57 protein-coding genes (2 of these 57 only partly in view) are annotated in these 53,857 nt (G+C 69.8%); 25 read left to right on the forward strand and 32 right to left on the reverse strand.

Going from position 1 to position 53,857, the window contains the following annotated elements; all coding sequences use genetic code 11:
• Positions 1–488: the 3' portion of a tRNA pseudouridine(55) synthase TruB gene (gene truB / locus C9E82_RS08715; protein WP_119898499.1), read on the forward strand. The gene continues 406 nt to the left of window position 1, outside the view; the window shows 488 of its 894 coding nt (coding positions 407–894); its start codon lies beyond the left edge, outside the window; it ends in the stop codon at positions 486–488.
• A gap of 110 nt (positions 489–598) precedes the next feature.
• Here the strand turns inward: truB and C9E82_RS08720 are convergent, their stop codons facing one another.
• Genes C9E82_RS08720 through C9E82_RS08730 form a run of 3 tightly spaced genes read right to left on the reverse strand, consistent with a single transcriptional unit; the run spans position 599 to position 3,794 of the window.
• A complete protein-coding gene (locus C9E82_RS08720; RefSeq protein ID WP_119898477.1) occupies positions 599–1,408 on the reverse strand; it encodes a transglutaminase family protein in 810 nt (269 codons plus the stop codon).
• Between the two features lie 3 nt (positions 1,409–1,411).
• Positions 1,412–2,368: an alpha-E domain-containing protein gene (locus C9E82_RS08725; protein WP_119898476.1), complete on the reverse strand. Its 957-nt coding sequence runs from the start codon at positions 2,366–2,368 to the stop codon at positions 1,412–1,414.
• A gap of 13 nt (positions 2,369–2,381) precedes the next feature.
• Positions 2,382–3,794, reverse strand: a complete 1,413-nt coding sequence (locus C9E82_RS08730) for a circularly permuted type 2 ATP-grasp protein (RefSeq protein ID WP_119898475.1) — start codon at positions 3,792–3,794, stop codon at positions 2,382–2,384.
• Between the two features lie 285 nt (positions 3,795–4,079).
• On the opposite strand from C9E82_RS08730, the gene C9E82_RS08735 reads away from it, so the two are divergent.
• Together C9E82_RS08735 and C9E82_RS08740 are read left to right on the forward strand one after the other, a co-directional pair.
• Positions 4,080–4,412 (forward strand): STAS domain-containing protein, encoded by a 333-nt coding sequence (locus C9E82_RS08735; protein WP_119898474.1) that lies wholly within the window; start codon positions 4,080–4,082, stop codon positions 4,410–4,412.
• Positions 4,409–4,915 carry an ATP-binding protein gene (locus C9E82_RS08740; RefSeq protein ID WP_119898473.1) on the forward strand — a complete coding sequence of 169 codons (507 nt, stop codon included), beginning with the start codon at positions 4,409–4,411 and terminating at the stop codon, positions 4,913–4,915. The genes C9E82_RS08735 and C9E82_RS08740 overlap by 4 nt, the downstream gene beginning before the upstream one ends.
• A 132-nt stretch (positions 4,916–5,047) precedes the next feature.
• Here C9E82_RS08740 and hspQ read toward each other — a convergent pair whose 3' ends face one another.
• The 5 genes from hspQ to C9E82_RS08765 all read right to left on the reverse strand — a co-directional run bounded on the left by hspQ (position 5,048) and on the right by C9E82_RS08765 (position 9,618).
• On the reverse strand, positions 5,048–5,380 hold the full coding sequence (gene hspQ / locus C9E82_RS08745) for a heat shock protein HspQ (protein ID WP_119898498.1): 333 nt from the start codon (positions 5,378–5,380) through the stop codon (positions 5,048–5,050).
• Positions 5,381–5,506: 126 nt separating this feature from the next.
• A complete protein-coding gene (locus tag C9E82_RS08750; RefSeq protein ID WP_119898497.1) occupies positions 5,507–5,986 on the reverse strand; it encodes a CreA family protein in 480 nt (159 codons plus the stop codon).
• 5 nt (positions 5,987–5,991) lie between these two features.
• Positions 5,992–6,714 (reverse strand): metallophosphoesterase, encoded by a 723-nt coding sequence (locus C9E82_RS08755; RefSeq protein WP_119898472.1) that lies wholly within the window; start codon positions 6,712–6,714, stop codon positions 5,992–5,994.
• 54 nt (positions 6,715–6,768) lie between these two features.
• Positions 6,769–8,358, reverse strand: coding sequence for a phosphoglycerate dehydrogenase (gene serA / locus C9E82_RS08760; RefSeq protein WP_119898471.1), 1,590 nt, complete (start codon positions 8,356–8,358; stop codon positions 6,769–6,771).
• A gap of 111 nt (positions 8,359–8,469) precedes the next feature.
• The gene (locus C9E82_RS08765) at positions 8,470–9,618 is read right to left on the reverse strand and encodes a phosphoserine transaminase (protein WP_119900538.1); all 1,149 of its coding nucleotides are present in this window, start codon (positions 9,616–9,618) and stop codon (positions 8,470–8,472) included.
• A 138-nt stretch (positions 9,619–9,756) separates the two neighbouring features.
• On the opposite strand from C9E82_RS08765, the gene serB reads away from it, so the two are divergent.
• Positions 9,757–10,635: a phosphoserine phosphatase SerB gene (serB, locus tag C9E82_RS08770; protein ID WP_119900537.1), complete on the forward strand. Its 879-nt coding sequence runs from the start codon at positions 9,757–9,759 to the stop codon at positions 10,633–10,635.
• Here serB and C9E82_RS08775 read toward each other — a convergent pair.
• From C9E82_RS08775 to C9E82_RS08795, 5 genes are read right to left on the reverse strand one after another with little or no spacing between them, the layout of a single operon-like run.
• A complete protein-coding gene (locus C9E82_RS08775; protein WP_205962225.1) occupies positions 10,625–11,626 on the reverse strand; it encodes an NAD(P)H-dependent flavin oxidoreductase in 1,002 nt (333 codons plus the stop codon). The genes serB and C9E82_RS08775 overlap by 11 nt on opposite strands.
• Before the next feature lie 17 nt (positions 11,627–11,643).
• Positions 11,644–12,573, reverse strand: coding sequence for an AEC family transporter (locus tag C9E82_RS08780; protein WP_119900535.1), 930 nt, complete (start codon positions 12,571–12,573; stop codon positions 11,644–11,646).
• Positions 12,574–12,619: 46 nt separating this feature from the next.
• Positions 12,620–13,594, reverse strand: coding sequence for an iron exporter MbfA (gene mbfA, locus C9E82_RS08785; RefSeq protein WP_119900540.1), 975 nt, complete (start codon positions 13,592–13,594; stop codon positions 12,620–12,622).
• 12 nt (positions 13,595–13,606) lie between these two features.
• The gene (locus C9E82_RS08790; protein ID WP_119900534.1) at positions 13,607–13,906 is read right to left on the reverse strand and encodes a sulfurtransferase TusA family protein; all 300 of its coding nucleotides are present in this window, start codon (positions 13,904–13,906) and stop codon (positions 13,607–13,609) included.
• A complete protein-coding gene (locus C9E82_RS08795) occupies positions 13,876–14,382 on the reverse strand; it encodes a DUF2478 domain-containing protein (RefSeq protein WP_119900533.1) in 507 nt (168 codons plus the stop codon). The genes C9E82_RS08790 and C9E82_RS08795 overlap by 31 nt, the downstream gene beginning before the upstream one ends.
• Positions 14,383–14,483: 101 nt before the next feature.
• Between C9E82_RS08795 and C9E82_RS08800 the strand changes: the two genes are divergently transcribed.
• The 4 genes from C9E82_RS08800 to C9E82_RS08815 are packed head-to-tail and all read left to right on the forward strand — an operon-like array spanning position 14,484 to position 16,599.
• Positions 14,484–14,936 (forward strand): GAF domain-containing protein, encoded by a 453-nt coding sequence (locus tag C9E82_RS08800; protein WP_119900532.1) that lies wholly within the window; start codon positions 14,484–14,486, stop codon positions 14,934–14,936.
• Positions 14,917–15,318, forward strand: coding sequence for a GFA family protein (locus C9E82_RS08805; RefSeq protein WP_119900531.1), 402 nt, complete (start codon positions 14,917–14,919; stop codon positions 15,316–15,318). Before C9E82_RS08800 ends, C9E82_RS08805 begins: the two co-directional genes overlap by 20 nt.
• Before the next feature lies 1 nt (position 15,319).
• A complete protein-coding gene (locus C9E82_RS08810; protein WP_119900530.1) occupies positions 15,320–15,946 on the forward strand; it encodes a LysE family translocator in 627 nt (208 codons plus the stop codon).
• Positions 15,943–16,599 (forward strand): pseudouridine synthase, encoded by a 657-nt coding sequence (locus C9E82_RS08815; RefSeq protein WP_119900529.1) that lies wholly within the window; start codon positions 15,943–15,945, stop codon positions 16,597–16,599. The genes C9E82_RS08810 and C9E82_RS08815 overlap by 4 nt, the downstream gene beginning before the upstream one ends.
• Positions 16,600–16,603: 4 nt before the next feature.
• Here C9E82_RS08815 and C9E82_RS08820 read toward each other — a convergent pair whose 3' ends face one another.
• Entirely contained in the window at positions 16,604–17,374 is a 771-nt protein-coding gene (locus C9E82_RS08820) for an MBL fold metallo-hydrolase (RefSeq protein ID WP_119900528.1), read from the reverse strand.
• A 122-nt stretch (positions 17,375–17,496) separates the two neighbouring features.
• Between C9E82_RS08820 and C9E82_RS08825 the strand changes: the two genes are divergently transcribed.
• On the forward strand, positions 17,497–18,552 hold the full coding sequence (locus C9E82_RS08825; protein WP_119900527.1) for a saccharopine dehydrogenase: 1,056 nt from the start codon (positions 17,497–17,499) through the stop codon (positions 18,550–18,552).
• Positions 18,553–18,695: 143 nt separating this feature from the next.
• Entirely contained in the window at positions 18,696–19,898 is a 1,203-nt protein-coding gene (locus tag C9E82_RS08830) for a PQQ-dependent sugar dehydrogenase (RefSeq protein ID WP_119900526.1), read from the forward strand.
• Between the two features lie 17 nt (positions 19,899–19,915).
• On the opposite strand, the gene C9E82_RS08835 is transcribed toward C9E82_RS08830, so the two are convergent.
• The 9 genes from C9E82_RS08835 to C9E82_RS08875 form a co-directional block, all read right to left on the reverse strand.
• Positions 19,916–20,287, reverse strand: coding sequence for a DUF3775 domain-containing protein (locus C9E82_RS08835; RefSeq protein WP_119900539.1), 372 nt, complete (start codon positions 20,285–20,287; stop codon positions 19,916–19,918).
• 66 nt (positions 20,288–20,353) lie between these two features.
• Positions 20,354–21,004 (reverse strand): sulfotransferase family 2 domain-containing protein, encoded by a 651-nt coding sequence (locus C9E82_RS08840; RefSeq protein WP_119900525.1) that lies wholly within the window; start codon positions 21,002–21,004, stop codon positions 20,354–20,356.
• On the reverse strand, positions 21,001–22,842 hold the full coding sequence (mutL, locus tag C9E82_RS08845; RefSeq protein ID WP_119900524.1) for a DNA mismatch repair endonuclease MutL: 1,842 nt from the start codon (positions 22,840–22,842) through the stop codon (positions 21,001–21,003). Before mutL ends, C9E82_RS08840 begins: the two co-directional genes overlap by 4 nt.
• A 141-nt stretch (positions 22,843–22,983) precedes the next feature.
• Positions 22,984–24,357 carry a M16 family metallopeptidase gene (locus tag C9E82_RS08850; RefSeq protein WP_119901245.1) on the reverse strand — a complete coding sequence of 458 codons (1,374 nt, stop codon included), beginning with the start codon at positions 24,355–24,357 and terminating at the stop codon, positions 22,984–22,986.
• On the reverse strand, positions 24,354–25,910 hold the full coding sequence (locus C9E82_RS08855; RefSeq protein WP_122449243.1) for a M16 family metallopeptidase: 1,557 nt from the start codon (positions 25,908–25,910) through the stop codon (positions 24,354–24,356). The genes C9E82_RS08850 and C9E82_RS08855 overlap by 4 nt, the downstream gene beginning before the upstream one ends.
• A gap of 118 nt (positions 25,911–26,028) precedes the next feature.
• Positions 26,029–26,547 (reverse strand): DUF3035 domain-containing protein, encoded by a 519-nt coding sequence (locus tag C9E82_RS08860; protein ID WP_119901131.1) that lies wholly within the window; start codon positions 26,545–26,547, stop codon positions 26,029–26,031.
• 32 nt (positions 26,548–26,579) lie between these two features.
• Complete coding sequence (lspA, locus tag C9E82_RS08865) at positions 26,580–27,242, reverse strand: signal peptidase II (protein WP_240643715.1); 663 nt, start codon at positions 27,240–27,242, stop codon at positions 26,580–26,582.
• Complete coding sequence (gene purH / locus C9E82_RS08870; RefSeq protein ID WP_119901130.1) at positions 27,242–28,831, reverse strand: bifunctional phosphoribosylaminoimidazolecarboxamide formyltransferase/IMP cyclohydrolase; 1,590 nt, start codon at positions 28,829–28,831, stop codon at positions 27,242–27,244. The genes lspA and purH overlap by 1 nt, the downstream gene beginning before the upstream one ends.
• Before the next feature lie 164 nt (positions 28,832–28,995).
• Entirely contained in the window at positions 28,996–30,255 is a 1,260-nt protein-coding gene (locus tag C9E82_RS08875; RefSeq protein WP_170162160.1) for an RsmB/NOP family class I SAM-dependent RNA methyltransferase, read from the reverse strand.
• A gap of 72 nt (positions 30,256–30,327) precedes the next feature.
• On the opposite strand from C9E82_RS08875, the gene C9E82_RS08880 reads away from it, so the two are divergent.
• The 5 genes from C9E82_RS08880 (at position 30,328) to C9E82_RS08900 (ending at position 36,574) form a co-directional block, all read left to right on the forward strand.
• On the forward strand, positions 30,328–30,504 hold the full coding sequence (locus tag C9E82_RS08880; RefSeq protein ID WP_119900479.1) for a DUF1674 domain-containing protein: 177 nt from the start codon (positions 30,328–30,330) through the stop codon (positions 30,502–30,504).
• A gap of 2 nt (positions 30,505–30,506) precedes the next feature.
• On the forward strand, positions 30,507–31,838 hold the full coding sequence (locus tag C9E82_RS08885) for an amidase (protein ID WP_119900478.1): 1,332 nt from the start codon (positions 30,507–30,509) through the stop codon (positions 31,836–31,838).
• A 97-nt stretch (positions 31,839–31,935) separates the two neighbouring features.
• Positions 31,936–33,138, forward strand: coding sequence for an aminotransferase class I/II-fold pyridoxal phosphate-dependent enzyme (locus C9E82_RS08890; protein WP_119900477.1), 1,203 nt, complete (start codon positions 31,936–31,938; stop codon positions 33,136–33,138).
• 4 nt (positions 33,139–33,142) lie between these two features.
• Positions 33,143–35,812: a DNA translocase FtsK gene (locus C9E82_RS08895; protein WP_119900476.1), complete on the forward strand. Its 2,670-nt coding sequence runs from the start codon at positions 33,143–33,145 to the stop codon at positions 35,810–35,812.
• Positions 35,813–35,833: 21 nt separating this feature from the next.
• Positions 35,834–36,574, forward strand: a complete 741-nt coding sequence (locus C9E82_RS08900) for a DUF2268 domain-containing putative Zn-dependent protease (protein WP_119900475.1) — start codon at positions 35,834–35,836, stop codon at positions 36,572–36,574.
• A 1-nt stretch (position 36,575) separates the two neighbouring features.
• Here C9E82_RS08900 and C9E82_RS08905 read toward each other — a convergent pair whose 3' ends face one another.
• From C9E82_RS08905 to C9E82_RS08925, 5 genes are all read right to left on the reverse strand, one after another.
• Positions 36,576–37,214: a rhomboid family intramembrane serine protease gene (locus C9E82_RS08905; RefSeq protein WP_119900474.1), complete on the reverse strand. Its 639-nt coding sequence runs from the start codon at positions 37,212–37,214 to the stop codon at positions 36,576–36,578.
• A 63-nt stretch (positions 37,215–37,277) separates the two neighbouring features.
• Positions 37,278–37,439: a Trm112 family protein gene (locus tag C9E82_RS24975; RefSeq protein WP_240643665.1), complete on the reverse strand. Its 162-nt coding sequence runs from the start codon at positions 37,437–37,439 to the stop codon at positions 37,278–37,280.
• Positions 37,440–37,528: 89 nt separating this feature from the next.
• Positions 37,529–38,155, reverse strand: a complete 627-nt coding sequence (locus C9E82_RS08915) for an LON peptidase substrate-binding domain-containing protein (protein ID WP_119900472.1) — start codon at positions 38,153–38,155, stop codon at positions 37,529–37,531.
• On the reverse strand, positions 38,155–39,063 hold the full coding sequence (locus tag C9E82_RS08920; RefSeq protein ID WP_119900471.1) for a tetratricopeptide repeat protein: 909 nt from the start codon (positions 39,061–39,063) through the stop codon (positions 38,155–38,157). Before C9E82_RS08920 ends, C9E82_RS08915 begins: the two co-directional genes overlap by 1 nt.
• 171 nt (positions 39,064–39,234) lie before the next feature.
• On the reverse strand, positions 39,235–40,020 hold the full coding sequence (locus C9E82_RS08925) for an exodeoxyribonuclease III (protein ID WP_119900470.1): 786 nt from the start codon (positions 40,018–40,020) through the stop codon (positions 39,235–39,237).
• A gap of 156 nt (positions 40,021–40,176) precedes the next feature.
• Here C9E82_RS08925 and C9E82_RS08930 point away from each other — a divergent pair, with 156 nt between their 5' ends.
• Both C9E82_RS08930 and C9E82_RS08935 read left to right on the forward strand, forming a co-directional pair.
• Entirely contained in the window at positions 40,177–41,493 is a 1,317-nt protein-coding gene (locus tag C9E82_RS08930; protein WP_119900469.1) for an MFS transporter, read from the forward strand.
• 73 nt (positions 41,494–41,566) lie between these two features.
• A complete protein-coding gene (locus tag C9E82_RS08935; RefSeq protein WP_119900468.1) occupies positions 41,567–42,541 on the forward strand; it encodes a glutathione S-transferase family protein in 975 nt (324 codons plus the stop codon).
• A gap of 238 nt (positions 42,542–42,779) precedes the next feature.
• Here the strand turns inward: C9E82_RS08935 and C9E82_RS08940 are convergent, their stop codons facing one another.
• Positions 42,780–43,466, reverse strand: a complete 687-nt coding sequence (locus tag C9E82_RS08940) for a response regulator transcription factor (RefSeq protein ID WP_119900467.1) — start codon at positions 43,464–43,466, stop codon at positions 42,780–42,782.
• Between the two features lie 132 nt (positions 43,467–43,598).
• On the opposite strand from C9E82_RS08940, the gene ribA reads away from it, so the two are divergent.
• Together ribA and C9E82_RS08950 are read left to right on the forward strand one after the other, a co-directional pair.
• A complete protein-coding gene (gene ribA / locus C9E82_RS08945; protein ID WP_119900466.1) occupies positions 43,599–44,669 on the forward strand; it encodes a GTP cyclohydrolase II in 1,071 nt (356 codons plus the stop codon).
• Entirely contained in the window at positions 44,666–45,214 is a 549-nt protein-coding gene (locus C9E82_RS08950) for a L,D-transpeptidase family protein (RefSeq protein WP_244936007.1), read from the forward strand. Before ribA ends, C9E82_RS08950 begins: the two co-directional genes overlap by 4 nt.
• Here the strand turns inward: C9E82_RS08950 and C9E82_RS08955 are convergent.
• Together C9E82_RS08955 and C9E82_RS08960 are read right to left on the reverse strand one after the other, a co-directional pair.
• Positions 45,205–45,858: a YggS family pyridoxal phosphate-dependent enzyme gene (locus C9E82_RS08955; protein WP_119901045.1), complete on the reverse strand. Its 654-nt coding sequence runs from the start codon at positions 45,856–45,858 to the stop codon at positions 45,205–45,207. The genes C9E82_RS08950 and C9E82_RS08955 overlap by 10 nt on opposite strands.
• A gap of 69 nt (positions 45,859–45,927) precedes the next feature.
• The gene (locus C9E82_RS08960; RefSeq protein WP_170162185.1) at positions 45,928–46,941 is read right to left on the reverse strand and encodes a porin; all 1,014 of its coding nucleotides are present in this window, start codon (positions 46,939–46,941) and stop codon (positions 45,928–45,930) included.
• A gap of 271 nt (positions 46,942–47,212) precedes the next feature.
• Here C9E82_RS08960 and C9E82_RS08965 point away from each other — a divergent pair, with 271 nt between their 5' ends.
• The 6 genes from C9E82_RS08965 (at position 47,213) to C9E82_RS08990 (ending at position 53,422) form a co-directional block, all read left to right on the forward strand.
• Positions 47,213–47,692, forward strand: a complete 480-nt coding sequence (locus C9E82_RS08965; protein WP_119901047.1) for a DUF3576 domain-containing protein — start codon at positions 47,213–47,215, stop codon at positions 47,690–47,692.
• Between the two features lie 174 nt (positions 47,693–47,866).
• Entirely contained in the window at positions 47,867–50,404 is a 2,538-nt protein-coding gene (leuS, locus tag C9E82_RS08970) for a leucine--tRNA ligase (RefSeq protein ID WP_119901048.1), read from the forward strand.
• Positions 50,405–50,408: 4 nt separating this feature from the next.
• Complete coding sequence (gene lptE, locus C9E82_RS08975) at positions 50,409–50,885, forward strand: LPS assembly lipoprotein LptE (protein ID WP_244936008.1); 477 nt, start codon at positions 50,409–50,411, stop codon at positions 50,883–50,885.
• Positions 50,882–51,910: a DNA polymerase III subunit delta gene (holA, locus tag C9E82_RS08980; RefSeq protein ID WP_122449245.1), complete on the forward strand. Its 1,029-nt coding sequence runs from the start codon at positions 50,882–50,884 to the stop codon at positions 51,908–51,910. The genes lptE and holA overlap by 4 nt, the downstream gene beginning before the upstream one ends.
• Positions 51,907–53,097, forward strand: a complete 1,191-nt coding sequence (locus C9E82_RS08985; protein WP_119900436.1) for a BaiN/RdsA family NAD(P)/FAD-dependent oxidoreductase — start codon at positions 51,907–51,909, stop codon at positions 53,095–53,097. The genes holA and C9E82_RS08985 overlap by 4 nt, the downstream gene beginning before the upstream one ends.
• A gap of 106 nt (positions 53,098–53,203) precedes the next feature.
• Positions 53,204–53,422, forward strand: coding sequence for a hypothetical protein (locus C9E82_RS08990; protein WP_119900437.1), 219 nt, complete (start codon positions 53,204–53,206; stop codon positions 53,420–53,422).
• 4 nt (positions 53,423–53,426) lie between these two features.
• Here C9E82_RS08990 and C9E82_RS08995 read toward each other — a convergent pair whose 3' ends face one another.
• Positions 53,427–53,857, reverse strand: partial view of a glutathione S-transferase family protein gene (locus C9E82_RS08995; protein WP_119900438.1) — the 3' portion only. Its footprint extends 157 nt past the window's final position; 431 of the gene's 588 nt are visible here — the last part of the coding sequence; its start codon lies beyond the right edge, outside the window; it ends in the stop codon at positions 53,427–53,429.

Here is a 53,857-nt window from a genome sequence, read left to right on the forward strand (position 1 = left end):
ACCTGGCGCGCGAGGGCGAGGCGCTGGACCTGGCCGCCCGCCCGCTCTGGGTCGACAGCTTGACGCTGATCCAGGCGGACCCGGACAGCGCGCGGCTGGAAATGGTCTGCGGCAAGGGCGGCTACGTGCGCTCGATCGCCCGCGACCTGGGCCGCGAGCTGGGCACGCTCGGCCATGTCGCCCATCTGCGCCGCACCTGGTCCGGCCCCTTCGAGGCCGAGGACGCCGTGCCCTTCGACCGCATCGACCGCGAGTCGCAGGACTGGCTGGAAAGCCGGCTCCTGCCGTTGGAGGCCGCGCTCGAAGACATGCCGATGCTGCGCGCCACCCCGGACGGCGCCCGCCGGATCCGCAACGGCAATCCGGGCGAGGTGACCGGCACGGCCGAATGGGGCGAGACGGTCTGGGTCTCGGACGCCCAGGGCCCGGTCTGCATCGGCCGCTACCAGGGCGGCACGGTCCAGCCCGAACGGGTCTTCAACCTCTGACCCCGCCCCTCGCACTCCTTGAAAATACCTCACAGGGGGTCCGGGGGACGTGAAGTCCCCCGGCGCTCGCGGGACGCAATGCCGGCGCCGTGACGGCGCCGCGCCGCCCGCTACTGCGCGATTTCCTCGACCTGCACCGCGACGTCCAGCCGCTCGGCGCCGTTGCCCATGGCGACGCCGCGGATCGGCGCCGCATCCACCGCGTCCAGCCCCGATCCCAGCCGCACATAGCGCTCGTCCGGGCAGCAGCGGTTGGCCGCGTCGAAGCCGACCCAGCCCAGCCCTTCGACATGGATCTCGGCCCAGGCATGGGCGGCGTCATGCGACTCGCCGTCGATGGTCGAATGCAGATAGCCCGAGACATAGCGCGCCGGCAACTCGCGCAGCCGCGCCACCGCGACCAGCGCATGGGCGTGGTCCTGGCAGACGCCCTCGCCCAGGGCCAGCGCCTCGGCGGCGGTGGTGTGCATCTCGGTCACGCCGGGGCGATAGGCGATGGCCTCGCCCACCGCCGCCGACAGCCGATGCGCCAGGTCCAGCGTATCCGCCGCCTCGCTTACCCCGGCTGCCAGCGCCTCCAGCCCCTTGTCGGCCCGCGTGGCCTTGGTGTCGCGCAGATAGGTCGTCGGATGGATGATCTCGCGATGGCCGCGCAGCACGCCCGCAGTGTCGCGGGTCTCGATCCGGCCCGAGATGCGCACGCTGACCTCATCTGTCGGCCCGCGCACGGTCCAGCCCTCGATCCAGTCGCCCGCGCCGTCGCGAAAGCCCGGTCCGCGGATGCCCCCCGAGACCTCGATCAGCCATTCATGGGTCTTCTGCCCCTCGAAGACCGAGGGCGTCAGCCGCAGGCTCTGGACCAGGTTGCGGATCGGGTGGTCATAGCCATAGACCGTCTCATGCGAGATGCGCAGCTTCATCGCCTAGGCACTCCCCAGCAGATAGTCCTGATGCACCAGGTTCGAGATCGTGCCGATCTCGCGGATGAACCAGGACAGGAACTCGTGCAGGCCCTCGTCGAAGATCATGTCGATATCGTGGTTCTGCAAGGTGGCCAGCACCTCGCGCGCCTTGTCGCGGGCATTGGTGGGCACGGTGTCGCCATAGCGCTTGGCGATCCCCTCCAGCTGCCAGACCGATTCATAGAGCGAGGTGATCAGCGAGCGCGGGTTTTCCCCGTTCAGGATCAGGAAATCCGCCACCCGCCCGGCGGTGATGTCGCCGCCGTAAGCCCAGTGATAGGCCCGATGCGCCGAAAGCGCGCGCAGGATCACCTGCCACTGATAGCTGTCCAGCCCCGAGCCGACGAATTCGATCCGCGGCAGCAGCACGAAATATTTCACGTCCAGCAGCCGGGCGGTGGCGTCGGCGCGCTCCAGCCCATAGCCCAGGTTCATGAAATGCCAGCCGTCGTTGCGCAGTTGCGTGGCGTTGATCGCCCCGCGCACGGTCGAGGTATGGGCGGTGGTGAAATCCGTCAGCGAGGCCGCGTCGATGCGCGCGCGCGGCGTGCGCTCGATCTTGCGCAGCTCCTGATAGGCCACGTTCAACGCGTCCCAGACCTGGCTGGTCAGCGCGGTGCGCACGATCCGGCCGGCCTCGCGGGCCTTCTCGATGCAGGACACGACCGAGGACGGGTTCTCGCGGTCGAAGAAGATGAATTCCGCGATCTTCTCCTGCGTGGCCTCGCCGTATTTCTCGGCGAAGATCATCGAGGTGCCCGAGGCCTGCAGAAGCGAGTTCCACTCGTTCTGATAGCCCAGCTCGGTATTGGGCAGCAGGGTGATGCGCTGGCCCACGTCCAGCAGGCGCGCGGCGGTTTCGGCACGTTCCAGGTGGCGGCCCATCCAGAACAGGTTGGAGGCGGTGCGGCTGAGCATCTTCTGTCCCTCCCTATTCCGACAGGACCCAGGTGTCCTTGACGCCCCCGCCCTGCGACGAGTTCACGACAAGGCTGCCCTCGCGCAGCGCCACGCGGGTCAGCCCGCCCGGCACCAGCTCGATCCGGTCGCCGCACAGGCAGAAGGGCCGCAGGTCCACATGGCGCGGCGCGATGCCCTGTTCCACGAAGGTCGGGCAGGTGGACAGCGACAGCGTCGGCTGGGCGATGTAATTCGCCGGATCGGCCTCGATCTTCTTGCGGAAGCTCTCGATCTCTTCCTTCGTGGATTTCGGCCCGACCAGCATCCCGTAGCCGCCCGAGCCATGGACCTCCTTCACCACCAGGTCGGGCAGGTTGGCCATGACATGGCGGTAATCCTCGTCCTTCCACAGGGTCCATGTCTGGACATTGTTCAGCAGCGGCTCCTCGCCCAGATAGAAGCGGATCATTTCCGGCACGAAGGTATAGATCGCCTTGTCGTCGGCCACGCCCGCGCCGGGCGCCGAGCAGATGCTGACCCCGCCCGAGCGGTAGACATCCATCAGCCCCGGCACGCCCAGCATGGAATCGGGGCGGAAGCACAGCGGATCGAGGAAGGGATCGTCGATCCGGCGATAGATCACGTCGACCCGCTGCGGCCCCTGCGTGGTGCGCATGTAGACGAATTCGCCGTCCACGAACAGGTCCTGGCCCTCGACCAGCTCGACCCCCATCAGGTTGGCCAGGAAGCTGTGTTCGTAATAGGCGCTGTTGAAATGGCCCGGCGTCAGGATCACGCAGGTCGGCCGGTCGTCGCATTTCGCCGGCGCTACCGATTCCAGCGTGCGGCGCAGCAGTTCGGGATACTGGTCCACCGGCTCGATCCGGTTCTGGCGGAACAGCTGCGGGAACATCCGCATCATGATCTCGCGGTTTTCCAGCATGTAGCTGACGCCCGAGGGCGTGCGGCAATTGTCCTCCAGCACGTAGAATTCGTCCTTGCCGGTGCGCACGAGGTCGATGCCGATGATGTGGGAATAGACGCCGCGCGGCGGCACAACGCCGACCACCGATTTCTCATAGGCCTCGTTGCGGAACACCAGCCTGGCGGGGACGCGCCCGGCGCGCACGATCTCGGCCCGGCCATAGACGTCGCGCAAAAAGGCGTTCAGCGCGCGGGCGCGCTGCTTGATGCCGCGTTCCAGCTTGCGCCACTCGGCCTGCTCGAAGACGCGGGGCATCATGTCGAAGGGGATCAGCCGGTCGGGATCGCCGCCCTCGCCATAGACGGCGAAGGTGATGCCGATGCGGCGGAACAGGGCCTCGGCCTCGGCCTGCTTCATCTGCCGGAAATCGTCGGGCATCGTGTCGACCCATTCGCGCAGCCTGGCATAGGGCTCGCGGACGCGGTCATGCTCGTACATCTCGTTGTAGTGGCTCACCATCCCCCTCGCTACCATGCCCCTTGGCGGGTGTTCTCGCTGACCGATGATCGGAAACTGCCGCGACCGTGTCCACAGGGCAACACGGGGCTTTGCGCGAAAGTTCCGCAGTTTCGCCCCCCGGCCGGGGGGTGCGGGCGCGCCGATGGGCGGCTTTGCCGCTTTTTCGGGCAGGTCCGGGCCGCGCGATCGGTCGAATTTTCGCTATCCGGGCCGGGTGCCGCTTACCCGATGGTAACCATTGGCGGCTAAGCAGGGGGCGGGAATGCGACATGAAAGGAACGGCTGATGCGTCTCAGCAGCGCGGCAACGACCGAGGAACTGGTGATCGTCGTCGACGAGGCGCGCATCGATGCCGCGGTCGCGACGCGGTTCAAGGACAGCATGCGGCGCCTGATCGGCGGCCACCGCAAGCCGGTGATCATCGACATGCAGGCGGTGGATTTCCTGGACAGCTCGGGCCTGGGCGCGATGATCGCGGTGCGCAAGGCAATGGGCGAGGACCGGCCGCTGATCCTGCGCGGGCTGACGCCGAATGTCGAGCGCGTCTTCCGCCTGACGCGCATGGATTCCGTTTTCGATATCCGTCCCACCGATCCCCCAGAGGAGCAGACATCATGACCTCGACCAGACGGCAGAATGCCGACACCAAGGGCCGCATCGCCGCCCGCACCCAGCCGATGTTCAACCGCGTGCTTCCCGCCCATCCGGCGGCGGTGCGCGACACGCTTGGCGACATCCGCCGCCGCTTCGCCGCCGAGGTCGGCGAGGACACGCTGGCGCGGCTGGAGCTGGTGCTGGCCGAGGTGATGAACAACGTCACCGAACATGGCGCCGGCATCTCGGTCGAGGACGATCCCCGCCGGGCGCCGTCGATCCACATCTCGATCGTGCGCCATGTCTCGGGCCTGTGCTGCGCGATCACCGATGACGGCGCCTCGCTGCCCGACGACTGCCTGCAGCCGCGCTGCTTGCCGTCGCTGACCCAGCCGGAACTGCCGGAAGGCGGCTGGGGCTGGTACCTGATCCAGGACCTGACCCAGGCGCTGTGCTATTTCCGCGAGGATCAGCGCAACTACCTGGCCTTCAGCGTCCCCTTCAGCGAGGAAGCCCGCCCGCTCTAGCCCCGCGACGGCGCGGCCCATGCGGGCATGAAGGATGCGCATCGTGCCGGCAGGAGCGGGAACCGGCGCAAGGATCGCGCCCAGGCAAGCCCGCCGCAGGCAGCGGCCAGGCGCTGCCGGATCGGGCGCCGTTCAGTTCAGCTGGCCCTGCAGCGGATAGCGCCCGTCCTCGAAATCGCCGAAATGCTCGACCACGTCGGGATGGTCCAGCGGTTCGCCCGAGGAATCGGGAACCAGGTTCTGCTCCGAGACATAGGCGACGTAATAGGTCGCCTCGGTCTCGGCATAGAGATGATAGAAGGGCTGGTCCTTCGCGGGCCGCGAATCCTCGGGGATGGAATCGTACCATTCCTGCGTATTGGCGAATTGCGGATCGACATCGAAGATGACGCCGCGGAAGGGCCGGTGCCGGTGGCGGACGACCTGACCCAGGCTGTATTTCGCGCTGCGGCTTTCACACTGCATGCTTGAGACTTCCATGACTGTGACGGCGGAATGCCGGGCTGACAGGCCTTCTAATCCCGTGCAACGATTCTGTCCACCGGATCCGCGGCATTTGCCACATTTCGGAGCATATGCGCCCGGATCCCGCTATTCGGCCGGGGCGGTCGCCGCCTCGGCCTCGCTCAGCCCGACGGTCGAGATCGCCATCTTGGCCGATCCCTCGGCCAGCTCGTTGGCATGGGCCACATAGACCAGGACCCGGTTTTCCGCGTCATAGATCCGGCGCACCCGCAGCGACTTGAAGATCAGCGACCGCCCCTCGCTGAACACCGTCTCGCCCCCGCGCCCGACCCGGATCGCGCCGATGTCGATCGGCCCGGTGCGCGAACATTCGATGGCGCTGTTCGAGGGATCCTCGAACCAGTTGCCCTGGCTCAGCCGGTCCAGCAGCGAGCGTTCGAAATAGGCCAGGTGGCAGGTCACGCCGCCGATCTTGGGGTCCTGGATCGCCTCGACGATGATGTCGTTGCCGACCCAGTCGACGCCGATCCTGCCGACCTCCTCGCCCCTGGCGGGCAGGCCGGGCAGCAAGGCGACCAGCAGGGCGGCGGACAGGAACGGGCGCATCGGCATCACTCGGGCAGCAGGGGCTGGCGCCCCCCGTCGGTCAGAAGATGGACCGCCCCCGGCTCGATGACGACCGCCGCCAGCGGCCGGCCATGCCCCGCGCCGCCGTCGATGTTCAGCCGGTTGCCGTGATGGGTGGGACGGCTCAGCGCGGTATGGCCGTGGACGACCAGCGGCCCATGCGCCGCGCGGCTTTCCAGGAAGGGCTTGCGGATCCAGACCAGGTCGTCCTCGGCCTGGTCCTGCAGGTCCACGCCGGGCCGGATCCCGGCATGGACGACCAGCGCCAGCGGATGCAGGAACCACAGCGGCAGCCCGGCCAGGAAGCGGGCGTGGCCGGGGGGCACGGCGCGCAGCGCCTCGGCATGCAGCCGTGCCTCGGGCAGTTCCGGGTCCAGCCCGTAGGAGGCCAGCGTCGCCGCCGCCCCCAGCCCCGGATGCCGCACCCATCCCAGCAGATTGGACAGGCCGGGATCGATCCAGCCCGGATCGGCAAGGAATTTCGGCAGGAAGCGGTCGTGATTGCCGCGGGTGACGACCCAGTTCCGGCCGTCGTCCCGCCCCGTCATCAGGTAATCCACGACGCCGCGCGAGTCCGGCCCGCGATCGATCAGGTCGCCGACATGGACGATCAGCGCATCCCGGCCGCCATCGCGGAACACCCGCTCATGCGCGGCGTGCAGCTGGTCCAGCTGGCCGTGAATGTCGCCGATCGCGTAAAGCCGCATCCCCGCTTCCCCATGGTGATCCGCGCGCCGGCCGCCCCGGCGCGCGGCGCTGCGTCAGATCTCGAATTTCAGGCGCCGCGCCTGGATGAACTTGCCGGTATTCTGCAGCGCCGCCAAGGCCTCGTCGCTGATCGCGTCGTCCAGATACAGGATCGCGATGGCATCGTCCCCCGCGGCCGAGCGGCCCAGGGTGAAGTTCGCGATGTTCACGCCCAGGTCGCCAAGCGTGCCCCCCAGCGCGCCGATCACGCCCGGCACGTCCTTGTTGCGGGTATAGAGCATGTGTTCGCCCACCTCGGCATCGATATTGATGCCGCGGATCTGGATGAAGCGCGGCTTGCCGTCGCTGAAGACCGTCCCGGCGATCGACCGCTCGCGCGTGTCGGTGACCACGGTCAGCTTGATATAGCCCTCGAAGACCCCGGCCTTGTCCTGCCGCGTGGTCGAGACCTGGACGCCGCGCTCCTTCGCGATGACCGGGGCCGAGACCATGTTCACGTCCGGGTTGGTGGCCTGCATCACCCCCGCGATCACCGAGGCGTTCAGCGCGTTCAGGTTCATCTCGGCGACCACGCCGTCGTAAAGCACGTTGATCGCCTTGATCGGCTCGTCGGTCATCTGGCCCACGAAGGCGCCCAGATGGCCGGCCAGCTTGATCCAGGGGCCCATCACCGCGGCCTCCTCGGCGGTGACCGAGGGCATGTTCAGCGCGTTCTGCACCGCCCCGGTCAGCAGATAGTCCGACATCTGCTCGGCCACCTGCAGGGCCACGTTCTCCTGCGCCTCGGTGGTCGAGGCGCCCAGATGCGGCGTCACCACCACGTTGGGCAGGTTGAACAGCGGGCTTTCCGTGGCCGGCTCGACCGCGAAGACGTCGAAGGCGGCGCCGGCGACGCGGCCGTCCTTCAGCGCCTCGGCCAGGGCCTCCTCGTCGACCAGCCCGCCGCGGGCGCAGTTGATGATCCGCACGCCGGGCTTCAGCTTCGCGATGGCCTCGCGCGACAGGATGTTGCGGGTCTTGTCGGTCAGCGGCACGTGGAAGGTGATGAAATCGGCGCGGCCCAGCAGGTCCTCGAACTCGACCTTGGTGACGCCGATCTCGCGGGCGCGGTCCTCGGACAGGAAGGGATCATAGGCCAGCACCTTCATGTGCAGCCCCAGCGCCCGGTCGATCACGATCGAGCCGATATTGCCGGCCCCCACGACGCCAAGCGTCTTGTTGAACAGCTCCACCCCCATGAAGCGGTTCTTCTCCCACCTGCCGGCATGGGTCGAGACGCTGGCCTCGGGCAGCTGCCGGGCGACCGCGAACATCATCGCGATGGCATGTTCGGCGGTCGTCACGCTGTTGCCGAAGGGCGTGTTCATCACGATCACGCCCTTCTTGCTGGCCGCCGGGATGTCGACATTGTCGACCCCGATCCCGGCCCGGCCCACCACTTTCAGCCGCGTCGCCTTCTCCAGCAGCTTCTCGGTCACTTTGGTCGCGGACCGGATCGCCAGCCCGTCATATTGCCCGATCACCTCGGCCAGCTTTTCCTTGTCCTTGCCCAGGTCGGGCAGGTAGTCCACCTCGACGCCGCGATCGCGAAAGATCTGGACGGCGGTTTCCGACAGCTTGTCGGACACGAGAACCTTCGGCATGTCATTCTTCCTTGTCTGCCGCATCCGGGCCAAGCCTCGCGGATGCATTTCATCTTGGTGAAAATATCCTCGGGGGGTCCGGGGGGCAGACAGCCCCCCGGCCTTCGCCCATCACTCCTGCGCGGCCAGTTCCGCGCGATAGGCCCATTCGATCCAGGGCATCAGCGCCGCGACATCGCCGGCCTCGACCGTGGATCCGCACCAGATCCGCAGGCCCGGCGGCGCGTCGCGATAGGCGCCGGCATCCAGCGCCACGCCTTCCTTCTCCAGCCGCTTGGCGACCGCCTTGGCGAAAGCCGCGCCGTCCCGGATCGCCGGATCGGTGAATTTCAGGCAGACCGAGGTGGTCGAGCCCGTCGCCGGATCCTCGGCCAGGTCGGCGATCCAGTCCTTGTCGGCGATGAAATCACGCACCGCCGCCGCATTCGCCTCGCAGCGCGCGATCAGCGCCGGCAACCCGCCAAGCGATTGCGCCCATTTCAGCGCCACCAGGTAATCCTCGACCGCCAGCATCGAGGGCGTGTTGATCGTCTCGCCCTTGAAGATGCCCTCGATCAGCTTGCCGCCCTTGGTCAGCCGGAAAATCTTCGGCAGCGGACGATCCGGCACATAGCTCTCCAGCCGCTCGACCGCGCGGGGCGACAGGATCAGCATCCCATGCGCGCCCTCGCCACCCAGCACCTTCTGCCAGCTGAAGGTCACAACATCCAGCTTGTCGAAAGGCAGTTCCATCGCGAAGGCGGCGCTGGTCGCGTCGCAGATGGTCAGCCCCTGCCGGTCCGCCGGGATCGCATCGCCATTCGGCACCCGCACGCCCGAGGTCGTGCCGTTCCAGGTGAAGACCACATCGCTGTCGAAATCGACCTCGCCGAAATCGACGATCCTGCCGTAATCGGCCTTGCGCACCGTCGCGTCCAGCTTCAGCTGCTTGACCGCATCCGTGACCCAGCCTTCGCCGAAGCTTTCCCAGGCCAGCATTTCCACGGGACGCGCGCCCAGCATGGTCCACATCGCCATCTCGACCGCGCCCGTGTCCGAGCCGGGAACGATGCCGATGCGATAGCCTTCGGGCACGCCCAGGACCTCGCGGGTCAGCTCGATCGCCTCGGCCAGCTTCGCCTTGCCGATGGCGGCACGATGCGAGCGGCCAAGCGGAGCATCCGCCAGCAGGTCCAGATTGTAATGGGGGATCTTGGCACAGGGGCCAGAGGAAAAACGCGGATTCACCGGCCGCGCGGCCGGGTTCGGGTGATCGGTCATGTAGCTCAGCCTTCCAGCTAAAAGCCCTTCGTTGGGGAAGGGTGTCCCGCTGCGGGACATACATCCGCGTCCCGCTCTGGCGCAAGGGAAAAGTTTCGCGTATGGCCCGGCGCGTCCCCGCAGCAAGAAGGCACCCTCATGTTCATCGTCTCGCTCATCGCCGCGCCCGGCCGTTCGCATGTCGAGGAATCGCTGCTGGAGGGGCTGGAGAAGGCCTGGGACGGCAGCGGGCGGCGCTGGCTGGAGCCGCAGATGGCGGGCGAATTCCGCATTACCCGGCTGCCCGACGATGCCGAACAGGTCTGGTCCGACCTGCAGGTGATCGGCATCGACCTCGTCCTGCAGCCCGAGGCGGGGCGGCGCAAGTCGATCCTGCTGGCCGACATGGATTCGACCATGATCGAACAGGAATGCATCGACGAACTGGCCGACATGGCCGGCGTCGGGCCGCGCGTGGCCGCCATCACCGCCCGCGCCATGAACGGAGAGCTGAACTTCCACGAGGCGCTGGTCGAACGCGTCGGCCTGCTGGCCGGGCTTCGCGAATCGGTCATCGCCGAGGTCCTGGCCACCCGCATCACCATGGCGCCGGGCGGGCGCGAGCTGGTGGCGACGATGCGCGCCAATGGCGGCTATGCGGCGCTGGTCTCGGGCGGGTTCACCGCCTTCACCGGGCCGGTGGCGCGGATCCTGGGCTTCGACGAACACCGCGCCAACAACCTGCTGGCCGATGACGGCGTGCTGACCGGCCATGTCGCGCTGCCGGTGCTGGGCCGCGAGGCGAAGGTCCAGGCGCTGCGCGAGATCGCCGCCGCGCGCGGGGTGACGCCGGAGCAGGTCATCGCGGTCGGCGACGGCGCGAACGACCTCGACATGCTGCACCTGGCCGGCACCGGCGTCGCGCTTCACGCCAAGCCCGCGGTGGCGGCGCAGGCCAGGATCCGCATCAATCACGGCGACCTGACCGCGCTGCTCTATCTGCAGGGCTACGCGCGGGCAGAGTTCGTCACGGGCTGATCGCGGCCACGGTTTCGGCGGCGGGCCGCGCCACGGCCTGGGCCGCGCCGGTCCCGGCCCAGAAGGCGCCATAGCCGGTCTCGCCCTGCGCCAAGGCGGCGGCGTTCAGCGCCTTGCCCGCGTCATAGGCCACCGGGTAATCGGGCGCCTCCTCGCCGTCGATGGCGGTGAACAGGTTTTCGACGCAACGCGCCGCCCGCCCCGAGATCGCCCGCGTCATCACCGTGCGCCCCGACGACAGTGCCTCGCGATGGGCGGCGGGGTTGGCGGCCTCGGGCGCGCGCAGGAAGGCGGTGCCGCATTGCACCGCCACGGCGCCCGCGCGGGTCGCGGCGCGGGCATCCTCGCGCGTCATGATCCCTCCGGCGGCGATCAGCGGCAGGCCAAGCGGCCGCAGCCGGCCCAGCAGCGGCAGGGTCTCCAGCCGCTCGTCCGGGGCGTCGGGGTCGAAGATGCCGCGATGCCCGCCCGCCTGCCAGCCCTGCGCGACGATCCCGTCCAGCCCGGCATCCAGGATCGCCTGCCCCTCGGCCTCGCTGGTGGCCGTGGCCAGAAGCCGCGCGCCGGTGTCGCGCAGGGCGGCGATCTGCTGGGGATTGGGCAGGCCGAAATGGAAGCTGACGAAGGCCGGGCGGGCATCCAGCAGCAGCGCCAGCATGGCCTCGTTCACGCGAAAGCTCTGATAGATCTCGTGCAGCGCCTCGGGCGGGGTGGCCCCGTGGCGGGCGAATTCGGGCGCCAGCCGCGCCAGCCAGCGGCCCTCGCGCAGATGGTCGCGCCGGGCGGGGGCGTGGCAGAACAGGTTCACGCCGAAGGGCCGGCCGGTCAGCGCGCGGGTCTGCTCGATCGCGGCCCGCGCCCCCGTCGCGTCCAGCGCGCCAAGCGCCACGAAGCCCAGGCCCCCGGCCTCGCAGACCGCCGCCGCCAGCGCGGGCGTGGAGACGCCCGCCATCGGCGCCTGGATCAGCGGATGTTTCAGATCTTCCAGCATGTCTTCCTCCTGTATGGTCATCCCTGTCCGATCAGCAGCATGACCACCGGGACGGTCACGATGCTGCCCGCCGTGGAAATCAGGATCGCGGTCGAGACCCGCTGCTGCGCCACCCCGAAATGTTGCGCCAGGATATAGACATTGCCCGCCACCGGCAGCGCGGCGGCGGCGATCATCACCCCGGCGGCGAAGGGTTGGACGCCGAAGACGAACAGCGCCGCCACCCCCACGGCCAGCGGATGCAGCACCAGCTTGGCAAAGCTGAGCCAGACCGAGGCCGCCAGCCGCTGCACCTTGCGCCCGGCCAGGCTGGCGCCGATGGCGAACAGCGCGCCGGGCGTCGCGGCCGCGCCCAGCAGCGCCAGGAACTCGTCCAGCGGCTGCGGCATCGGCAGCCGCGCCCAGGCCCAGGCCAGCCCGGCCAGCATCGAGACGATCATCGGGTTGGCGACGATCCCGCCCAATACGCCCAGCAGGCTGGCCATGCGCAGCCCGCCCCGGCGCGAGGCATGGACGATCAGCGTGATCAGCGTCGAGAACACCAGCATGTCGATGGTCAGCACCATCAGCACCGGGCCGACGGCGCGCTCGCCCAGCAGCACGACCAGCATCGGCACGCCCAGAAAGCCGGTATTGCCGATCATGCAGCATTGCGCCTCCATCGCGGCCTCGGGCAGCGGAAGCCCGCGCGCGCGGGCCGCGACAAGCCCCAGGACCCAGACCAGGACCGAGCCCGCCAGATAGGCCATCACGAAGCGGCGGTCGAACAGCCGCGCCAGGTCCAGCCCGGCGGCGAAGCGGAACAGCATCGCCGACAGCGCGAAATAGAAGACGAATTTCGTCAGCCAGGCGGCGGCCTCCTGCGGGAAGAAACGCGTCCGCGCGGCCAGCCAGCCCAGCCCGATCAGCCCGAAGAAGGGCAGGGTCTTCAGAAAGATCGGCCACATCAGGCCAGGGTTCCGTCGGCGCGCATCATCTCCCCCAGGGGCGGGGTCAGCCCGATCCGATCAGCACCCCCACGGCCAGGACCAAACCACCGCCCACGACCACTTGCAAGGTCGCGCGCCAGAACGGCGTCTGCATCCAGCGCTTCTGGATCCAGGCGATCGCCCACAGCTCGATGAAGACGACGACGAAGGCGATGGTCGTGGCGGTCCAGAAATGCGGGATCAGATAGGGCAGCGCATGGCCAAGCCCGCCCACCGCCGTCATCACCCCCGAGGCGATGCCCCGCTTGAAGGGCGATCCGCGCCCCGAGACCACCCCGTCGTCGGAGGCCGCCTCGGTGAAACCCATGCTGATCCCGGCGCCCAGGCTGGCGGCCAGCCCGACCAGGAAGGTCGTCCAGGGATCCTGCGTGGCGAAGGCGGTCGCGAAGATCGGCGCCAGGGTCGAGACCGAGCCGTCCATCAGCCCCGCCAGCCCCGGCTGCACCCAGGTCAGCACGAAACCGCGCCGGGCCACGGCATCCTCCTCGGCGCGCGCGGCGGCGGTCAGGTGCTCGGCCTCCAGCCGGTCGGCGCGCGCCTCGTGCCCGCGCTCGGCGGCGGCCAGGTCGCCCAGCAGCCTGCGCGTGCCCGCATCGGTGGTCCGCTGCGCCGCGCGGGCATAGAATTCGGCCGCGTCATGCTCCATCAGCGCGGCTTCCCGGCGGATCGCCTCCAGCGACAGGTTCCGCATCATCCATGCCGGGCGGCGGCCGAAATAGCCCGCCACATGCTCGCGCCGGATCACCGGGATCGCCTCGCCGAAGCGCGCCCGATAGGCCTCGATCAGCAATTGCCGGTGCCGGTCCTCCTCGGCGCCCACCCCCTCGAAGACCGCGGCCGTCGCCGGATAGTCCCTGCGCAGGAATTCCGCCCAGTGGCGATAGATCCGCGCGTCATCCTCTTCCGAGGATATGGCCAGCGCCAGCACCTCCTGCTCGGTCAGGTCGGCAAAGCGCTTGCGCGACAGGGCAAGGGACATGTTCATCTTGGCTCAAATATCCTCGGGGGTGAGGGCGCTTGCGCCCGAGGGGGCGGAAGGCCCCCTTTCGACGGTGAATTCCCGCGCCCCGTCCGCCAGATCGCGCATCCCGACAAGACGATGCCCGGCGCCCTCGCAGAAATGCGGCACGTCGATCACCGCCGCCGGGTCGGTGGCCACCAGCCGCAGCCGGCTGCCCGGCGGCAGGGGCAGCAGCATCTTGCGCAGCCGCAGCACCGGCAGCGGGCACAGCAGCCCGCGGGCATCGATCTCGGCGCCGCTCATGCCGCCCTGGCGGCGCGGCGGCACCATTCGGCCAGCGCGGCGGGCTCGATCCGCTCGGCCATGCCGGCGGCGAATTCGGCGAAGGCCTCGCGCTGCTCGGGCGGCACATGCAGCATCACCGGCAGCCCGTCGGCGACCGCATGGGCGATCAGCGTGCGGAAACCGCGCCCCACCGCCTCCTGCCGGCCGAATTTCGGCACGATCAGGATCTCGGCCCCGGCCAGCCGCCGGCCCACCCGCGCCGCCGCCATCTCCAGCGCGCCCGGATCCAGCCGGCAGCCGCTGGACCCCGCCCCCAGCGATTGCGAGATGCGGATCGGCGCGCCTTCCTCGCCGATCACCAGGATGTCCATGTCGCAGGCGCAATCGGCGCCCAGGTCGGTATTCACCTGCACCGCCCCGGCGACGCGGAAGCCCTCGTCCGCCAGGTCCCCGGCCAGTCGCGCCAGGACCCGATCCGCCTCGCCATCGGCGGCACCGTCCAATCCGAACCAACCCAGCATGGGACCTCCGTTCCGCATCCGTGCCCCTTTTTCCGCGTCGCGGCCGGGTTGGCAACGGTTTTCTGGCTGACCTTCGCCGCCGCCCGCGCTAGAGAAGCCGCATGACCGATTACGACGCACTTGCCGCCCGCATCCGGGCCCTGACCGAGGGCGAGACCGACGAGGTCGCGCTGATGGCGACGCTGGCCTGCGAGATCCACCATGCCGACGACCGCTTCGACTGGACCGGCTTCTACCGCGTGACCGCGCCCCGGATGCTGAAGATCGGCCCCTATCAGGGCGGGCATGGCTGCCTGGTTATCCCCTTCTCGCGCGGGGTCTGCGGCGCGGCCGCGCGCAGCGGGCAGGCGCAGATCGTCCCCGACGTGGACGCCTTTCCCGGCCATATCGCCTGCGCCAGCTCGACCCGATCCGAGCTGGTGCTGCCGGTCGTCGGCGCCGGCGGGCGGCTGATCGGGGTGCTGGACATCGACAGCGACCAGTCCGATGCTTTCAACGCCACCGATGCCGAACGATTGGGGAGGATCCTGGACGATGTCTTCGGAACGCTCTGACTTCACCGGGCAGTGCCTCTGCGGCGCGGTCCGCTTCGCGGGCCATGCGGCCGACCAGCCCTTCCATGTCTGCCATTGCGGCCAGTGCCGACGCTGGTCGGGCCATTACTGGTCGGCCTTCGAGGCCGAGGAGCTGCGCATCGACGAGCGCGACGCGCTGCGCTGGTTCCGCTCGTCCCAGCAGGCCGAGCGCGGCTTCTGCCGGCATTGCGGATCGTCGCTGTTCTGGCGGCGCATCGGCTCGGACCGGACCGAGGTCGCGCCGGGCGCGCTGGACGCGCCGACCGGCCTGCGCCCCAGCGGGCATATCTACGTGGCCGACAAGGGTGACTACTACGACATCACCGACGGATTGCCGCAATACGCGCAGGAAAGCCGATAGCATGATCTGGGAGACGCTGGCAAATATCCCGCTGCCGCAGCTGACCGCCTTCCTCATCGGCGGGCTGGTGCTGAACTTCGCGCCCGGCCAGGACGTGTTCTTCGCCACCGCCTGCGGCATCCAGGGCGGCCCGCGCGCCGGCGCCTTCGCGGGGCTGGGCGTCGGGCTGGGGGTGCTGATGCACCTGGCCATGGCGACGGTCGGGCTTGGCGCGGTGGTCGCCGCCCATCCCGAGGCGCTGCGCGCGGTCAAATATGCCGGCGCGGCCTATCTTCTGTGGCTGGCCTGGAAAAGCTGGACGGCGGGGCCGGTGGACCCTTCGGCCCGCGGCAGCGCCCGGCCGTGGAACATCGTCCGGCGCGGCTTCCTGTCCAATGCGCTGAACCCCAAGCCGGTGCTGTTCCTGCTGGCCTTCCTGCCGCAATTCACCAATCCCGTCTGGGGGCCGGTCTGGCAGCAGGTGCTGGGCCTGGGGCTGATCTTCGCGCTGACCGGCACGCTGGTGACGATGGGCTACGGCGTCGTCGCGGGCCATGCCGGGCAGGTCATCGGCCGCCGCCTGGGGCTGGTGAACCGGATCGCGGCGGTCATGTTCGCCGGGCTGGCCGTCCGGCTGGTCGCCAGATGAGCGCCACCGCCTTCACCTATGCCCCGCCGCCCGAGGCGCCCGAGATCCTCCATGCCGATCACGAGATCCTGGTGGTGGACAAGCCCTCGGGCCTGCTCTCGGTGCCGGGGCGCGGTCCCGACAAGGCCGATTGCCTGATCGAGCGGCTGCGCGGCCCCTTTCCGACCGTGCTTCTGGTCCACCGGCTGGATCTGGACACCTCGGGCGTCATCATCTTCGGCCTGACGCCCCACGCGCAGCGCAGCCTCGCCCGCCAGTTCGAGGAGCGGCGCGTCAGGAAGGCCTATGTCGCGCGGGTGGCCGGCCGGCTGCAGCCGACGACCGGCCGCGTCGATCTGCCGCTGATCGTGGACTGGCCGAACCGGCCGCGCCAGAAGGTCGACCATCAGGAAGGCCGCGCCGCGCAGACCGACTGGAAGGTGATCCGCGCGGGCGAGGACGAGACCCGCGTGCGGCTGTTCCCGCTGACCGGCCGCAGCCACCAGCTGCGCGTCCACATGGCGGAAACCGGCCACCCGATCCTGGGCGATCCGCTTTATGCCAGCGGCGCGGCGGCCGCGCATCCGCGCCTGATGCTGCACGCCGAAAGCCTGCGGGTGAAACATCCCGACAGCGGCGTGCAGATGACCTTCCGGGCGCCGGTCCCGTTCTGACGCGCTATTCGCCCTCGGGATACCAGTTGGCGATGACCACCTGCGTCTCGGGGCTGGCCTCGGCCACCAGCCGGGCGAATTCGGCCAGGTCGCTGCCGCGGTGGTGATAGGGATAGACGATCCGGGGCTGGAATTCGCCCACCGCATCGGCGGCCTGCTCGACCGTCATCGTATAGGGCAGGTTCATCGGCAGGAAGGCGGCGTGGATGTCCTCCAGCGCGCGCAGCTCGGGCGTGTCCTCGGTATCGCCGGCGATCAGGAAGCGGCTGCCGCCGATGGTCAGCACATAGCCGTTGTCGCGGCCGCGCGGGTGATATTGCAGCCGGTCCTCCGAGATGTTGTAGGCCGGGATCGCCTCGATGCGGATGCCCAGCACCTCGACCGCCTCGCCATTGGCCATCTGCGTGGCGCGTTCCTGCATCTCGGGCGGCAGCTTCACGCCCACCGAGGCATTGGCGATCAGCCGCACGGCGGGCAGCGCCTCCAGCGTCGGCAGGTCGAAATGGTCGCCATGTTCATGGGTGATCAGGATCAGCTGCGGCTGCGGCAGGTTCGCGTATTTCGCCGCGCCGCCGACCGGATCGACAAGGATGGCGCCGCCCGGCGTCTCGATCAGCATCGAGGCGTGATCGACCGGATGGATCACCACCTCTCCGCCCTCGACGGCATGGCGATGGGCGGTGGCGGCACTCTGGGCGGCGGCCCATCGCGGCAGGGCGCTGGCGCCAAGCGCCGCCGCGGCGATGGTCAGGCCCGTTCGACGGGTCATCTGCATGGGAAATCCTCCTGCTGGCAGGTTGGTCTCGGGGTCCAACGCCCTGAAGGGCCGACGGTTCCGCGCGCTTGCGGGCTTTCGGGCGCCGGCCTAGAACGGAGCCGACAACAGCGGAGACGGCGATGACGCATCTGTGGGTAAGGGCCGAAAGCCGCCCGAACGAGGACCGGGCGGGCATCACCCCCGAGGGCGTGGCCGCGCTGCAGAAGCAGGGCTTCCGGGTCACGGTCGAGGACAGCCCGCGCCGGATCATCCCCACCGATGCCTATCGCGCGACCGGCGCCGCCATCGCGCCCGAGGGCAGCTGGACCACCGCCCCCGATGACGCGATCGTCTTCGGCCTGAAGGAGCTGCCCGAGGACGGCACGCCCCTGCGCCATCGCCACGTCATGTTCGGCCACGCCTTCAAGGGCCAGCCCGCCGGGCAGGCGCTGCTGCGCCGCTTCAAGGCCGGGGGCGGCGCGCTCTACGACCTGGAATACCTGCTGGACGAGGACGGCCGCCGCCTTGCCGCCTTCGGCTATTGGGCGGGCTATGCGGGCGCCGCGGTGTCGCTGCAATGCTGGGCGGCGCAGCAGTCGGGCGGGATCTGCCCGCCGGTCCATGCCTGGCCGGATCGCGACGCGCTGACCGCCGACCTGCGCGCCCGGCTGGACGCCACCGGCCGCCCGCGCCCCCGCGCCATCGTCATCGGCGCGAAGGGCCGGGTCGGCACCGGCGCCTCGGACCTGCTGAGCGCGATGGGCTTGCGCGTCACCCGCTGGGACCTGGCCGAGACCGCCCATGGCGGCCCCTTCCCCGAGGTGCTGGCGCATGAAATCTTCGTCAACGCGATCCTGGCCGGGCCCGGCGTGCCGGTCTTCGTGCCGTCCGAGGCCGTGGCGCCGGGCCGCGCCTTGAGCGTCATTGGCGATGTCGCCTGTGATCCGACCAGCGATTTTTCCCCGATCAAGGTCTATGACCGCACGACGACATGGCAGGAACCGGCGCTGCGCGTGGCGGAGGATCCGGTGCTGGACGTGATGGCGATCGACAACCTGCCCTCGATGCTGCCCCGCGAAAGTTCGTTGGACTATGCCGCCCAGCTGCTGCCGGTGCTGCAGCGGCTGGACAGGATCGGGGACGGACCCTGGGGCCGCGCCGCCGCCATCTTCCGCGACCATCTTAAGCGGGCCTGAAGCCGCGCCGGCGGCACGGCCCGCCCCATGACGCGGATGTTATCGGCGCCGGGGAACGCGGCGCCGGGTTATCGTGTTAGGATCGCAGGAATTTCTGACCCCCGCGTTTCCCACGTCCCGACCGAACCGACGAAAGGCCAGCCATGTCCCTGCCGTTCCCCCGCATCGCCGCCCGACTGACCGCCTTCGCCGCCACCGGGCTGATCGCCTCGGCCGCCGCCGCGCAGGATTTCAACGCCGCCCCGCCGCATGGCCAGGGCCAGAGCCCGGCCTTCGAGGGCCAGACCCGCGCGCCGGTCCTGCCTGACCGGGCGCTGAACACCGCGCCGGTGGTCCAGGGGCTGGAACATCCCTGGGGCATGGCCGAACTGCCCGACGGCAGCTGGCTGGTCACTGAACGGCCCGGCCGGATGCGCCTTGTCGGCGCGGACGGCTCGCTGTCCGAGCCGCTTTCGGGCCTGCCCGAGGTCGACGGGCGTGGCCAGGGCGGGCTGCTGGATGTGGTGATCGCCGATGATTTCGCCCAGACCCGGCAATTGTGGTGGAGCTTCGCCGAACCGCGCGGCGGCCGCCAGAACGCCACCGCGGTCGCGACCGGCACGCTGTCGGCCGATGGCTCCGCCATCGAGGGCGCGCGGGTGATCTGGCAGCAGCAGCCCGCCTGGGCCTCGGACAAGCATTTCGGCTCGCGGCTGGTCTTCGACGGCGCCGGCGGGCTGTTCGTGACCCTGGGCGAACGCTCGGTCACCGATGCGCGCGGGCTGGCCCAGAACGTGACCACGACCATCGGCAAGGTGGTGCGGATCGACCCGGAAAGCGGCGCGGCGATGGGCGATCCCGGCGTGGCCGAGGCCCTGCCCGAGATCTGGTCCTGGGGCCATCGCAACATCCAGGGCGCGGCGATGGGACCGGACGGCGCGCTGTGGACCATCGAGCACGGCCCGCGCGGCGGGGACGAGCTGAACCGCCCGCAGGCGGGGCGCAACTATGGCTGGCCGCTGGTGACCTATGGCGTCGAATACAGCGGCGCCGCCGTGGGCGAGGGCGTCACCCAGATGGAGGGGACCGAGCAGCCGGTCTATTACTGGGACCCGGTGATCGCGCCGGGCGACATGGTCTTCTATGACGGCGCGATGTTTGCCGACTGGCAGGGCGATGCGCTGATCGCCGGCCTGGCCGGCGCCATCGTGCGGCTGGAGATCGCCGATGGCCGCGTCACCGGCGAGGCCCGCCACCTGCAGGGCATCGGCCGCGTCCGCGACGTCGAGGTCGCCAGCGACGGCGCGATCATGCTGCTGACCGACGAACGCAACGGCGCGATGATCCGGGTGACGCCGGGCGACTGAGGCCGCGTCCCGCCGGCTCAGACCGGCTTCTGGATGTCGTCCTGGGCATCCTCGGGCGAGATCCCCAGCGCCTCCAGCCCGGCCTCCAGCAGGTCCGAGAGGCGCGGCTCGCCCATCAGGTAATCCTCGGTCGGGATGGTGCGCTCGGCGCGGGCGGTCGCGATGGCTTCCTCCAGCTCCTCCGGCTCGAAACTCTCGCGCCCGATCCACATGACGGCGACCAGGCTGGCCTGCTCGTCCTCGTTCAGCGATTCGATGAAGTCGTGCAATTCGGTCCGGGTGCCGTGCTGCGGGCGGCTGCCCTGATGCGCCCAGGCATTGACGCCGCTGTCATATTCGCGGGCGCGGATGATGATATGGGCGATCTTGTCGGGGCTGATCTGCAGCATGGCGACCTCCGGGTTCTGCCCCTTTGTCGCGCCGCGCGCGGGCGCGGTCAATGGCGCTGATACCCGTCAGCCGTCGAAGGCATAGCCGAAGCGGGCGATGTCCTCGGCCGCCGCCTCGGCGATGATCGCGGCGCTGGGGCCGTCATAGGCCGCGCGCCAGTCCTCGCCCCGCCCCAGCCGGTTCGCATGGGGCAGCGGCCCCGGATCGAAGCCCAGCCGGTCGGCCAGCCGCGGCAGGTCCTGCTCCAGATGTTCCAGCCGCAGGAACAGCGCCGGATGTTCCCGCCCGCCGCCGTCGGACAGATAGTGGCGGGCGGGCAGCGCCATCTGCTGGCGGATCAGCGGCTGGCGCAGGAAGTCGCGGAATGCCAGCCGACGGGCCAGCTCGACCACCGGATTGGCGAAGTCCTGCCGGCGCAGCCAGCGGTGATAGCTGACCGCCCGCGCCCAGGGATTGCGCACCGTCGCGACCAGCAGGTAGTCCGCGAAGATCGCCGGATCGACCAGCCCCTCGATGTCGGCCAGCGTGGAATGCTTCCACAGTCGCCCCCTGGACGGCGTGCCCTGCACCCGCCTGCGGCGGTTCCGGCCCTTCGGCGTGTCCGACAGGATGATGTCGTCGCGCCCCACCCGCGCTTCCAGCGCAAGGGTCAGCGAGGTGCCGCCGGTCTTCGGAATATGGACGAAGATATAGCGGTGCCGGTGCGAGACGATCATCCGCTGCGCCCGAACAGCCTTTCGATATCGCTCAGCCGCAGCTTCACCCATGTCGGGCGGCCGTGATTGCACTGGCCGGATTTCGGCGTGCGCTCCATCTCGCGCAGAAGCGCGTTCATCTCCTCGGCATTCATCCGGCGGCCCGAGCGGACCGAGCCGTGGCAGGCCATCGAGGACAGCACCGCGTCGATCCGCCCCCGCAGCCGGTCCGAGGCGCCCTGGTCGGCCAGGTCGTCCAGGATGTCGCGGATCAGCGCCGGCGCGTCCAGCCGGGTCAGCATGGCTGGGGTCTCGCGCAGGGCGACGGCGCCGTGGCCGAAGGGTTCGATCACCAGGCCCAGCTGGGCCAGTTCGCCGGCGACGGACAGGATGCGCGCGGCATCGGCATCGGACAGCTCCACGATCTCGGGGATCAGCAGGGCCTGGCTGGCGATGCCGCTGGCCTCGGCCTGGGCCTTCAGCCGTTCATAGACCAGCCGCTCATGCGCGGCGTGCTGGTCGACGATGACCAGCCCGTCCTCGGTCTGGGCGATGATGTAATTCTCGTGGATCTGGGCGCGGGCGGCGCCGAGCGGGGCGTCCTGCGGCGCCGCCTGCGGCTCGGGCTCGATCCGGGCCGAGGGCGGCTCGTGGAAGCCCGGCTCCATCTGCGGCATCGGCGCCTGCGCCTCCAGCGCCGCGCGGACCGCCCCGCCCGAGGGGTGCGCGGGGCGGTAATCCATCTGGTAGGTTCGATGCGCCGGCCCTGTATCGGCGGCGGGCTCGGCGCGGAAGGCCGCCAGCGTCGCGGTCCCGACGGTGGAGGAGGCGCGATGCCCGGCGCCTGCCAGCGCGTGGCGCAGGGCGCTGACCACCAGCCCGCGAGCGGCGGTGGGATCGCGGAAGCGCACCTCGGCCTTGGCGGGATGGACGTTCACGTCCACCTGCTGGGGGTCGCAATTCAGGTAAAGCACCGCCGCCGGATGCCGCCCCGAGGCCAGCACGTCCATATAGCCCGCCCTGAGCGCCCCGGTCAGCAGCTTGTCGCGGACCGGGCGGCCGTTGACGTAAAGGTGCTGCGCCACCGCCGCGCCCCGCGAATAGGTGGGCAGCGCGGCAAAGCCGGTCAGGGCCAGCCCGTCGCGTTCTGCATCGATGGGGATCGCATTGTCGGTGAAGTCGCGGCCCATGACCCGCGAAAGCCGGGTCTGGAAGGCGTCGAACAGCTCGCCCTGCTCGGCATCGGCGCGGAAGATCTCGCGCCCGTCGGCGGTCAGGGTGAAGCCGACCCAGGGTTCGGCCATCGCCAGGCGGCGGGTGATTTCGGCGACGGCCTGGGTCTCGGCGCGGCTGCCGCGCAGGAATTTCAGCCGGGCGGGGGTGGCGAAGAACAGGTCGCGCAGTTCCACCACCGTGCCGCGATTGGCGGCGGCGGGGCGCAGGGGCTGGATCCGGCCGCCCGCGACCGAGATCGCCGCGCCCTCGGCCCCTTCCGCGCGCGAGGTGATGGTCAGCCGCCCGACGGCACCCAGCGAGGGCAGCGCCTCGCCCCGGAAGCCGAAGCTGCGGATCGCCAGCAGGTCGCTGCCGTCGATCTTGCTGGTGGCGTGGCGGGCCATGGCCAGCGGCAGGTCCTCGGGCGCCATGCCGCAGCCATTGTCGGCGACGCGGATCAGGCCCTTGCCGCCATCCTCGATGGCGATGTCGATCCGGGTCGCGCCGGCATCCAGCGCGTTTTCCACCAGCTCCTTGACGGCCGAGGCGGGGCGTTCCACCACCTCGCCCGCCGCGATGCGATTGGCGGTGGCTTCGTCCAGTTGCCGGATGACGGGGCGTATCTTGGGGGCGTGCTGGTTCATCCCCCCAGATGTAGCATGAGAGAGCCCCTGCCGCCAGCGATTCGCGACATCGCCGCCGCCCCTTGCGTCCCGCGAGCGCCGGGGGACTTCACGTCCCCCGGACCCCCTGTGAGGTATTTTCAAGGAGTGCGAGGGGCGGGGTCAGTTCAATGCAGGTTCGGGTTCGGGCTGGCGACGCAGGGCCTGGTCGCTGTCGGTCTGCGCGGGGCCGTCGGTGGATTCGATCCCCTCGGGGCGGCCGACCAGCACGAAGCGCAGCTGGTCGGAACGCAGCAGGCGTTCGGCCACGCGCTGGACATCCTCGGCGGTCACGGCCTCGACCCGGTCGTTGCGGGTATTGGGATAGTCGATGGGAAAACCCGCCAGCTGCATCCCGGCCAGGATGCCGGCGATCTTGCCGTTGCCGTCCCAGCGCAGGGGATATTCGCCGGTCAGGTAGGTCTTGGCGTCCTGCAGCTCTTGCTGGCTGACGCCTTCGGCCATGCGGTCCCATTCCTGCCGGATCAGCTCGACCGCCTGGCCGGTCGTCGCGTTGGAGCCGGCCATGCCGCCCTGCCATGTCTGACCGTAGAGCCCCGAGGCCAGCGCCGTGCCGATCCCGTAGGTCAGCCCGCGCTTTTCGCGGATCTCGTCCATCAGGCGCGAGCTGAAGCCGCCGCCGCCCAGGATATGGTCGGCCACGAAGGCGGCGAAGTAATCCGGATCGTCGATATGCAGGCCGGGTCCGGCGAAGCTGACGATGGTCTGCGGGCTGTCCCAGTCGATCACCGTGACGCCGCCGGTCAGCTGAAGCTGCGCATCCTGGGGCAGGGGGGCGGTGCCTTCGGCGGGCAGCCCGCCGAGGATGCGGTCCAGAAGCGGGCCCAGCTCCTCGGGGGTGATGTCGCCCGCCGCGCCGACCACCACGCGGTCGCGGGCCAGGACGCGGTTCTTGGCGGCGACCAGGTCCTGCCTGCTCAGCGCGGCCACCGATTCGGCGGTGCCGTTGATTGAGGTCGCATAGGGGTGGTCGCCCCAGGCCTGGCGGGCCATTTCCTTGGCGGCGATGGCTTGCGGATCGGTGGCCTCGGCGCGGATGATGGCCTGGACCTGCGCCCGCACCCGGTCCACCGCATCGCCGTCGAAGCGCGGCTGGGTCAGCGCCTGGCCCAGGAGGTCGGCGGCCTGGTCGCGGTTCTCGGTCAGCGTGCGCAGCGAAACCGTCAGCGCGTCGTCGCCCACGTCGAAGGACATGCGCGCGCCCAGGTCCTCGGCCGCCTGGGCGAACTGGGTCGAATCCAGCGGGCCGGCGCCTTCCTCCAGCGTGGCGGTCATCAGGTTGATCGCGCCGCGCTTGCCGGGCGGATCGAGGCTGGCGCCGCCCCGGAAGTTGAAGCTGATCGCGGCGAAGGGGATCGAGTCGTCCTGGACCAGCCAGGCCTTGATGCCGCCGGGCGAGGTGACCTCCTGGATGTCGATCGCATGGGCCGGAACGGCGAGGATGGCGAAAAACAGGGCGATGGCGGCGCGGATCATCCTTGCACCTCGGAATTGCTGTCCTGGGGGGCGGGACGCGCGGGCGGGCGGGTCTGCGCCGCGCTGTCGGCCGCCGCCGGATCGGTGGGCGGATCGGTGGGCGGATCGGCCGATGCGGCGGGGGTGGCGGGCGGCGCAGACCCGCCGGCGGGATCGGCGGGGAACAGCCAGCCGGTCACATGGGCCGGATCGGCCAGCAGATCGCGGGCGACCTGGCTCACGTCCTCGACCGTGACCGCGGCCAGGATTTCGGGCCAGTCGTTCACGTCCTGGACCGTCAGCCCGGTGGCAAGGCCCTGGCCATAGTCATAGGCGCGGCCATGCGCGGAATCGAGGGCATAGATGCGGGCGGCGCGGATGCGGGTCTTGACGCGCTCCAGGTCGGCGGGGTCGGGGCCGGCCTCGGCAAAGCGGGCCAGCACGGCGTCCAGCTCGGCCTCGGCCGCTTCGGGCTCCAGCCCGTCCGCCGGCACCAGCGAGATGCGGAAGCTGGTCGGATCGACCGACAGCCCGTCATAGCCCGCATTGACCCACAGTGCCTTGCCGGTCAGCGCCAGCTCGCGCCCCAGCACCGAGGTCTGCATCGAGCCGCCCAGCAGTTCCGCCAGAACGGTCAGCGCGGCGGCGGGCTTCTGGTCGCCGGGATTGCGCTCGGGCACGGTCCAGCTGCGGGTCATCGAGGGCTGGGCGACGCGGGGGTCCGACATCTCCATCCGCCGCGCGCTGCGTTTCTGCGGCTCCTGCGGGCGGATCCGGGGCGCGGCCTCGCCCTTGGCGGGGATCGGGCCGTAATACTGCTCGGCCAGTTCGCGGGCGCATTCCGGGGTCACGTCGCCGGCCAGGATCAGCACGGCTTCGTGCGGCGAATAATGCGCGTCATACCAGGCGATCGCGTCCTCGCGGGTCAGCCCCTCCATCTCGGCGCGCCAACCGATCACCGGGCGGCCATAGGGGTGGTTGTAGAACTGCACCGCGTTGCGTTCCTCGGCGAACAGCGCGGCGGGATTGCTGTCCACCCGCTGCGCGCGTTCCTCCAGCACCACCTGCCGCTCGGCCTGCCAGTCATCCTCGCCGATCTTCAGATTGGCCATCCGGTCGGCCTCCATCTCCATGATCAGCGGCAGCCGGTCGGACGCGATGCGCTGGAAATAGGTGGTGAAGTCGTAGGAGGTGAAGGCGTTGTCCATGCCGCCATTGGCGATCACGGTCTTCGACAGCTCGCCCGGTTCCAGCTTGTCGGTGCCCTTGAACATCAGGTGTTCCAGGTAATGGGCGATGCCGGACTTGCCGGGCTGTTCGTCGGCCGATCCGATCCGGTACCACAGCATCTGCACCACGACCGGGGCGCGGTGGTCCTGGATCACGACGGTTTCAAGCCCGTTGGGAAGGGTGAAATGGCTGACGCCCTCGGGCATGTCGGCCGCGGCGGGCGTTTCGACAGAAGCGGGCGTTTCGACGGGTGCGGGCGGCTCGGCAAAGGCAGGCAGGGCGGCCAGCGCCAGCGCGGCGAATGTCAGGCTCCGGGGCGCGGCCGGGCGGCGGATCGGGGGCATTGCGGCAAGCTCCTCTGTCTCGGCCGGAAATCTGGCGCGCGCGAAGGCCGGGCGCAACCCACTCTCGCGTGAGCGCGGCGCGATGCCGCGTTTGAACAGGCTTGCGGGGTGGGGCGGATCACTCTGCCGGCGGCGGCGCGCTGGGTGTCTGCGCGCCGGCGCGCTGCCAGCGTTCCTGTTCGGCCTGCGCGTCCATCCGCATCGGCGCATAGGTGCGCATGTAGACATTGGTGCCGAACAGCCGTTCCAGCGGCCGCCGGCCGTTCCTGGCGCGGCGTTCCGCATCGGTCTGCGCCAGTTCGGTGCGGATCGCCGGGTCGCTGCCGCGCCGCGCGGCATGGGCGACCAGCGCCTGGTCCGAGGCGGCGATGCCCTGGTCGGCCAGCTGCGCCGGATTGCCGCCCAGCACGCCGACCGCATCGGCGATGGGCGTCGGGTCGGTGATGTTGGCGCCGCCCGGCGTCGGAGCGGGCAGCACCGCCAGGTCGGGCGGCATGGACAGCGGCCGCGTCGGCAGGATCGCGAATTCGTCCGGCCCGTCGCTGGTCGAGCGCAGGTTCATCAGCCCCCGATCGTCTCCGCAGGCGGAAAGCGCGGTCGTGGCCGCCAGTCCGATCATCAGCGCGAAAGCCCGCATCCTCTGCCCCTTCAGCTTGTCGTTGACCCTGCTTAGCGCGATTTGCCGGCCTCGTCACGGGTCTTGTCGGTCCCGGTCCTGCGCGACCCGCGCCCGGATTTCGGCGCGTCAGGCCGTTTCTGCGGGATCAGGATCAGCCCGACGGCGCCTGCAAAGATCGAGATGTCGGCCACGTTGAAGCTGTAGGGGTTCTGCCAGCCCGGCAGCGACATGTTCAGGAAATCCGCCACCGCCCCGTACCACAGCCGGTCGATCACATTGCCGATGGCGCCGCCGATCAGCAGCCCGGCGGCGATCCGCGCCACCAGCCCCTGCGCGCTGCGCCAGACCCAGTACCAGACCCACAGGCAGATCGCCGCCGCCACCGCGATCAGCACCCAGCGCATGATGTCCTGGTCCGAGGCGAACAGCCCGAAATTCACCCCCTGGTTCCAGGCCATGCGCAGGTTCAGCCAGGGCGGCAGCACGTCGATCTCGCGCAGGCGGTCCAGCCGCAGCACATGCACGACCCAGTATTTCAGCGCCTGGTCCGCGATCACGATCAAGAGGGCCAACCAGAAGGTCAGCCGCATGTCGGCCCGTTCGGGGGGCCTGGGCTTGCGCGGCGCGCGCGGACGCTTCGGCTTCGGCGCCGGATCGCGGGCCGGTTCGGGGGCGGGCTTCTGGCCGCCGTCGAAGGGCAGTTCGCTCTGCATCAGTGCCGGAAATGCCGCTGGCCGGTAAAGACCATCGCCAGGCCCAGGCGGTCGGCCGCCGCGATCACCTCGTCGTCGCGCATCGAGCCGCCGGGCTGGATCACCGCCTTCGCCCCGGCCTCGGCCAGCGCCTCGATGCCGTCGGCGAAGGGGAAGAACGCGTCGGATGCCACCGCCGCGCCGATGGTCAGGGGCTGGGGCAGGCCAAGCGCCTCGGCCATGTCCTCGGACTTGCGCCGGCCGATCCGGGTGCTGTCCACGCGGCTCATCTGGCCCGCGCCGATGCCCACCGTGGCCAGGTCCCTGGCATAGACGATGGCGTTCGACTTCACATGTTTGGCGACGGTCCAGGCGAACAGCATGTCGGCCAGTTCCGCCTCCGAGGGCTGGCGCGCCGTCACGATCTTCAGGTCGGCCCGCGCGACATGGCCGTTGTCGCGGCCCTGCGCCAGAAAGCCGCCCGCGACCTGGCGGAAGGTCAGCCCGCCCGCCGCCGGATCCGGCAGCCCGCCGGTGGTCAGCAGGCGCAGGTTCTTCTTGGCGGCGAAGATGCGCTTCGCATCCTCGTCGGCATCGGGCGCGATCACCACCTCGGTGAAGATCTTTACGATCTCCTCGGCCGTCGCGCCGTCAAGGGGCTGGTTCAGCGCCACGATCCCCCCGAAGGCCGAGGTCCGGTCGCAGTCGAAGGCGCGGCGATAGGCCTCGATGGCGGTTTCGCCGCGGGCCACGCCGCAGGGATTGGCGTGCTTGATGATCGCGCAGGCCGGGCCGTTCGCCGGGTCGAATTCCGCCACCAGCTCGAAGGCGGCGTCGGTGTCGTTGATGTTGTTGTAGGACAGCTCCTTGCCCTGCCACTGCCGCGCGGTGGCGACGCCGGGACGGGTCTCGCCGGTGACATAGAAGGCGGCCTGCTGATGCGGGTTCTCGCCATAGCGCAGCCCCTGGGCCAGCGTGCCGGCGAAGGCCCGCCGACGCGGCGTTTCCTCGCCGATCGCCCCGGCCATCCAGCTGCTGACGGCGGCGTCATAGGCGGCGGTCCGCGCATAGGCGACCTGGGCCAGCCGCCGGCGGAATGCCAGCGTGGTGCGGTCGTCGTTCGCGTCCAGCTCGGCCAGCAGGGCGTCGTAATCCTCGACATCGACGATGACGCTGACGAAACCGTGGTTCTTGGCCGCCGCCCGGATCATCGCCGGCCCGCCGATATCGATGTTCTCGATGCAGGTGTCGTAATCGGCGCCCTTCGCCACCGTCTCCTCGAACGGGTAGAGGTTCACCACCAGCAGGTCGATCGGCCCGATGCCATGGGCCTCCATCGCCGCCAGGTGCTCCTGGTTGTCGCGCAGCGCCAGCAGCCCGCCATGCACCTTCGGATGCAGGGTCTTGACCCGACCGTCCATCATTTCCGGGAAGCCGGTCACATCGGCCACGTCCACCACCGTCAGCCCGGCCTCGCGCAGCGCCCCGGCGCTGCCGCCGGTCGACAGGATCTCGACTCCGCGCGCCGACAGCCTGCGGGCGAAGTCGATCAGCCCGGTCTTGTCCGAGACCGAGATCAGCGCGCGTTTGATGGGGATCGGATGGGTCATGTCGGGCCTCCGGGCTGGTTTGGCGCTGAACTAGCGCCTCGGCGCCCGAAGGTCCAGCACCCCGCAACTCACGAACGCATGGGCCATCCCCTCGCACTCCTTGAAAATACCTCGGGGGGTCCGGGGGGCAGCGCCCCCCGGCGTCGCGGGACGCAAAACTCCCCTCACCCCGCCTTCCGCAGCCGCGCGATGAAGAAGCCGTCCATCCCGCCCAGCTCCGGCCAATGATCGGGCCGCAGCCGCAGCCCCCCCTCGGGCGTGACCCATTCCGGCTCGATGCCGGGCAGGGCGGGCGGCTCGATGCGCAGGTCCGGATGGCGGGCCAGCGCGGCGGCGATCTGCGCCTCGCCCTCCTCGGGCAGAAGCGAGCAGGTGGCATAGACCATCCGCCCGCCCGAGGGCAGCATCCCGACCGCGCGGTCGATCAGCCGCGCCTGCAGCTCGGCCAGCCCGGCGATGCCGCTGCCGTCGCGCAGGAAGGGCAGGTCGGGATGGCGGCGGATGGTGCCGGTGGCCGAACAGGGCGCGTCCAGCAGCACCGCGTCCAGCGCGCCCTCGGGCTGCCAGTCCAGCGCATCGGCGGCGACCAGCCGCGCCGACAGGTTGCAGCGGGCAAGGTTCTCGGCCACGCGCGCCAGCCGCGCCTTGCTGATGTCGACCGCCGTGACCTCGGCCCCGGCCGCGGCCAGCTGCAGCGTCTTGCCGCCCGGCGCGGCGCAGAGATCGGCGATCCGCTCGCCCGGTTGCGGCTCCAGCAGCCGCACGGCCAGCGCGGCGGCGGCGTCCTGCACCCACCAGGCGCCCTCGGCATATCCCGGCAGGGCCGAGACCTGCACGCCCCCGTCCAGCCGCAGCGAGCCGGTCGGCAGGGGCCGCGCGCCCTCGATCTCGACCGCCGCGCCGGGCTTCAACGTCAGGTCCAGCGGCGCGCCCGCCTGATGGGCGGCCTCGATGGCCAGCGTGGCGGCTTCGCCCCAGGTGGCGGCGACGGGCGCGCGCAGCCAGTCGGGCAGGCGCTGGGGCGGCAATGCGTCCCAGTCCTCGACGCGGGCCACCTTGCGCAGCACGGCATTGACCATGCCCGCCGCCGCCTGGCCCTTCCGGCCAAGGCCCCGCGTCAGGTTCACCGCCGCATCGACCACGCCATGGGGCGCGCCGCCCAGCTCAAGCATCTCGACCGTGGCCAGCTGCAGCAGGTCCTGGACCTGCGGCGCGGTGCGGCGCGACAGGAAGCGGGCCAGCACGGCGTCGGCGCGGGCGCGGTGGCGCAGGGTCTCGGCCGCCAGCCTGGCGGCGCGGGCCTGGTCGGCGGGCGCCAGCCGGCGCAGCGCGGCGGCCTGGTCGGACAGGCTCTGCCCGTCGCGCAGGCCGGAAATCAACCGCAGCGCGGCGCGGCGGGCGTCATCGCCGGGGGGCTTTGCCAAAATGCTTTCCTTTGCCTAAAGCTTTGGGTCACAGTTGCCCAAGACCCTTATGCCGTATTCAGGAATCTTTCCATGACCGATCGCGCCGATCTGCCGCCCGCCGCCCAACGCGCCCTGGCCGAGGCCGAGGAACGTCGCAAGGCCGCCGCCAAGGCCCAGCCGCTGCCGAAGGAATATGGCGGCCGCGACGGCCCCGAACCCGTCCGCTATGGCGATTACGAAAAGAACGGCATCGCGGTGGATTTCTGAACATGGACTGGCTGAAAGCCTCGGCGACCCGGCAGGGCAGGGCGATCATGGCCGGGCTTCTGGATCCCCTGGACCAGACCGAGGCCTATCTGGCCGCCGCCGCCGCCCATCCCGACGGCCGGCGCATCTATGCCCGCATGACCGCCGACCGCGCGCGGGCCGAGGCGGTCGCGGCCCATGACCGCGGCAAGGCCGACCTGCGGCGCGGCATCCTGGACGGGGTGGCGATCAGCTGGAAGGACAATATCGACAGCGCCGGCACCGCGACCGAGGCCGGATCGCGCCTGCTGGAGGGCCGCGTGCCCGCCCGCGACGCGGAATCGCTGGCCCGCGCCAGCCGGGCGGGGATGATCTGCCTGGGCAAGACCCACATGACCGAGCTGGCCTTTTCCGGCCTGGGGCTGAACCCGAACACCGCCACGCCGCCCAATGCGCTGGACCCCGCGCTGGCGCCGGGGGGTTCGTCCTCGGGGGCGGCGGTGTCGGTGGCGATGGGGCTGGCGGCGGCGGCGGTGGGCTCGGATACCGGCGGCTCGATCCGCGTGCCGGCCGCCTGGAACGACCTTGCCGGCTTCAAGCCCAGCCACGGGGTCCATCCCGCGGCCGGGGTGGTGCCGCTGTGCCGCCGCTTCGACGTGGTCGGCCCCATCGCCCGCACGGTCGAGGACTGCGCCGAGATCGTCTCGGTCCTGACCGGCCAGCCGGTGGTCGACCTGAAGGGGACCTCGGCCGCCGGGCTGCGGCTGATGGTGCTGGAGGATGTGCCCTATCAGGATGCCGAGGACGCCCCGGTCGCGGCTTTCGACGACGCGCTGGACCGGCTGGGCCAGGCCGGCGCGGTCGTCACCCGCGCCAGCCACCAGAGCGTCGCCCGCGCGATGAAGCTGGCGCCGGTGCTGTTCGCGCCCGAAGCCTATGGCATCTGGCGCGCGCAGATCGAGGATGCGCCGGAACTGATGTGGACCCCGATCCTGGAGCGTTTCCGCGGCGGGGCCGAGGTCAGCGCCCCCGATTACGTCGCCGGCTGGGAAAGCCTTGCCCGGCTGCGCCGCGAATGGTCGGCCAAGACCGCCTTCTTCGATGCGGTGGTCCTGCCCACCGTGCCGATCCTGCCGCCGCGCGCCGACCGGCTGATGAACGACCAGGACGAATTCGTGCGCGCCAACCTGCTGACGCTGCGCAACACGCGGATCGCCAACCTGCTGGACCTGCCGGCGCTGACCCTGCCGACCGGCCGTCCCGGCTGCGGCTTCATGCTGATGGGCCATACCGGCGGCGACCGGCACCTGCTGCGCGTGGCCTCGGCCGTCGAGGCGGCGCTTGGCGTCAACTGATTGGCGCTCTTTTTCGGCCTTTGGCTGGACGCAAGCGCCCGATGACGCTAATGTTTGGGGTAATAAACGGGGCAAAGACCCCGAAAGCGAGGCAGAGATGGCATTCCCCGAGCGGTTCTCGAACCTGCCGGAATACGCGTTCCCGCGCCTGCGGGCGCTGTTGTCGGACATTCGGCCCGGTGCGGCCGATCCGGTGGTGATGACCATCGGAGAGCCGCGCCATGCCATGCCGCCCTTCGTGGCCGAGGTCATGGCCGCCCATATCGGTGATTTCGCGAAATACCCGGTGAACGAGGGCACGCCGGGCCTTCTGGAGGCGATCTCGGGCTGGCTGGGGCGGCGCTACGGGCTGGATGTCGCGCCGGACCGGATCATGGCGCTGAACGGCACGCGCGAGGGGCTGTTCAATGCCGGGCTGGCGCTGTGCCCGGAACAGAAGAACGGGCAGCGGCCCGTGGTGCTGGTGCCGAACCCCTTCTATCAGGTCTATGCCGTGGCCGCCGCCGCCGTCCAGGCCGAACCCGTCTTCGTGCCCGCCACGCCGGAAACCGGGCATCTGCCCGATTATGCCGGCCTGCCGCCGGAGGTGCTGGACCGGGTGGCGCTGGCCTATCTCTGCTCGCCCGCCAATCCGCAGGGCGCGGTGGCGGACCGGGATTACCTGCAAACGCTGGTCGCGCTGGCCGAGCGCCACGATTTCCTGATCCTGGCCGACGAATGCTATTCCGAGATCTGGCGCGACGCCCCGCCGCCGGGCGCGCTGGCGGTGGCCACGGAAATGGGCCATCCCGACCGGGTGGTGATGTTCAACTCGCTCTCCAAGCGCTCGAACCTGCCGGGGCTGCGCTCGGGCTTCGCGGCGGGGGGCGTGGCGCAGGTCGCCCAGATGCGGCGGCTGCGCAGCTATGCGGGGGCGCCGCTGCCCCTGCCCGCGCAGGCCGTCAGCGAGGCCGCCTGGCGCGACGAGGATCACGTCACCACCAGCCGCGAGCTGTATCAGCAGAAATACCGCATCGCCGACCGGGTGCTGGGCAACGTGCCCGGCTATCGCCCGGTCCAGGGCGGGTTCTTCCTGTGGCTGCCGGTCGCCGATGGCGAGGCGGCGGCCCGGAAACTGTGGGCGCAGGCGGGCATCCAGGTCCTGCCGGGCGCCTATCTGTCGCGCGAGGTCGGGGGCGTCAATCCGGGCGCGGGCTTCATCCGCGTGGCGCTGGTCGACACGCCCCAGGCGACCGAGGCCGCGCTGCTCCGGCTGCGCGACGTGCTATATGACGACGAAGAAGCGTTCGGGGAAGGGTAACGGCATGGCAAGCTGGCACGCGAAGCAACGCGATCCGCTTTTCGATCAGAACACGCAGGCGGCGCTGGAGCGGCGCGGCAAGGAACTGGCGGGCGCGGGCCTGGTGGTTCTGGGCGTCCTGGTCGCGATGCTGCTGTCAAGCTGGTCGGCCGACGATCCCAGCTTCCTGTCGGCCACGGACGAACCGGCGCAGAACTATCTGGGCGCGATCGGCGCCTATATCGCCTCGCCGCTGATGATGATCGCCGGCTATGGGTCCTGGATGCTGGTCCTGGGCGCCGCGGTCTGGGGCCTGCGGCTGATGCTGCACCGGGGCGAGGACCGCATCATGCGGGCGATCTTCCTGCCGATCGCGGTGGCGCTGGCCTCGGTCTATTGCAGCACGCTGGCACCGGGGCCGGACTGGCAGCAGAATTACGGGCTGGGCGGGCATTTCGGCGACATGGTGATGGGCGCGATGCTGAACCTGCTGCCGATGAAGGCCTCGATCGGCATCCGGCTGGCGACGCTGCTGGTCGCGGCCGGGCTGGTCGCCTTCCTGGCCTTCGTGCTGGGCTTCGAGCGGGCCGAGCTGCGCGGCATCTGGCGGCGCTTCCTGGTCGGGCTGGTCACCGCCTTCGACATCGCCCTGCGGCTGGCCGGGCGCGGCGCGCAGCTGTCCGAGGGCGTCGCCCGCAAGCTGCGCCAGCGCCGCGCCGTCCCCGCCCCGGCCGAGCGGACGGCGGCTGCCGCGCCCCGTTCCGCGCCGCGCATCACCGGGCTGTTCGCTCGTCGCAACGCGGATGCCGAGGCCGAACTGCTGGACGACAGGCTGCCCGAGCCCGAGCTGATCGAGCGTGACGCCGATTACGACGGCGACGCGCCCTCGGCCGACGAGGTCAGCGGCCGGATCTCGGACGCGATCCGCAACCGGGCGGGCAAGCCCTCGGTCCTGGCGGCGGTGGCGGCGCGCCTGGCCCGCGACAAGGACCGCGCCCCGCTGCCCGCCGATCCGGCGGCCGATGACGCCGAGGACGATCACGACGCGGAACGCATCGAGCCCGCGCCCTTCGGCGCCGATACCCGGCGCGTGGTGGTGCCGCCCTTGCGCAAGCCCTCGGCCGCGCCCTCGCGCCAGGCCCGCGCCGAGGCCGAGCCGCAGATGCGCTTCGACGATGCCTATGCCGATTACGAAGTGCCGCCGCTGGGGCTGCTGACGGCGCCGGCGACCAGCAGCCAGCCGTCGATGTCGCAGGAATCGCTGATGGAAAACGCCCGGATGCTGGAGGCGGTGCTGGACGATTACGGCGTCAAGGGCCAGATCACCGAGGTCCGCCCCGGCCCGGTGGTCACGCTTTACGAGCTGGAGCCGGCACCGGGCCTGAAGGCCAGCCGCGTCATCGGGCTGTCCGACGACATCGCGCGCTCGATGTCGGCGCTGTCGGCGCGGGTTTCCACCGTGCCGGGCCGCACCGTGATCGGGATCGAGCTGCCCAATGCACGGCGCGAAAAGGTGCTGCTGCGCGAGATCCTGGCCAGCCGCGCCTTCGGCGACGGCACCCAGCCGCTGCCGCTGGCGCTTGGCAAGGATATCGGCGGCGATCCGGTGGTGGCGAACCTTGCCAAGATGCCCCACCTGCTGATCGCCGGGACCACGGGGTCCGGCAAGTCGGTGGCGATCAACACCATGATCCTGTCGCTGCTGTATAAGCTGACGCCGGACGAATGCCGGCTGATCATGATCGACCCGAAGATGCTGGAACTGTCGGTCTATGACGGCATCCCGCATCTGCTGTCGCCTGTCGTCACCGATCCCAAGAAGGCCGTGGTCGCGCTGAAATGGGTCGTCGGAGAGATGGAGGACCGTTACCGCAAGATGTCCAAGATGGGCGTGCGCAACATCGAGGGCTATAACGGCCGCGTTCGCGAGGCGCTGTCGAAGAACGAGATGTTCAAGCGCACCGTCCAGACCGGCTTCGACGAGGATACCGGCGAGCCGGTCTTCGAGACCGAGGAATTCCAGCCCGAGACCTTCCCCTATATCGTCGTCATCGTCGACGAGATGGCCGACCTGATGATGGTCGCGGGCAAGGAGATCGAGGCCTGCATCCAGCGCCTGGCGCAGATGGCGCGGGCCTCGGGGATCCACCTGATCATGGCGACGCAGCGGCCTTCGGTCGACGTGATCACCGGCACGATCAAGGCAAACTTCCCGACCCGGATCTCCTTCCAGGTCACCTCCAAGATCGACAGCCGCACCATCCTGGGCGAGCAGGGGGCCGAGCAGCTGCTGGGCCAGGGCGACATGCTGTATATGGGCAACGGCGCGCGGATCACCCGCATCCACGGCCCCTTCGTCAGCGACGAGGAGGTCGAGGAGGTGGTGAACCACCTGAAATCCTTCGGCCCGCCCTCCTACCAGTCCGGTGTCGTGGAAGGCCCCGACGACGAGAAGGCCGACAATATCGACGCCGTTCTGGGCCTGGGCGGCGGCGATGGCGGCGACGACGCGCTTTATGACCAGGCGGTGATGATCGTGGCCAAGGACCGCAAATGCTCGACCTCCTACATCCAGCGCAAGCTGGCCATCGGCTATAACAAGGCCGCGCGGCTGGTCGAGCAGATGGAGGAACAGGGCGTGGTTTCGCCGGCCAACCATGTCGGCAAGCGCGAGGTTCTGGTGCCCGAGGTCTGAGGCGGCTATACCTGCCCCGACATGACGATCTGGCACCTTCATCCGCTGAACGCCCGCCATGGGCTGACGACGATCCTGTCGGAACTGCGCGCCGCCTCGCGCCGGGCGGTGGCGCTGGCCAGGGCCCATGCCGAGCTGCCCGATTTCGACCTGGTGGTGACGCCGGTTCTGGGCGGCGGCGTGCCGCGCTGGGGCGTCGGCGGCCGCACGCCCTCGGCCGGGCTGGTCGAGATCACCCTGGACCCGGCGCGCTTCGATCCCGACCTGCTGATCCGCACGCTGGTGCATGAATTCCACCACCTGATCCGCTGGGACGGGCCGGGCTATGGCAAGTCCCTGGGCGAGGCGCTGGTCAGCGAGGGGCTGGCCGGCCATTTCGTGCTGCAGGTGCTGGGCGGCGCGCCCGATCCCTGGGACGCGACGGTCCCGGCTCCGGGGGTGGCGCGCATGGCGATGAACGAATGGGCGCGGCGCGATTACGATCATGCGCGCTGGTTCTTCGGCAAGGGCGATCTGCGCAATGCGACCGGCTACGGGCTGGGCCATCGCCTCCTGGCCGAGCATCTGGCCCAGAATCCCGGTGCCGACCCGGTGGCGCTGGCCCATGCGGCGGCCGAAGGCTTCCGGCCCGCCCTGCGCCAGCTGGTGGCTGCCGACAAGGCGGCGGAGGCCGAGGAAACGGCGGATCAGGAGGGCGCGGCGGATAGCGGTGCGGCGGATAGCGGTGCAGAGGCGGGCTGGGACGGCGCGGCGGGCAGCTAGGTCAGCGCGCGGTCCTGGCGACGCGGAAGCCGGCCGCGACCAGCCCGACCAGCAGCCCCGCGACGGCGCCGCCCAGATGCGCCTGCCAGGCGATCTGCGGCATCATCAGCGTCAGCGCCACGTTCAGCCCCAGCACCACCGCCACCGCGCGCCAGACCGGCCGCATCGAGCGCCCGGTGCGGAAGCGCCAGATCCCGCCATAGCCGAACAGCGCCCCCGCCAGCCCGAAGACCGCGCCCGAGGCGCCGATCATCGGCCCGCCGGCGGGATCCATCCAGCCATAGGTGGCCGCGGCCGCGACCTGGCTTGCCGCATAGGACAGCGCCATCAGCCGCGCCGGCATCAGCCGCCACAGCTCTCGGGCCACGGCGGCCAGCGAGACCATGTTCATCCCCAGGTGCAGCAGCCCGGCATGAAGGAAGCCGTAGGTGAGAAACATCGCCGCGCCCTGGCCGGGAAAGACCCCCAGCCCGCCATGCATCAGCACCGACCAGAAGGCGCCGTAAAGCACCGCCCCGTTGCGTGCCTGGGCCCAGCCGAGCGTGTCGGCCAGCAGCAGCAGGCCCTCGGCCAGGCAGCACAGAAGGATGATGGCGCTGACCCAGCGCGGGAATTGCGGCGCATTCTCGGACATGGTCATCACAGTTAGGCGGCGCGCGGCGGCATTGCAATGGCAGGGCGCAATGGCAGGGCGGCGCCGGGCCTAGTCCTCGGCCTTGATCTGCCGGGCCTCGTCGATCAGCATGATCGGGATGCCGGCGCGGATCGGAAAGGCCAGCCCGGCCGCGCGCGAGACCAGTTCCTGCCGGGCGGCGTCGTAATGCAGCGTGGCATGGGTGACGGGGCAGACCAGCGCCTCCAGCATGTGGCGGTCGAAGCCGGGATGGTCGCCGCCGGTTGTGGGGCCGGTTGTGGGACCGGTGTCGGGGTCCGTGTCGGGCTTTGTGTCGGGGGTCATTGCAGTCGCTCCTCGTTGTCGCCGCCGCGCAGGGCGAATTCGATCAGCCCCTCCAGCAATTCGCGCCGGTCGCCAAGGGTGGGGCTTTCCAGAAGCGCCTGCTTGTCGCTGCTGGAAAAGGGCAGCATCATCGACAGCGAATTGACCAGCACCTCGTCATCGGCCTTTTCGGCAGCCTCCCAGTCGGTGGACAGCTCATGCGCCTCCATGTAGCGGCGCAGCAGGGAAAACAGCCGGTCGCGCTGCATCCGGGGATCGGTCTCGGGCGTGCCCAGGTCGCGCTGGAAGTCGCCGAATTCGACCAGGCCGCGCAGATAGGGGGCGAAGCCTTCCTCGGCCTGCTGCAGCCGGAAGCGCGAGATCGCCCTGAGCGAGATCATCATCCGCCCGTCATCGCCCTCGGAAAAGGCGATCACCCGCCCCGCGCAGCCGATGCTGGCCAGCGCCGCGCCGTCGGGCTGGATCATGCCGATCATCCGGTGGTCGGTCTTCAGCGTGTCTTCCAGCATCTGCAGATAGCGCGGCTCGAAGATGTGCAGCGGCAGGCGCGCCCGCGGCATCAGCACCGTGCCCGGCAGGGGGAACAGCGGCAGGCGCTCCGGCAGGTCGAAATGCGGAACCATCAGGCGAAGATCAGCGAGGACAGCCTGCGCCGGCCCTTCTGGCCGATCGGATCGGTGGGTTTCAGGCTGTCGAAGATGGTCAGCAGCTGCGCCTTGGCGGCGCCGTCGTTCCAGTCGCGGTCGCGGCGGAAACTGTCCAGCAGCACCTCGACCGCCTCCTCGATGCGGCCGGCGGCATAGAGCGCCTGGGCATAGTCCAGCCGCGCCTGCTGGTCGTCCGGATCGGCCTGAACCCGGGCCTGCAGGTCGCCCAGGGGACCGGCATTCGCGGCCTGCTGGGCCAGCTGCAGCTGGGCGCGGGCGGCCTCGACCGGGGCCGCGCCCGAGATGGCGGCGGGGACCTGCGACAGCGCCTCGGCGGCGGCATCACCCTCGCCGGCGGCCAGATGGGCGCGGACCAGCCCGCCCCAGGCCTCGGCATTCTCGGGCTCTTCGCCGATGATCGCGGCGAAGGTCTCGGCGGCATCGGAAGCCGCGCCCTCCTCCAGCATCTGCTCGGCCGCGGCCAGCGCATCGGCCAGCCCGCCGTCATCGCCGCCAAGCGCCGCCAGCTTGTCCACGAACTGCCTGATCTGGCTTTGCGGCACCGCGCCCTGGAAGGCATCGACCGGGCGGCCCTGGAAGAAGGCGTAGACGGTCGGGATCGACTGGACGCGCAGCTGCGCGGCGATCATCTGGCTTTCGTCGACATTGACCTTGGCCATGCGGACCCGGCCCTTGTGGCGGGCGACCTCGGATTCCAGCTGGGGGCCGAGCGTCTTGCAGGGGCCGCACCAGGGCGCCCAGAAATCGACGATGACCGGCACTTCCATGGATTTCTCGACCACTTCGGCCATGAAATCGGCTTCGGTCACGTCCTTGATGAAATCGGCGGGTTGCGGCGCGTTGGCGGCGCCTTCGAACAGCATGGTCATGTCGTCCCCAAGCGAGTTGGCAGGAATTCGGTTGGCGGCAATATGGGGCGTCCGGGGCGCGAACGGAAGGGCGGATTGCCTGCCGGTCGCCGGAAGGGGGGCGCTGCCCCCCGTCGCGTGCCGCGACTCCCCCCGGGATATTTGCGCCAAGATGAAGGGGCGGGGTCAGAGGTCGAAGCTGGCGAAGACCGGGACGTGGTCGCTGGGTTTTTCCCAGCCGCGCACCGGGCGCAGGATGCGGCTGCCATGGCCGGCATTGGCGATGTCGGGGCTGGCCCAGACATGGTCCAGCCGGCGGCCCTTGTCGGCGGCGTCCCAGTCGCGGGCGCGATAGCTCCACCAGGAATAGAGCAGCCCGTCGGGAATGTCCTTGCGGGTGATGTCGACCCATTTGCCGGCATCCTGCGCCGACAGCAGGTGATCGACCTCGATCGGCGTATGGCTGACGATCTTCAGGAGCTGCTTGTGCGACCAGACGTCGTCCTCGCGCGGGGCGATGTTCAGGTCGCCGACCAGGATCGAGCGTTCCGGGCGGTCGGCATGGAAGACGTCGCGCATCTCAGCCACGAAATCCAGCTTCTGGCCGAATTTCGGGTTCAGCTCGCGGTCGGGGATGTCGCCGCCGGCCGGCACATACATGTTGTGGATCACCACGCCGTTTTCCAGCCGCGCCGCGACATGGCGGGCATGGCCCAGCCGGGCATAGTCGCGGTCGCCCGCATCCTCGATCGGCAGGCGCGACAGGATGGCGACGCCGTTATAGCCCTTCTGGCCGCGCGCGACGATATGGTTGTAGCCGAGGGCGCGGAAGGCCTCGAGCGGGATCTTCTCGACCGGGGACTTGCATTCCTGCAGGCACAGGATGTCGGGCGATTCCTCTTGCAGCAGGCGGGCGACCAGCCCTTCGCGCAGGCGGATCGAGTTGATGTTCCAGGTGGCGATGGTGAACATGGCGGGGCTCCTTTGCGCCAGAACCTAGCCGCCGGGCCGCCCGCTGTCGAGGCGGGGGGAAAATCGGGGCGCGGAGAAATCGGGGCGATTCCGTTGGTTTTCGGCGGGGCCGGGCGCTAAGCAGGGGTGTCATCGGCTTTCCGGGAAGGGCGGACCATGCAACTGACGGTGGATGAGGCGCTGGCGCGCGGCGGGACCGGGCGGTTCCAGTGGCGGCTGCTGGGGATCTTCGGGCTGGTCTGGGCGGCCGATGCGATGCAGGTGATCGCGGTGGGCTTCGCCGCGCCCTCGGTCGCGGTCAGCTTCGGGGTCGAGCGGGTCACGGCGCTGCAGATCGGCACGCTGTTCTTCCTGGGCATGTTCGTGGGCGCCTGGGGCTTCGGGCGGATTGCCGACCGGATCGGGCGCCGCAGGGTGCTGATCGGCACGGTGGCGATGGATGCGGTCTTCGGCCTTGCCTCGGTGGCGGCGGGGGATTTCACCTGGCTGCTGGTGCTGCGTTTCCTGACCGGCGTGGCGGTGGGCGGCACCCTGCCCGTGGACTATGCGATGATGGCCGAGTTCCTGCCGCCCCGCAATCGCGGCCGCTGGCTGGTCTGGCTGGAGGGGTTCTGGGCCATCGGCACCATCGTGATCGCGCTGACCGCCTGGATCGCGTCCTCGATGGGGGCCGAGGCACCCTGGCGCTGGATCTTCTTCGTGGCGGCGGCGCCGGCGCTGATCGGCTTCTGGCTGCGGCTGTGGGTGCCGGAATCGCCCATGTACCTGGTCCGCAAGGGCCGCGCCGCCGAGGCCCGCGCCGTGGTGAACCGGGTGCTGAGGGCCAATGGCGCCGACCCGCTGAACGAGGGCGAGCAGCTGGTCATCGCCCCGGTCCCGGCGGGGGCCGAGACCTCGATCTTCGCGCCGATGCTGCGGCCGCGCACGATGGGCGTGCTGGCGGTGTGGTTCCTGGTCTCGCTGTCCTATTACGGGGTCTTCGTCTGGGTGCCGGGGCAGCTGGCCACCGAGGGTTTCGGCTTCGTGCGCGGCTATGGCTTCCTGGTGATCCTGGCCCTCGCGCAGGTGCCGGGCTATGCGCTGGCCGCCCATGGGGTCGAGGCCTGGGGGCGGCGCAACACGCTGATGGGCTTTTTGCTGCTGAGCGCGGCGGGCTGCTTCCTGTTCACCGTCGCCGGATCGACCGCGATGATCGCCGGCTCGCTGATCCTGATGAGCTTTGCGCTGCTGGGGACATGGGGCGCGCTCTATGCCTTCACGCCCGAGCTTTACCCGACCCATCTGCGCGGCACCGGCATGGGCACGGCCAGCGCGGTGGCGCGGCTGGGCGGCATCCTGGCGCCCAGCCTGCTGGCGATGGTCTTCGTCCACGGCTTCGGCGTCGCCATCGGCACCTTCGCGGCGCTGCTGGTCGCCGGGGCGGCCGCGCTGCTGCTGGTCCGGGCCGAGACCCGCGACATGGCGATCGGCTAGGGCGATCGGCTAGGATTGCGTGAAACTTCGGGGCGCCGCGCCCCGTTGGCTGGGCAACGAAGGAGGCATTGCAATGGGCCAACTGGTCAATGGCGTCTGGAAGGACGAATGGTATGACACCGACACGAGCGGCGGCGAATTCGTCCGCGACAGCGCGAAGTTCCGCAACTGGATCACCGCCGATGGCAGTCCCGGCCCCACGGGCGAAGGCGGATTCGCGGCGGAAAGCGGGCGCTATCACCTCTATGTTTCCTATGCCTGTCCCTGGGCGCACCGGACGCTGATCTTCCGGGCCCTGAAGGGGCTGGAGCCGCATGTCGGGGTCTCGGCCGTCCATCCCGACATGCTGTCCGAGGGCTGGGAGTTCCGCACCGATTTCCCCGGCGCCACGGGCGACGGGCTGTTCGGCACGCAATACCTGCGCGAGATCTATCTGCGGGCCAAGCCCGACGTATCGGGGCGGGTGACGGTGCCGGTGCTGTGGGACGGGCAGCGGGGCACCATCGTCTCGAACGAAAGCGCCGACATCATCCGCATGTTCAACGGCGCCTTCGACCAGATCACGGGGAACGAGGCCGATTTCTGCCCGCCCGACCTGCGCGACCGGATCGAAGACCTGAACGCGCGCATCTACGACACGGTGAACAACGGCGTCTACAAGGCGGGCTTCGCGACCTCGCAGGCGGCCTATGACAAGGCGGTGGGGCCGCTGTTCGACAGCCTGGACTGGATCGAGGAATTGCTGGCCGGCAGCCGCTACCTGGCCGGGGACCGCGTGACCGAGGCCGACTGGCGCCTGTTCACCACGGTCGCGCGCTTCGATTCGGTCTATCACACGCATTTCAAGTGCAACCGCCGGCGCATCGTCGATTACCCGAACCTGTGGGGCTGGGCGCGCGAGATGCATCAATGGCCGGGCGTGGCCGAAACCGTGCGGCAGGACCATATCACCCGGCACTATTACTACAGCCACGACACGATCAATCCGCACCGGATCGTGCCCATCGGCCCGCGTCCCGACTGGACCGCTCCGCATGGGCGCGGCTGACGGAATGCGACGGACGGGGGCACAAATGACGAGCCCCGGCGCAGGGGCCGGGGCTGTCAGAGAGGGAGGGAGGGTGTGGCCGCATCCACCGACCACTGGGCTTCGGTTCCTTAACGTGGCAGCCCGGCGGTGGTTTCATCGCCCGGTGCCGGTGACGATCTTGTGAACATTCGGGGCCGTGGCCATGAAAAAGGCCCGGCAGCGGGGCCGGGCCTTTCGGTCGCGGATCGCGGGTGGCTCAGGCCACCAGCCGATAGCCGCCCGATTCCGTCACCAGAAGCCGCGCGTTCGAGGGATCGGGCTCGATCTTCTGGCGCAGCCGGTAGATGTGGGTTTCCAGCGTATGCGTGGTCACCCCGGCATTATAGCCCCAGACCTCGTGCAGCAGCACGTCGCGCGCCACCACCCCGTCCTGCGCCCGGTAAAGGAACTTGAGGATGTTGGTTTCCTTCTCGGTCAGGCGGATCTTGCGGTCCTTCTGGTCGATCAGCATCTTCATCGAGGGTTTGAACGTATAGGGCCCAAGCTGGAAGATCGCGTCCTCGGACTGTTCATGCGTGCGCAGCTGCGCGCGCAGGCGGGCCAGCAGGACCGGGAACTTGAACGGCTTGGTGATATAGTCGTTCGCCCCCGAATCCAGGCCCAGGATCGTGTCGGCATCGGTATCGTGCCCGGTCAGCATGACGATCGGGCACTTGACGTTCAGCTTGCGCAGCTTCTTGCACAGCTCGCGCCCGTCGGTATCGGGCAGGCCCACGTCCAGGATCACCAGATCGTAGATCGCCCCCTTGGTCGCCTCGACCGCCGCCGCGCCGGTCCCGGCCTCGACCACGTCGAAGTCGTCGGTGGCGACAAGCTGCTCGGCCAGCGCCTCGCGCAGGTCTTCCTCGTCGTCGACCAGCAGAATCTTTTTCAACCCGGCCATGTTGCCTCCTTTGCTTTGTTGGTGAATGACTGGCGTGGCGTCCGGGTTCCGTCCAGCGCCATGTCGGATTTCTCACATGGAGTTGTCGGGAAAGGGCGCTATGTTTCAGATTGTTTCAAATGGCGCGGCCAAATGACCCTGATCCCGACCCTTGCCGAGACCGTATCGCGCGCCCGCGCGGACCTGCGCATGGGCCTGCCGGTGATGATCGGCGGACAGCTGGCGGCGGCGGTCGAGACCCTGTCCCAGCCGCGGCTGCAGGCGATCCTGGCGCTTGGCCAGCCGGTCCTGGCGATCACCGAAAGGCGGGCCGAGACGCTGAAGGCGCGGGCCTATGACGACGGGCTGGCGCGGGTGCAGGTGCCGCCGGACGCCGACCTGCGCTGGCTGCGGGCGCTGGCCGATCCGGCCGACGACCTGCGCGTGCCGATGAAGGGGCCGCTGTTTACTGCGCGGGACGGCGACACGGCCCCGCACCGCGCAGCGCTGGGGCTGGCGAAATCGGCGCAGCTTCTGCCCGCGATGCTGGTCGTCCCTGCCAGCCCGCAACTCGGCCCGCAGCCCGGCCTGACCGAACTGGCGCCCGGCCCGCTGCTGGCGCATCTGGCGCAAGAGGCGGCGATGGCCCCCGTCGCCGCCGCCCGCCTGCCGCTGCTTGCGGCCGAGAATTCGCGCCTGCACATCTTCCGCCCCGACGATGGCGGCGCCGAGCATTACGCCATCGAGATCGGCGACCCGCCCCGCGACGCCCCGGTGCTGGCCCGGCTGCATTCGGCCTGCTTCACCGGCGACGTGCTGGGCAGCCTGAAATGCGATTGCGGCCCGCAGCTGCACGCGGCGCTGAACGCGATGGGCCAGGCGGGGCAGGGGGTGCTGCTCTATCTGAACCAGGAGGGGCGCGGCATCGGGCTGGCCAACAAGATGCGCGCCTATGACCTGCAGAACCAGGGCTTCGACACGGTCGAGGCGAACCACCGGCTGGGCTTCGAGGATGACGAGCGCGATTTTCGCATCGGCGCGGCGCTGTTGAAACGGCTGGGCTTCGGCGCGGTGCGGCTGATGACCAACAATCCGCGCAAGGTCGCGATGCTGGAAGGCCACGGCATCGCCGTGACCCAGCGGGTGCCGCTGATCACCGCCCGGAACCGCCACAATACCGGCTATCTGGACACCAAGGCCGAAAAGTCGGGCCATCTGCTGTGACGCCTGGCCTCTGCCGCGACGACCTGGTCCTGACCCCGCAGGGCGTCCGCTTCCGCGGCCGGCTGCTTCCCTGCAGCATCGGCAGGACGGGCATCAGCGCGGCCAAGCGCGAAGGCGACGGCGCGACGCCCGCAGGCATCCTGCGCATCACCGGCCTCTGGTACCGCCCCGACCGCCTTGCGCGGCCCGCGCCCTGGGCCCGCCCCATCGGCCCCAGCGACCTGTGGTGCGACGCCCCCGGCCACCCGGCCTATAACCACCACGCCCGCGCGCCGCTCGACGCCAGCCACGAGAACCTGCGCCGCCCTGACCCGCTCTACGACCTGGTCCTGACCACCGATTGGAACTGGCCCGAGGCCACCCCCGGCCTCGGCTCGGCCATCTTCCTGCATCAATGGCGCCGCCCCCGCTTTGGAACCGAGGGCTGCATCGCCTTCGCCCGCCCCCACCTGCATTGGATCGCGCGCCGCGCCGCCCCCGGAACCAGGGTCATCGTGCCGCTTCTTCGTTGCCCAAATACCCGGAACGCAACGGCTCAGCCGTAGTCGCGCGCCCCGAAAATGGCCGAGCCCACCCGGACATGGGTCGCGCCCTCGGCGATGGCGGATTCGAAATCCGCGCTCATGCCCATGGACAGGTTCTGCAGCCCGTTTTCCCGCGCCAGCCGGCGCAGCAGGCGGAAATGCGGCAGCGGGTCGCCGGTCTCGGGCGGGATGCACATCAGCCCCTTCGGATCCAGCCCCAGCCCGCGGCAGGATGCCAGGAAACCCGGCAGCTCATCCGCAAGGATCCCGGCCTTCTGCGGCTCGTCCCCGGTATTGACCTGGATGAACAGCTGCGGGCTGCGGCCCTGCTCGGCGATCTGCTGCGCCAGCTTGCGCGCCAGCGAGATCCGGTCCAGCGTGTGGATCGCGTCGAAAAGCCCGACGGCGGCCCTGGCCTTGTTCGATTGCAGCGGGCCGATCATGTGCAGCTCGACGCCCTCGAACCGCTCGCGCCAGTCGGGCCATTTGCCCTGCGCCTCCTGCACGTAGTTCTCGCCGAAGATCCGCTGCCCGGCCTGCAGGACGGACTCGACCCGCTCGGGCGGCTGCACCTTGCTGACGGCGATCAGCCTGACCGAGCCGGGGTCGCGGCCACTGGCGGCCTCGGCCGCCGCGATGCGGGTTTTGATCTGCTCCAGTCCCATGAGGCGACAAGACAAAAAGAAAAGAGCGGGCGCAAGGCCCGCTCTTTCCCTGTGACTGTGATCCGGGGATCAGAAGTCGAAGCGCACACCCATGTCGGCGGTCACGCGCTCTTGATAGTCGCGCTGCAGCGACGCGCCCAGACGGGCACCGCCCAGGTCGTAGTTGACGCCGATACCGAACGCGTTGTCGGTTTCTTTCTGCGTCCAGTCGCCATCGTTGTTGGCGATGTAGGCTTCGATGTTGGTCAGGCCGTCCAGCAGGGTGTAGTCACCATACAGAACGATGGTCTTGCCGAAATCGCTGACCGTGTTCGGGCCGACGATGCCCGGGATCGAGCCGACGTCGCCGTTGTCGATGTAGTTCAGGCCGATGCGGGCCTGCTCGCTGACCGCATAGCGGGCACCGACGAAGTACACGTCGTGGTCGTCATAGCCGGCAGCGTTCAGAGCAGCGGCAGCCGACAGTTCCAGAACGCCGTTCCAGGTGTAGTCGATCGCGACGCTGAATTCTTCTTCCAGCGGCTCACCCCAGAACGCGCTGTCTTCGAACGCGCCGGTTTGATCCGGGTCGACATACGAAGCGCGGACGGTCAGGTCGTCGATGCTGTAGATCGCGGCGATACCGACGCGGTTCGGGCTGCTGTAGGGCGACGATTCATAGGCGAAGAAGGCGCCCAGAGCGTTGCCGCCGACCGAACGGTCGAACGCACCCAGTTCCGATGCGTAGATCAGGCCGGCGCTGTCCAGCGCGGTGTCGACGTTGCCGACTTCGACGGTCAGGCCTTGGCTGGTGACATACAGCTTGCCGGCGTTGGTCGAGGCATCCGTGCCGCGCGAACCGTTGTTCTGGTCCCACTGCAGGCGGAAGCGCGCACCGAAGTCAACGCCGTTATCGGTCGAGGTCGAGGCGTCGATGTTCATCCGCAGACGGCTGATGACTTGCGAGTCATTGAAGCCGCCGGTCAGGGCACCGTCTTCGTAGTATTGCACACCGGTCCGGCCGTAGCCCGAGATGGTCACGTCAGCGGCGGCGACGCCGGCCGACAGCACCAGGGCGGTCGTGGCGAAAAGAGCCTTTTTCATGGTCGTTTTCCCTCTTGTCTCTCTCATGCCCAGAACGGGGTCGCCGCTTTGGGTATGGCCAAGTGTTTGGTCCTTTCCCCCCCCCGATGCAACGGAATCACCGCTTGACTGATTTCTTTAGCCATTTCTGTGATGCACATGGGCCACACCTCGTCGCAACACGCCCTCGGTCGCGGTCGCGGGGTGCCAAGCGGGCTTCCGCCAAGGCGCTTGTGGCGCCGGGGCAATCCGCGCTAAAGCTGCGGCTGACGCGACAATACCGGGGGCTGGAATGAACACCGCACGCGCCGCGAATCTGATGACCGCAACGGTGCTTGTCGCCGCGCTTGCCGCATGTGGCGGCGGTGACGGTGGTGCGAACCGGGGCCCCTCGGCCGGCAGCGACATGCGGCCCGAGGTGCGCACCACCACGATCTGGGACCTGGTCCGCAACAACGAGAATCCGCATACCTCGGTGGGCGTGAACAAATACCTGTGGAATGCCAGCCTCGAGGTGCTGAACTTCCTGCCGATCCAGTCGGTCGATCCCTTCACCGGGGTGATCGTCACCGGCTATGGCACCCCGCCGGGCGGCGGCCGGTCCTATCGCGCGACGATCCGCATCGCCGATCCGGCGCTGGACGCGCGCAGCCTGAAGCTGTCGCTGCAGGGGCCGGGCGGCGCCGCGGTCGCGCCCGGCACGGTGCGCGCGGTCGAGGACGCGATCCTGACCCGCGCCCGGCAGCTGCGCATCCAGGACGGGCGGCTCTAGCGCGCCGAGGGCGGAAAAGGGGGCTTTCCGCCCCCTCGGCCGCAAGCGGCCTCACCCCCGAGGATATTTCAGCCAAGATGAAGGCGGCCGCGAGACGGGCGGCAGACCACTGGACCCTTGATGCCCCGCCGTATAAACCCGGCGGCGACAGACGAATGCCCGAGGTCCTTCCAGATGCCCTACGACCCCTCCAGCCTTGAATCCCGTTGGCAGCAGGCCTGGGCCGATGCCGGCAGCTTCACCGCCACCCGCGACGAGCGGCCGAAATACTATGTGCTGGAGATGTTCCCCTATCCCTCGGGGCGCATCCACATGGGCCATGTGCGCAATTACACGATGGGCGACGTGGTGGCGCGGTTCAAGCGCGCGCAGGGGTTTTCGGTGCTGCACCCGATGGGCTGGGACGCCTTCGGGATGCCGGCCGAGAATGCCGCGATGGAACAGGGCGGCCATCCGCGCGACTGGACCTATGCCAATATCGCCACCATGCGCGAGCAGTTGAAGCCGCTTGGCCTGTCCATCGACTGGAGCCGCGAATTCGCCACCTGCGACGACGGTTACGTGGCGCAGCAGCAGGCGCTGTTCCTGGATTTTCTGGAGGCCGGGCTGATCACCCGCAAGTCGGCGCAGGTGAACTGGGATCCGGTCGACATGACCGTGTTGGCCAATGAGCAGGTGATCGACGGCAAGGGCTGGCGATCCGGCGCGCCGGTCGAGCGCAAGGAACTGACCCAGTGGTTCTTCCGCATCTCGGACTATTCCGAGGAACTGCTGGCGGCGCTGGACGGGTTGAAGGGCTGGCCGGAAAAGGTGCGGCTGATGCAGTCGAACTGGATCGGCAAGTCGCGCGGGCTGCAATTCAGGTTCGAGACCGTCGATGCGCCCGAGGGATTCGGCCGGATCGAGGTCTATACGACCCGGCCCGACACGCTGATGGGTGCCTCGTTCGTAGCGCTGTCGCCGGATCATCCGCTGGTCCGCGGGCTGGCCGCGGCCGATCCGAAGGTTGCCGGTTTCTGCGAGGAATGCCGCCGCATCGGCACCACCGAGGAGGCGATCGAGACCGCGCCGAAGATGGGCTTCGACACCGGCCTGACCGTGCGCCATCCGCTGGACGGCGACTGGCACCTGCCGATCTGGATCGCGAATTTCGTGCTGATGGATTACGGCACTGGCGCGATCTTCGGCAGCCCCGCCCATGACGAGCGCGACCACGAATTCGCCACGAAATACGGGTTGCCGATTCGGGCGACCTTCGGCGAGCGCGGCATGACGCTGGAACAGGCCGACGCGCTGGTCGCCGAGGCCTCGTTCACGCCGCTGAAATCCGAGGTCGTGACCTATGTGCGCGGCTTCGCGGGCCAGCCCGACCAGACCGGCGAGGCCGCCGTCGATGCCGCCATCGCCCATGCCGAGGCCAATGGCTATGGCGAGGGCGTCACGAAATACCGCCTGCGCGACTGGGGCATTTCGCGCCAGCGCTATTGGGGCTGCCCGATCCCGGTGGTGCATTGCGGGACCTGCGGCACCGTCCCCGAGGCCAAGCGGAACCTGCCGGTGCTGCTGCCGCAGGATGTCAGCTTCGACATTCCCGGCAACCCGCTGGACCGCCACCCGACCTGGCGGAACGCGACCTGCCCGCAATGCGGCGGTGCCGCCCTGCGCGAGACCGACACGATGGACACCTTCGTGGACAGCTCGTGGTATTACGCGCGCTTCACCTCGCCCCATGCGGCGACGCCGACCGACCGGGCCGATGCCGATTACTGGATGAACGTCGACCAGTATATCGGCGGTATCGAGCATGCGATCCTGCACCTGCTCTATTCGCGCTTCTTCGCCCGCGCGATGGTGAAGACCGGCCATCTGCCCGAGGCCGCGAAGGAGCCCTTCGATGCGCTGTTCACGCAGGGCATGGTCACGCATGAGATTTACATGACCCGCGACGAGAAGGGGCGTCCGGTCTATCACCTGCCCGAGGATGTCGTGGACGGCAAGCTGGCCGACGGCACGCCGGTCGAGGTGGTGCCCTCGGCCAAGATGTCGAAATCCAAGAAGAACGTCGTCGATCCGGTGAATATCGTCGAAAGCTTCGGCGCCGATACCGCGCGCTGGTTCATGCTGTCGGACAGCCCGCCGGAGCGCGACGTGGAATGGACCGCCGCCGGGGCCGAGGCCGCGCACAAGTTCCTGTCCCGCGTCTGGCGCCTGGCGGAGGAATCGTCCGAGGGCGGCGAGGATCCGGGCCTTGCCCGCGCCGCGCATCGCGCCATCGCCGACGTGACCCGCGCCATCGAGGGCTTCGCCTTCAACAAGGCGGTGGCGAAGATCTACGAGCTGGCCAATGCCGTCGGCAAGTCGACGGCGGGGGGCGAATCGCGCAGGGCGGTGCTGCGGATCATGGCGCAGCTGATGGCGCCGATGGTGCCGCACCTGGCCGAGGATGTCTGGGCGATGGCGGGCGGCAGCGGCATGGTCGTCGATGCCCCCTGGCCGCAGGCCGATCCGGCGATGCTGGAGGATGACAGCGTGACCCTGCCGATCCAGATCAACGGCAAGCGCCGGGCCGAGATCAGCGTGGCCAAGGACATGCCCAAGGACCAGATCGAGGCGCTGGTGCTGGCCGACGAGACGGTGCAGCGCTTCCTGGAGGGGGCAGTGCCGAAGAAGCTGATCGTGGTGCCGGGGCGGATCGTCAATGTGGTCGCCTGAGGGCATGAGCCGCCGCGCGGCCCTGGCCGGGCTGCTGGCGCTGTCGGCCTGCGGGCTGACGCCGGTCTACGGGCCGGGGGGGGCGGGGCGGCGGCTGTTCGGCCAGATCCGCCCGCGCGATCCCGACACATTCGAGGAATTCGCCTTCAACCGCCGGCTGGCCGAGAGGCTGGGCCCCGACAGCGATGCGCGGTTCGAGCTGGACTATCGGATGAATATCGGCGTCGTCGCGCAGGCGATCACCCCCGACGAGGTGACGACCCGCTATTCGCTGAACGGGACGGCGGATTTCGCGCTGAAGGACCGGGCGGGGGCGGTGCTGACCCAGGGGCGGGTCAGCAGCTTCACCTCCTATTCGACGACCGGCACCACCATCGCCACCCTGTCGGCCGAGGCCGATGCGCGGCAGCGGCTGGCCCATATGCTGGCCGACCAGGTGGTCACGCGGCTGCTGGCGGCCTCGGACAAGCTGCCCACATGAACCTGAAGGGCGGCGAAATCGCGCGCTATCTGGCGCGTCCCGACCCGTCCCGACCGGCCCTGCTGATCTATGGCCAGGACGCGATGCGCGTGGCGCTGAAACGGGCCGAGGCGGTGCGCGCGCTGGTGGGCGAGCGGGCCGAGGAGGAGATGCGCCTGACCCGGATGGCCGGGGGCGGGCTGAAGAAGGACCCCGCCCAGCTTCTGGACGCGATCAAGGAGGTCGGCTTCTTTCCCGGCCAGCGCGTCGTCCTGGTCGAGGATACGCCCGATTCCGGGGCCGAGGCGGTCCGGGTCGCGCTGGAGGAATGGCAGCCGGGCGATGCGGTGATCGTGGTCACGGCGGGCGGGCTGGCGAAATCCTCGGCGCTGCGCAAGCTGTTCGAGGGCCATCGCGAGGCCGTGGCCGCGCCGATCTATGACGACCCGCCCGGCGAGGACGAGATCGCCCGCTGGCTGTCCGAGGCCGGGCTGCGCGAGGTGCCGCGCGATGCGATGCGCGACCTGCTGGCGCTGGCCCGCGCGCTGGATCCGGGCGACCTGCGCCAGGTGATCGAGAAGATCGGGCTCTACAAGCATGGCGATCCGGCGCCGCTGACGCCCTCGGAGGTGGCGCTGATGGCACCGGCGACGATCGAGGCGGACCTGGACGAGCTGCTGCATGTCGTGGCCGAGGGGCGGGCGGGCGAATTCGGCGCGCTGATGCGGCGGATCGAGGGGCAGGGCGTCGCGCCGGTGACGCTGTGCATCGCCGCCCTGCGCCATTTCCGCGCCCTGCACCTGGGGGCCGCCGATCCGGGCGGGCCGGGCGCGGGCCTGTCGCGGATGCGCCCGCCGGTCTTCGGCCCGCGCCGCGACCGGATGGCGCGGCAGGCGCAGGCCTGGGGCATGGGCCCGCTGGAGGAGGCGCTGCGGCAGCTGCTGGACACGGACCTGGCGCTGCGCAGCTCGACCTCGGCCCCGGCCATGGCGCTGGTCGAGCGGGTGCTGATCCGGCTGGCGATGATGCCCAAGGGCCGCCGATGACCGAGGCGCCCGAGGCGCTGGTGATCGGCGCGGGACCGGCGGGGCTGATGGCCGCCGAGGTCCTGTCGGCGGGCGGCGCGGAGGTGGTCCTGGCCGAGGCGATGCCGACGCCCGCGCGGAAATTCCTGATGGCCGGCAAGTCGGGGCTGAACCTGACCAGGGACGAGCCCCTGGCCGATTTCGTCGCGCGGTTCGGGGGCAGTCATGGGTATTTGGACAACGAAGAAGACCCGTTCGGCCCTGCCGCGGTGATGGAATGGGCGCGGGGGCTGGGGGTCGAGCTGTTCACCGGCTCGACCGGGCGGGTGTTTCCGGTGGGCATGAAGGCCTCGCCGCTGCTGCGGGCCTGGCTGGCGCGGCTGCGCGGGCAGGGGGTGGCCTTGCGCACGCGCTGGCGCTGGAGCGGGCTGGAGGGCGGTTTTCGCTTCGAGACGCCGGAGGGGGCGCGGCTGTTGCGCCCGCGCGTCGCGGTCCTGGCGCTGGGGGGCGCGAGCTGGCCGCGGCTGGGATCGGATGCGGGCTGGGTGCCGCTGCTGCGTGCGGCGGGCGTGGGGGTCGCGGATCTGCGGCCGGCCAACATGGGGTTCCGCGTCGATTGGTCGGCGCCGATGGCGCGGCATTTCGGGGCGGCGGTGAAGGGCGCCGCGATCCGGGCGGGCAGTTCGGCGACGCGCGGGGAATGGGTCGTTACCCGGCAGGGGATCGAGGGCGGCGGCGTCTATGAGGTTTCCGCCGCGATCCGCGACGGGGCGGCGGCGGAACTGGACCTGGCGCCTGACCTGGACATTGCGGCGCTGGCAGGGCGATTCGCGCGGCCGAGGGGCAGGCTGTCGCTGGGGAACTGGCTGCGCCGGGTGCTGGGCGATCCGGTCAAGGTCGCGCTGCTGCTGGAATGGGGCCGGCCCTTGCCGCAGGACGCAGCGGGCCTTGCGGGCCGCGCCAAGGCGCTGCCGATCCGGCATCGCGGGCCGATGGGGCTGGAGCGGGCGATTTCCTCGGCCGGCGGCATCCGCCTGTCGGAGCTGACCGCCGGGCTGGAGCTGACCGCGCTGCCCGGCAGTTTCGCGGCGGGCGAGATGCTGGACTGGGAAGCGCCCACCGGCGGCTATCTGCTGACCGGCTGCCTGGCCAGCGGCCGGCTCGCAGGCCGGGCGGCACTGGCGCGCCTGCGGCGGGACGAGCCATGAGCCGGCCGCAGGGCGGCTACGACTTTCGCTGCATTGCGGCATAAGCCGTTCCCGACTATCCTCGGGTCATGGGGGGAAACCGCTCGACCGAACGAAAGGGTTTCCGATGGCACATACGATTACCCACTTCTCGCCCGAGACGCGGCGCCGGATCGACGGCTTTCTGACGCGCTTCGGGGACGGCATGAACGCCTATCTGGACGCGCATTCCCGGCGCGACCGGATCGAGGCGCTGGAGGCCAGAAGCGACGAGGAGCTGGCGGCGATGGGGCTGCGGCGCGACCAGATCTCGCGCCACGTCTTTCGCGACATGGTCTGGATCTAGCGGGTCAGCCGGCGATGGCGCGCCGGAAGGCGGGCCGCGCCCGCATCCGTTCCAGGTAATCGGTCAGCCGCGCCTCGGCGATCGGGAATTTCGCGCTGAGCGCCCAGATCAGGCAATGGGTCAGGATGAAGTCGGGCACGGTCATCCGCTCGCCCATCAGGAACGGGCCCTCGGCCAGGCGGTGGACCAGCGTCTTCTGGCTGTGCTCGAATTCCCAGCGTAGCGTGTTCTTGATGGCCGAGAGGCGCATTTCCTCGGGCAGCACGAAGCTGTGGCGGGCGGCCAGCCACAGTGCCGCGTCGAATTCGTCCAGCAGGAACTGGGTCAGGCTGTCCTGGCGGGCGCGGTCCAGGGTGCCGGCCGGGTGGGTCAGGTCGCCGTGGCGGTCGGCCAGATAGGTCAGGATCGCGGTCGAATCGGTGATCGGCGTGCCGT

Source organism: Paracoccus sigandri (assembly GCF_003709565.1).
GTDB lineage: Bacteria > Pseudomonadota > Alphaproteobacteria > Rhodobacterales > Rhodobacteraceae > Paracoccus > Paracoccus siganidrum.

Bases quoted from the DNA above. Each gene is read 5' to 3' on its own strand.
- mbfA (WP_119900540.1), bottom strand. From the start codon at position 13,594: ATGTCCCTTGCCCTGTCGCGCAAGCGCTTTGCCGACCTGACCGAGCAG.
- C9E82_RS08905 (WP_119900474.1), bottom strand. From the start codon at position 37,214: ATGACCATGTCCGAGAATGCGCCGCAATTCCCGCGCTGGGTCAGCGCC.
- C9E82_RS08735 (WP_119898474.1), top strand. From the start codon at position 4,080: ATGCGTCTCAGCAGCGCGGCAACGACCGAGGAACTGGTGATCGTCGTC.
- C9E82_RS08820 (WP_119900528.1), bottom strand. From the start codon at position 17,374: ATGCAGATGACCCGTCGAACGGGCCTGACCATCGCCGCGGCGGCGCTT.
- C9E82_RS08795 (WP_119900533.1), bottom strand. From the start codon at position 14,382: ATGCTGGGTTGGTTCGGATTGGACGGTGCCGCCGATGGCGAGGCGGAT.
- C9E82_RS08810 (WP_119900530.1), top strand. From the start codon at position 15,320: ATGATCTGGGAGACGCTGGCAAATATCCCGCTGCCGCAGCTGACCGCC.
- C9E82_RS08930 (WP_119900469.1), top strand. From the start codon at position 40,177: ATGCAACTGACGGTGGATGAGGCGCTGGCGCGCGGCGGGACCGGGCGG.
- C9E82_RS08955 (WP_119901045.1), bottom strand. From the start codon at position 45,858: ATGGGACTGGAGCAGATCAAAACCCGCATCGCGGCGGCCGAGGCCGCC.
- C9E82_RS08740 (WP_119898473.1), top strand. From the start codon at position 4,409: ATGACCTCGACCAGACGGCAGAATGCCGACACCAAGGGCCGCATCGCC.
- C9E82_RS08780 (WP_119900535.1), bottom strand. From the start codon at position 12,573: ATGTGGCCGATCTTTCTGAAGACCCTGCCCTTCTTCGGGCTGATCGGG.
- C9E82_RS08730 (WP_119898475.1), bottom strand. From the start codon at position 3,794: ATGGTGAGCCACTACAACGAGATGTACGAGCATGACCGCGTCCGCGAG.
- C9E82_RS08855 (WP_122449243.1), bottom strand. From the start codon at position 25,910: ATGCCCCCGATCCGCCGCCCGGCCGCGCCCCGGAGCCTGACATTCGCC.
- C9E82_RS08885 (WP_119900478.1), top strand. From the start codon at position 30,507: ATGGACTGGCTGAAAGCCTCGGCGACCCGGCAGGGCAGGGCGATCATG.
- C9E82_RS08725 (WP_119898476.1), bottom strand. From the start codon at position 2,368: ATGCTCAGCCGCACCGCCTCCAACCTGTTCTGGATGGGCCGCCACCTG.
- C9E82_RS08985 (WP_119900436.1), top strand. From the start codon at position 51,907: ATGACCGAGGCGCCCGAGGCGCTGGTGATCGGCGCGGGACCGGCGGGG.
- C9E82_RS24975 (WP_240643665.1), bottom strand. From the start codon at position 37,439: ATGCTGGAGGCGCTGGTCTGCCCCGTCACCCATGCCACGCTGCATTAC.
- mutL (WP_119900524.1), bottom strand. From the start codon at position 22,842: ATGAACCAGCACGCCCCCAAGATACGCCCCGTCATCCGGCAACTGGAC.
- C9E82_RS08775 (WP_205962225.1), bottom strand. From the start codon at position 11,626: ATGCTGGAAGATCTGAAACATCCGCTGATCCAGGCGCCGATGGCGGGC.
- C9E82_RS08895 (WP_119900476.1), top strand. From the start codon at position 33,143: ATGGCAAGCTGGCACGCGAAGCAACGCGATCCGCTTTTCGATCAGAAC.
- C9E82_RS08850 (WP_119901245.1), bottom strand. From the start codon at position 24,357: ATGATCCGCGCCGCCATCGCCCTGTTTTTCGCCATCCTCGCCGTTCCG.
- C9E82_RS08765 (WP_119900538.1), bottom strand. From the start codon at position 9,618: ATGACCGATCACCCGAACCCGGCCGCGCGGCCGGTGAATCCGCGTTTT.
- C9E82_RS08835 (WP_119900539.1), bottom strand. From the start codon at position 20,287: ATGCTGCAGATCAGCCCCGACAAGATCGCCCATATCATCATCCGCGCC.
- C9E82_RS08805 (WP_119900531.1), top strand. From the start codon at position 14,917: ATGTCTTCGGAACGCTCTGACTTCACCGGGCAGTGCCTCTGCGGCGCG.
- C9E82_RS08755 (WP_119898472.1), bottom strand. From the start codon at position 6,714: ATGCGGCTTTACGCGATCGGCGACATTCACGGCCAGCTGGACCAGCTG.
- C9E82_RS08940 (WP_119900467.1), bottom strand. From the start codon at position 43,466: ATGGCCGGGTTGAAAAAGATTCTGCTGGTCGACGACGAGGAAGACCTG.
- C9E82_RS08860 (WP_119901131.1), bottom strand. From the start codon at position 26,547: ATGCGGGCTTTCGCGCTGATGATCGGACTGGCGGCCACGACCGCGCTT.
- C9E82_RS08880 (WP_119900479.1), top strand. From the start codon at position 30,328: ATGACCGATCGCGCCGATCTGCCGCCCGCCGCCCAACGCGCCCTGGCC.
- C9E82_RS08830 (WP_119900526.1), top strand. From the start codon at position 18,696: ATGTCCCTGCCGTTCCCCCGCATCGCCGCCCGACTGACCGCCTTCGCC.
- C9E82_RS08935 (WP_119900468.1), top strand. From the start codon at position 41,567: ATGGGCCAACTGGTCAATGGCGTCTGGAAGGACGAATGGTATGACACC.
- leuS (WP_119901048.1), top strand. From the start codon at position 47,867: ATGCCCTACGACCCCTCCAGCCTTGAATCCCGTTGGCAGCAGGCCTGG.
- C9E82_RS08815 (WP_119900529.1), top strand. From the start codon at position 15,943: ATGAGCGCCACCGCCTTCACCTATGCCCCGCCGCCCGAGGCGCCCGAG.
- C9E82_RS08965 (WP_119901047.1), top strand. From the start codon at position 47,213: ATGAACACCGCACGCGCCGCGAATCTGATGACCGCAACGGTGCTTGTC.
- C9E82_RS08890 (WP_119900477.1), top strand. From the start codon at position 31,936: ATGGCATTCCCCGAGCGGTTCTCGAACCTGCCGGAATACGCGTTCCCG.
- lspA (WP_240643715.1), bottom strand. From the start codon at position 27,242: ATGCAGAGCGAACTGCCCTTCGACGGCGGCCAGAAGCCCGCCCCCGAA.
- C9E82_RS08825 (WP_119900527.1), top strand. From the start codon at position 17,497: ATGACGCATCTGTGGGTAAGGGCCGAAAGCCGCCCGAACGAGGACCGG.
- holA (WP_122449245.1), top strand. From the start codon at position 50,882: ATGAACCTGAAGGGCGGCGAAATCGCGCGCTATCTGGCGCGTCCCGAC.
- C9E82_RS08840 (WP_119900525.1), bottom strand. From the start codon at position 21,004: ATGATCGTCTCGCACCGGCACCGCTATATCTTCGTCCATATTCCGAAG.
- hspQ (WP_119898498.1), bottom strand. From the start codon at position 5,380: ATGCAGTGTGAAAGCCGCAGCGCGAAATACAGCCTGGGTCAGGTCGTC.
- purH (WP_119901130.1), bottom strand. From the start codon at position 28,831: ATGACCCATCCGATCCCCATCAAACGCGCGCTGATCTCGGTCTCGGAC.
- C9E82_RS08915 (WP_119900472.1), bottom strand. From the start codon at position 38,155: ATGGTTCCGCATTTCGACCTGCCGGAGCGCCTGCCGCTGTTCCCCCTG.
- C9E82_RS08750 (WP_119898497.1), bottom strand. From the start codon at position 5,986: ATGCGCCCGTTCCTGTCCGCCGCCCTGCTGGTCGCCTTGCTGCCCGGC.
- serB (WP_119900537.1), top strand. From the start codon at position 9,757: ATGTTCATCGTCTCGCTCATCGCCGCGCCCGGCCGTTCGCATGTCGAG.
- C9E82_RS08990 (WP_119900437.1), top strand. From the start codon at position 53,204: ATGGCACATACGATTACCCACTTCTCGCCCGAGACGCGGCGCCGGATC.
- C9E82_RS08925 (WP_119900470.1), bottom strand. From the start codon at position 40,020: ATGTTCACCATCGCCACCTGGAACATCAACTCGATCCGCCTGCGCGAA.
- serA (WP_119898471.1), bottom strand. From the start codon at position 8,358: ATGCCGAAGGTTCTCGTGTCCGACAAGCTGTCGGAAACCGCCGTCCAG.
- C9E82_RS08960 (WP_170162185.1), bottom strand. From the start codon at position 46,941: ATGAAAAAGGCTCTTTTCGCCACGACCGCCCTGGTGCTGTCGGCCGGC.
- C9E82_RS08920 (WP_119900471.1), bottom strand. From the start codon at position 39,063: ATGCTGTTCGAAGGCGCCGCCAACGCGCCGCAACCCGCCGATTTCATC.
- C9E82_RS08800 (WP_119900532.1), top strand. From the start codon at position 14,484: ATGACCGATTACGACGCACTTGCCGCCCGCATCCGGGCCCTGACCGAG.
- C9E82_RS08720 (WP_119898477.1), bottom strand. From the start codon at position 1,408: ATGAAGCTGCGCATCTCGCATGAGACGGTCTATGGCTATGACCACCCG.
- ribA (WP_119900466.1), top strand. From the start codon at position 43,599: ATGACCCTGATCCCGACCCTTGCCGAGACCGTATCGCGCGCCCGCGCG.
- C9E82_RS08900 (WP_119900475.1), top strand. From the start codon at position 35,834: ATGACGATCTGGCACCTTCATCCGCTGAACGCCCGCCATGGGCTGACG.
- lptE (WP_244936008.1), top strand. From the start codon at position 50,409: ATGAGCCGCCGCGCGGCCCTGGCCGGGCTGCTGGCGCTGTCGGCCTGC.
- C9E82_RS08790 (WP_119900534.1), bottom strand. From the start codon at position 13,906: ATGGTGCCGCCGCGCCGCCAGGGCGGCATGAGCGGCGCCGAGATCGAT.